Annotated in this window: 45 protein-coding genes and 4 pseudogenes; 27 read left to right on the forward strand and 22 right to left on the reverse strand. The window is 69.1% G+C overall.

What is annotated here, in order from left to right:
- Positions 1-72: 72 nt before the first annotated feature.
- Genes fahA through hppD form a run of 4 tightly spaced genes read right to left on the reverse strand, consistent with a single transcriptional unit; the run spans position 73 to position 4555 of the window.
- Positions 73-1314, reverse strand: coding sequence for a fumarylacetoacetase (gene fahA, locus KME79_RS38350; RefSeq protein ID WP_219550495.1), 1242 nt, complete (start codon positions 1312-1314; stop codon positions 73-75).
- Position 1315: 1 nt separating this feature from the next.
- Entirely contained in the window at positions 1316-2161 is an 846-nt protein-coding gene (locus KME79_RS38355; protein ID WP_308249203.1) for a hypothetical protein, read from the reverse strand.
- Positions 2128-3333: a homogentisate 1,2-dioxygenase gene (locus KME79_RS38360; RefSeq protein ID WP_219550497.1), complete on the reverse strand. Its 1206-nt coding sequence runs from the start codon at positions 3331-3333 to the stop codon at positions 2128-2130. The genes KME79_RS38355 and KME79_RS38360 overlap by 34 nt, the downstream gene beginning before the upstream one ends.
- A gap of 16 nt (positions 3334-3349) precedes the next feature.
- Positions 3350-4555 carry a 4-hydroxyphenylpyruvate dioxygenase gene (hppD, locus tag KME79_RS38365; protein WP_443684607.1) on the reverse strand — a complete coding sequence of 402 codons (1206 nt, stop codon included), beginning with the start codon at positions 4553-4555 and terminating at the stop codon, positions 3350-3352.
- 175 nt (positions 4556-4730) lie between these two features.
- On the opposite strand from hppD, the gene KME79_RS38370 reads away from it, so the two are divergent.
- The 4 genes and pseudogenes from KME79_RS38370 (at position 4731) to KME79_RS38385 (ending at position 9287) form a co-directional block, all read left to right on the forward strand.
- Positions 4731-5231, forward strand: coding sequence for an Lrp/AsnC family transcriptional regulator (locus KME79_RS38370; RefSeq protein WP_219550501.1), 501 nt, complete (start codon positions 4731-4733; stop codon positions 5229-5231).
- 352 nt (positions 5232-5583) lie between these two features.
- Entirely contained in the window at positions 5584-6525 is a 942-nt protein-coding gene (locus KME79_RS38375) for a tyrosine-type recombinase/integrase (RefSeq protein ID WP_219550502.1), read from the forward strand.
- A 647-nt stretch (positions 6526-7172) separates the two neighbouring features.
- Positions 7173-7772, forward strand: a complete 600-nt coding sequence (locus KME79_RS38380; protein WP_219550504.1) for a hypothetical protein — start codon at positions 7173-7175, stop codon at positions 7770-7772.
- Between the two features lie 70 nt (positions 7773-7842).
- Positions 7843-9287: pseudogene (locus KME79_RS38385) on the forward strand (ISKra4 family transposase).
- A 305-nt stretch (positions 9288-9592) separates the two neighbouring features.
- Here KME79_RS38385 and KME79_RS38390 read toward each other — a convergent pair.
- The 4 genes and pseudogenes from KME79_RS38390 to KME79_RS38400 all read right to left on the reverse strand — a co-directional run bounded on the left by KME79_RS38390 (position 9593) and on the right by KME79_RS38400 (position 11961).
- Entirely contained in the window at positions 9593-10477 is an 885-nt protein-coding gene (locus tag KME79_RS38390) for a hypothetical protein (protein WP_219550510.1), read from the reverse strand.
- Complete coding sequence (locus KME79_RS38395; RefSeq protein WP_219550516.1) at positions 10474-11052, reverse strand: RNA polymerase sigma factor; 579 nt, start codon at positions 11050-11052, stop codon at positions 10474-10476. Before KME79_RS38395 ends, KME79_RS38390 begins: the two co-directional genes overlap by 4 nt.
- A 266-nt stretch (positions 11053-11318) precedes the next feature.
- Positions 11319-11522: pseudogene (locus KME79_RS45805) on the reverse strand (hypothetical protein); the annotation flags it as partial.
- Positions 11523-11598: 76 nt separating this feature from the next.
- Positions 11599-11961 carry an ArsR/SmtB family transcription factor gene (locus KME79_RS38400; protein ID WP_246641140.1) on the reverse strand — a complete coding sequence of 121 codons (363 nt, stop codon included), beginning with the start codon at positions 11959-11961 and terminating at the stop codon, positions 11599-11601.
- Between the two features lie 44 nt (positions 11962-12005).
- Between KME79_RS38400 and KME79_RS38405 the strand changes: the two genes are divergently transcribed.
- The 5 genes and pseudogenes from KME79_RS38405 to KME79_RS47590 all read left to right on the forward strand — a co-directional run.
- A complete protein-coding gene (locus tag KME79_RS38405; RefSeq protein ID WP_219550526.1) occupies positions 12006-12770 on the forward strand; it encodes an SDR family NAD(P)-dependent oxidoreductase in 765 nt (254 codons plus the stop codon).
- 324 nt (positions 12771-13094) lie between these two features.
- A complete protein-coding gene (locus tag KME79_RS38410) occupies positions 13095-14000 on the forward strand; it encodes an NADP-dependent oxidoreductase (RefSeq protein WP_219550530.1) in 906 nt (301 codons plus the stop codon).
- 139 nt (positions 14001-14139) lie between these two features.
- A complete protein-coding gene (locus KME79_RS38415) occupies positions 14140-14280 on the forward strand; it encodes a hypothetical protein (protein WP_219550535.1) in 141 nt (46 codons plus the stop codon).
- A gap of 15 nt (positions 14281-14295) precedes the next feature.
- Positions 14296-14535, forward strand: a complete 240-nt coding sequence (locus KME79_RS38420; RefSeq protein ID WP_219550541.1) for a hypothetical protein — start codon at positions 14296-14298, stop codon at positions 14533-14535.
- A gap of 44 nt (positions 14536-14579) precedes the next feature.
- Positions 14580-14699: pseudogene (locus KME79_RS47590) on the forward strand (DUF6461 domain-containing protein); the annotation flags it as partial.
- 612 nt (positions 14700-15311) lie between these two features.
- Here KME79_RS47590 and KME79_RS38430 read toward each other — a convergent pair.
- Positions 15312-16154: a LysR family transcriptional regulator gene (locus KME79_RS38430; RefSeq protein ID WP_219550547.1), complete on the reverse strand. Its 843-nt coding sequence runs from the start codon at positions 16152-16154 to the stop codon at positions 15312-15314.
- Between the two features lie 69 nt (positions 16155-16223).
- Here KME79_RS38430 and KME79_RS38435 point away from each other — a divergent pair, with 69 nt between their 5' ends.
- Both KME79_RS38435 and KME79_RS38440 read left to right on the forward strand, forming a co-directional pair.
- Entirely contained in the window at positions 16224-16970 is a 747-nt protein-coding gene (locus KME79_RS38435) for an SDR family NAD(P)-dependent oxidoreductase (protein WP_219550552.1), read from the forward strand.
- 5 nt (positions 16971-16975) lie between these two features.
- Positions 16976-17371, forward strand: coding sequence for a nitroreductase/quinone reductase family protein (locus tag KME79_RS38440; protein WP_219550557.1), 396 nt, complete (start codon positions 16976-16978; stop codon positions 17369-17371).
- 199 nt (positions 17372-17570) lie between these two features.
- Here the strand turns inward: KME79_RS38440 and KME79_RS38445 are convergent.
- A pseudogene (locus tag KME79_RS38445) lies at positions 17571-17720 on the reverse strand (LuxR C-terminal-related transcriptional regulator); the annotation flags it as partial.
- 127 nt (positions 17721-17847) lie between these two features.
- Between KME79_RS38445 and KME79_RS38450 the strand changes: the two are divergent.
- From KME79_RS38450 to KME79_RS45810, 9 genes are all read left to right on the forward strand, one after another.
- Entirely contained in the window at positions 17848-18666 is an 819-nt protein-coding gene (locus tag KME79_RS38450; protein WP_219550564.1) for a hypothetical protein, read from the forward strand.
- A 229-nt stretch (positions 18667-18895) separates the two neighbouring features.
- On the forward strand, positions 18896-20059 hold the full coding sequence (locus tag KME79_RS38455; protein WP_219550568.1) for a hypothetical protein: 1164 nt from the start codon (positions 18896-18898) through the stop codon (positions 20057-20059).
- 204 nt (positions 20060-20263) lie between these two features.
- On the forward strand, positions 20264-20476 hold the full coding sequence (locus tag KME79_RS38460; RefSeq protein WP_219550574.1) for a hypothetical protein: 213 nt from the start codon (positions 20264-20266) through the stop codon (positions 20474-20476).
- 356 nt (positions 20477-20832) lie between these two features.
- A complete protein-coding gene (locus tag KME79_RS38465; RefSeq protein ID WP_219550580.1) occupies positions 20833-22368 on the forward strand; it encodes a TIGR02677 family protein in 1536 nt (511 codons plus the stop codon).
- Positions 22365-23516, forward strand: a complete 1152-nt coding sequence (locus tag KME79_RS38470) for a TIGR02678 family protein (protein WP_219550586.1) — start codon at positions 22365-22367, stop codon at positions 23514-23516. Before KME79_RS38465 ends, KME79_RS38470 begins: the two co-directional genes overlap by 4 nt.
- Positions 23516-27604 carry a TIGR02680 family protein gene (locus tag KME79_RS38475; RefSeq protein ID WP_219550592.1) on the forward strand — a complete coding sequence of 1363 codons (4089 nt, stop codon included), beginning with the start codon at positions 23516-23518 and terminating at the stop codon, positions 27602-27604. The genes KME79_RS38470 and KME79_RS38475 overlap by 1 nt, the downstream gene beginning before the upstream one ends.
- Positions 27601-28842: a TIGR02679 family protein gene (locus tag KME79_RS38480; RefSeq protein WP_219550597.1), complete on the forward strand. Its 1242-nt coding sequence runs from the start codon at positions 27601-27603 to the stop codon at positions 28840-28842. Before KME79_RS38475 ends, KME79_RS38480 begins: the two co-directional genes overlap by 4 nt.
- A gap of 136 nt (positions 28843-28978) precedes the next feature.
- Positions 28979-29230: a hypothetical protein gene (locus tag KME79_RS38485; RefSeq protein ID WP_219550601.1), complete on the forward strand. Its 252-nt coding sequence runs from the start codon at positions 28979-28981 to the stop codon at positions 29228-29230.
- Complete coding sequence (locus KME79_RS45810; protein ID WP_246641141.1) at positions 29227-29571, forward strand: type II toxin-antitoxin system VapC family toxin; 345 nt, start codon at positions 29227-29229, stop codon at positions 29569-29571. The genes KME79_RS38485 and KME79_RS45810 overlap by 4 nt, the downstream gene beginning before the upstream one ends.
- Before the next feature lie 691 nt (positions 29572-30262).
- Here the strand turns inward: KME79_RS45810 and KME79_RS38495 are convergent.
- A complete protein-coding gene (locus KME79_RS38495) occupies positions 30263-30688 on the reverse strand; it encodes a hypothetical protein (RefSeq protein WP_219550606.1) in 426 nt (141 codons plus the stop codon).
- A gap of 266 nt (positions 30689-30954) precedes the next feature.
- Here KME79_RS38495 and KME79_RS38500 point away from each other — a divergent pair, with 266 nt between their 5' ends.
- Entirely contained in the window at positions 30955-31686 is a 732-nt protein-coding gene (locus KME79_RS38500; RefSeq protein ID WP_219550612.1) for an alpha/beta fold hydrolase, read from the forward strand.
- Positions 31687-32374: 688 nt separating this feature from the next.
- Here the strand turns inward: KME79_RS38500 and KME79_RS38505 are convergent.
- Positions 32375-32806, reverse strand: coding sequence for a hypothetical protein (locus KME79_RS38505; RefSeq protein ID WP_219550617.1), 432 nt, complete (start codon positions 32804-32806; stop codon positions 32375-32377).
- 280 nt (positions 32807-33086) lie between these two features.
- Here KME79_RS38505 and KME79_RS38510 point away from each other — a divergent pair, with 280 nt between their 5' ends.
- The gene (locus tag KME79_RS38510) at positions 33087-33611 is read left to right on the forward strand and encodes an EF-hand domain-containing protein (RefSeq protein ID WP_219550623.1); all 525 of its coding nucleotides are present in this window, start codon (positions 33087-33089) and stop codon (positions 33609-33611) included.
- Positions 33612-33811: 200 nt separating this feature from the next.
- On the opposite strand, the gene KME79_RS45815 is transcribed toward KME79_RS38510, so the two are convergent.
- The 5 genes from KME79_RS45815 to KME79_RS47285 form a co-directional block, all read right to left on the reverse strand.
- Positions 33812-34123, reverse strand: coding sequence for a hypothetical protein (locus KME79_RS45815; protein WP_246641142.1), 312 nt, complete (start codon positions 34121-34123; stop codon positions 33812-33814).
- A complete protein-coding gene (locus tag KME79_RS45820; protein ID WP_246641143.1) occupies positions 34120-34425 on the reverse strand; it encodes a hypothetical protein in 306 nt (101 codons plus the stop codon). Before KME79_RS45820 ends, KME79_RS45815 begins: the two co-directional genes overlap by 4 nt.
- A gap of 2 nt (positions 34426-34427) precedes the next feature.
- A complete protein-coding gene (locus KME79_RS38520) occupies positions 34428-34751 on the reverse strand; it encodes a hypothetical protein (RefSeq protein ID WP_246641144.1) in 324 nt (107 codons plus the stop codon).
- A gap of 129 nt (positions 34752-34880) precedes the next feature.
- A complete protein-coding gene (locus KME79_RS38525; protein ID WP_219550629.1) occupies positions 34881-36377 on the reverse strand; it encodes an RICIN domain-containing protein in 1497 nt (498 codons plus the stop codon).
- 29 nt (positions 36378-36406) lie between these two features.
- Positions 36407-37714, reverse strand: a complete 1308-nt coding sequence (locus KME79_RS47285) for an RICIN domain-containing protein (protein WP_219550635.1) — start codon at positions 37712-37714, stop codon at positions 36407-36409.
- Between the two features lie 363 nt (positions 37715-38077).
- On the opposite strand from KME79_RS47285, the gene KME79_RS38535 reads away from it, so the two are divergent.
- Both KME79_RS38535 and KME79_RS38540 read left to right on the forward strand, forming a co-directional pair.
- Positions 38078-39523: an RICIN domain-containing protein gene (locus KME79_RS38535; protein ID WP_219550637.1), complete on the forward strand. Its 1446-nt coding sequence runs from the start codon at positions 38078-38080 to the stop codon at positions 39521-39523.
- Between the two features lie 32 nt (positions 39524-39555).
- Positions 39556-40914, forward strand: coding sequence for an AbfB domain-containing protein (locus tag KME79_RS38540; protein WP_219550639.1), 1359 nt, complete (start codon positions 39556-39558; stop codon positions 40912-40914).
- 72 nt (positions 40915-40986) lie between these two features.
- Here KME79_RS38540 and KME79_RS38545 read toward each other — a convergent pair whose 3' ends face one another.
- Positions 40987-41436, reverse strand: a complete 450-nt coding sequence (locus tag KME79_RS38545; protein ID WP_308249204.1) for a rhodanese-like domain-containing protein — start codon at positions 41434-41436, stop codon at positions 40987-40989.
- Between the two features lie 94 nt (positions 41437-41530).
- The gene (locus KME79_RS38550; RefSeq protein ID WP_219550641.1) at positions 41531-41965 is read right to left on the reverse strand and encodes a SpoIIE family protein phosphatase; all 435 of its coding nucleotides are present in this window, start codon (positions 41963-41965) and stop codon (positions 41531-41533) included.
- On the opposite strand from KME79_RS38550, the gene KME79_RS38555 reads away from it, so the two are divergent.
- Positions 41924-42379, forward strand: coding sequence for a hypothetical protein (locus tag KME79_RS38555; protein ID WP_219550643.1), 456 nt, complete (start codon positions 41924-41926; stop codon positions 42377-42379). The two genes, KME79_RS38550 and KME79_RS38555, sit on opposite strands and share 42 nt — an antisense overlap.
- Here KME79_RS38555 and KME79_RS38560 read toward each other — a convergent pair.
- A complete protein-coding gene (locus KME79_RS38560; protein WP_219550645.1) occupies positions 42376-43044 on the reverse strand; it encodes a hypothetical protein in 669 nt (222 codons plus the stop codon). The two genes, KME79_RS38555 and KME79_RS38560, sit on opposite strands and share 4 nt — an antisense overlap.
- 655 nt (positions 43045-43699) lie before the next feature.
- Here KME79_RS38560 and KME79_RS38565 point away from each other — a divergent pair.
- Together KME79_RS38565 and KME79_RS38570 are read left to right on the forward strand one after the other, a co-directional pair.
- The gene (locus tag KME79_RS38565) at positions 43700-45175 is read left to right on the forward strand and encodes an endo-1,4-beta-xylanase (RefSeq protein WP_219550647.1); all 1476 of its coding nucleotides are present in this window, start codon (positions 43700-43702) and stop codon (positions 45173-45175) included.
- 11 nt (positions 45176-45186) lie between these two features.
- Positions 45187-46509, forward strand: coding sequence for an extracellular catalytic domain type 1 short-chain-length polyhydroxyalkanoate depolymerase (locus KME79_RS38570; protein ID WP_219550649.1), 1323 nt, complete (start codon positions 45187-45189; stop codon positions 46507-46509).
- 51 nt (positions 46510-46560) lie between these two features.
- Here KME79_RS38570 and KME79_RS38575 read toward each other — a convergent pair whose 3' ends face one another.
- Positions 46561-48180 (reverse strand): glycoside hydrolase family 27 protein, encoded by a 1620-nt coding sequence (locus KME79_RS38575; protein ID WP_219550651.1) that lies wholly within the window; start codon positions 48178-48180, stop codon positions 46561-46563.
- 12 nt (positions 48181-48192) lie between these two features.
- Positions 48193-49581, reverse strand: a complete 1389-nt coding sequence (locus tag KME79_RS38580; RefSeq protein ID WP_246641145.1) for a glycoside hydrolase family 43 protein — start codon at positions 49579-49581, stop codon at positions 48193-48195.
- Between the last annotated feature and the right edge of the window lie 225 nt (positions 49582-49806).

The raw sequence follows: 49806 nt of genomic DNA on the forward strand, positions 1-49806 counted from the left end.
CTCCCCCCCCCCCCCGCTCTCTCCCTATCTGGTTTCCGGAGCCGCGCTTTTGGCGGCTGAGGGCACGGGCGGTCAGCGGACGGCGGCCTCGGCGGGGACCACTCGCCCGGTGACCTCGCCGAGGCCGACCGTGGTTGCGGCGGGGCCGGGAGCGGTCGCGGTGATGATCACCTCATCGCCGTCCTCCAGGAAGGTACGCTCCTCGCCGCCGGCGACCTGTAGCGGATGCGCGCCGTTCCAGGTCAGCTCGATGAGAGAGCCCCGGCTCCGGGGAGTGGGGCCGCTGATGGTGCCGGAGGCGAACAGGTCGCCCGTTCGCAGGCCTGCACCGTTGACGGTCATGTGGGCCAGTTGCTGGGCGGCCGTCCAGTACATGTCGGCGAAACATGGTTCGCTGATCTTGGTGCCGTTGAGGCGTACTTCCAGCCGGACGTCCAGCCCCCAGCGGGCCTGGTGCGCGTCGTTCAGGTAGGCGGGCGGCCGAGGGGTGCGCGGCGGCGGCGTGACCCTGGCGTGTTCGAGCGCGGCCAGGGGGACGATCCACGGTGAGATCGACGTCGCGAACGATTTGCCGAGGAACGGCCCCAGCGGGACGTACTCCCATGACTGGATGTCACGGGCGGACCAGTCGTTGACCAGGCACACGCCGAAGACGTGCTGGTCGAACCGGTCCAGCGGCACCGGGGCGCCCATGCCGCTGGGGACGCCCACCACGAATCCGAGCTCGGCCTCGATGTCGAGCCGCGTGCTCGGGCCGACCTGCACGGCGCCGTCGGCCGCACGCCGCTGGCCGGCGGGCCGGACGATCGGCGTGCCCGACACCACGATGGTGCCGGCCCGGCCGTGGTAGCCGATGGGCATGTGCTTCCAGTTGGGCGTCAGCGGCTCGGAACCGGGGCGGAACATGCTGCCCAGGTTGGCCGCGTGATGCTCCGAGGCGTAGAAGTCGACGTAGTCGGCGACCTCGAACGGCAGCAGCATGGTGTGGGCCGAGGCCGGCGACAGGTAGGCGGCGACGCGTTCGCGTTCGCCGGCCTCGCTCAGCCAGCGGGTCAGCAACTGCCTGGTCCGGGCCCAGCACGCCGGTCCGGCGGCCAGGAGGCGCTCCAGCCTGCCGGTGGCGAACAAGCCCTCGTCACAGCCGGCCAGCGCGGGCCAGGCCGCGGACACATCGAGGACCTGGTCGCCGATCGCGACGCCCACCCGGGGCCGTCCCCCCGGGCCGGCGAACGAGCCGAAAGGCAGGGTCTGCAGACCGAAGGGGTGATCCTCCGGCATGGGGACCCAGGAGCGCGCAACGCGGTGCGCCGTCATGTCAGGCTCCTCCCAACAGTCGCAACGCGGAAAGATCGGCCACAGGCTCACCGATGCTGCAGGTGCCGAAGGACGTGAAGCTGCGCCGGGCGGCGGAAACCTGCTCGGGGGTGCAGGCGGCGGCGACGGTCCGCGCGTCGCGGCAGGCCAGGACGGCGGCGACAGTGACCTCGGTCGCGCCCTGCCAGGCCGCCACGGTCGCGGCGAGCACGTTGAGGAACCCGTGATGCTCGAATCCGGTGACAGGGTCGGTGTGCCGGATCGCGCGGTGCAGGCCGGCGGTGAGCTTGAACGGGATGCCGCAGCGCACCGCGCGCACCACGGCCGCGGCGAGCGCGGCTTCGTCGGGGAAGTCCTCGGCTCGCAGGCCTCCGGTCCGCAACTTCAGGCGCAGACCGCTCCCCGCCAGTGCCGAGACCGCGTCCGGATCGACCGCCACCTCGGCGTACACGATCACGTCGCGCGGCACGGCCGCGGCGATGAGGCTCGACAGGTCGCCGGTGCTTGCGGCAACGGGCAGTTCCACGGCGCGCAGCCGCACCCGCGGATGCGCGGTGGCCTCGGCGACCGCGCCGGCGAGCGCCGCCGCGCCCTGCGGCACCGTCAAGGCGATGTCGAGCGCCGGGCCGTCCCCGCCGGGCAGGTGGTGCAACTCGCTCAGCCGGCCGTGCGGGCAGACGAACGGCCCCACCGAATCGCCGTACCAGGCGGCGCGATGCTCCTGGTGGCGGGGCACCGCCTCGGCCATCGGCGCATCCCCCGGAGGGAAGAGCGCGGCGTCGTCGAAAAACGCCGTGAAAGCGCCGGGCGCTCTCACGGCGAGTTCCTTCGCCCGGACCAGGTCCACACGTACTGCCCGTCATCCGTGGCTCGGCCACCCTCGCCGAGCTCCAGCGGGCGGAAGGTGTCCACCATCACCGCCAGTTCGTCGAAGAAGCGGACCCCGAGGCTGCGTTCGACCGCGCCCGGCTGCGGGCCGTGCGCGTGACCGGCCGGGTGCAGGGAGATCGAGCCCTGCCCGATGCCGGAGCCCCTGCGCGCCTCGTAGTCCCCGCCGCAGTAGAACATCACCTCGTCGGAGTCGACGTTGGAGTGGTAGTACGGGACCGGGACGGCCAGCGGATGGTAGTCCACCTGGCGCGGCACGAAGTTGCAGACGACGAAGTTGTGTCCCTCGAACACCTGATGAGCGGGCGGCGGCTGGTGGACCCGGCCGGTGAGGGGCTCGTAGTCGGCGATGTTGAACGCGTATGGGTACAGGCAGCCGTCCCAGCCCACCACGTCGAAGGGATGGCGCGCCATGACATGGACGGTGCCCGCGATCCCCCCGGGGCCCTGGCCCCGGTGCTTGATGTAGACCTCGACGTCCTGCCCGTCCAGGACACGAGGGGCGGAAGGCGCCCGTAGATCGCGTTCGCAGTAGGGCGCGTGCTCCAGGAACTGCCCGAAGCGTGACAGGAAGCGCTTGGGCGGGGTGATGTGGCTGTTGGCTTCGATCACGTACAGGCGCAGCGGCTCCTCGCCCTGCGGAACCCATCGATGGACGGTCGCCCGCGGCAGGATGACGTAGTCGCCCTGCCGCACCTGCAGGTCGCCGAAGACGGTCTCCACCGTGCCGGTGCCGGACTCGACGTACACGCACTCGTCGCCGACGGCGTTGCGGTAGAGCGGGGAGGGCTGCCCGGCCGCGACGTAACCGAGCCGCACGTCGGCGTTGCCGAGGATGAGCCGCCGGTTCCTCACCGCGTCGCTGGACGTCCACGCGTCCTGCGTGAAGAGGTCGTGCAGGCGCAAGTGCCGTGGAGCGAGTGGCTGGTTGGGGGCGGTGGACTGATCCGGAAGGTCCCAGTCGCGCACATCGGTCACTGCCGAAGGGATGCCGACGTGGTAGAGCAGGGAGGAGTCGGAGGAGAAGCCCTCCTCGCCGACCAGCTCCTCGTAGTACAGCTCCCCGGAGGGGGAGCGGTGCTGAGTGTGCCGCTTGGGCGGGACGAACCCGCTGCGCTGGTAGTAGGCCATGATTCGCCGCCCGTGCTCAGAGGTTGCCTCGCCGCTCCTGCTCCCGTTCCAGTGCTTCGAACAGGGCCTGGAAGTTGCCCTTGCCGAAGCCGAGCGAGCCGTGCCGCTCGATGAACTCGAAGAAGACCGTGGGCCGATCGCCGATCGGCTTGGTGAAGATCTGCAGGAGGTAGCCGTCCTCGTCGCGGTCCACCAGAATGCCACGCCTGTGCAACTCTTCGATGGGGACGCGGACCTCACCGATACGCGCCCGCAGCTGCGGGTCCTCGTAGTAGGAGTCGGGAGTGTCGAGAAACTCGACGCCCTCCTCGCGCAGGCAGTCCACCGTACGCAGGATGTCGTTGGTGGCCAGCGCGAGGTGCTGAGCGCCCGGCCCCTGGTAGAACTCCAGGTACTCGTCGATCTGGCTCTTCTTCTTGGCGATGGCCGGCTCGTTCAAGGGGAACTTCACCCGGTGGTTGCCGTTGGCCACGACCTTCGACATCAGGGCCGAGTATTCGGTCGCGATGTCGTCGCCGATGAACTCGGCCATGTTGGTGAAGCCCATCACCCGGCCGTAGAAGTCCACCCACTCGTCCATCCGGCCCAGCTCCACGTTGCCCACCACGTGGTCGAGGGCCTGGAACAGCCGCTTGGGCGCGCCGGGACGCTTGGTGTAGGTCGAGGTGCGCGCCACGTAGCCCGGCCGGTACGGCCCGGTGTAGCGGGACCGATCGACCAGGCTGTGACGGGTCTCGCCGTAGGTGGCGAGGGCCGCGACGCGGATCGTGCCGTGCTCGTCGGTGACGTCGTGCGGCTCCTCCACCACAGTGGCGCCCTGGCGGCGGGCGTGCTCGACGCAGCGGTCCACATCGGGCACCTCGAGCGCGATGTCGACGATCCCGTCGCCATGCCTGCGGTGGTGGTCATGCAACGGACTGTCCGGAGTCACACCGCCCTTGACGACGAAACGCACCGCGCCGCTGCGCAGCACGTAAGCGTGGTGGTCGCGGTTGCCGGTCTCCGGGCCGGAGTAGGCCACCAGTTCCATGCCGAAGGCGGACTGGAAGAAGTGCGCCGACTGCGTGGCGTTGCCCACCACCCACTCGACCGCGTCCCAGCCAGTCACCGGGAAAGGATCGGTGGAATCGTCGTAAGAGACCAGTCCAACGAGCTGCTTCAGCTCCTCGAAACGGAGGTCGGCCAGGCGCTCCTGATCGGTCAAGATCTGCTCGATGCTCACAGTGCTCCTCCAGAGAGGGACGAAAACCCGTGCTGTACGCATATGTCATCCCAATCGCGATAAGATGCACAAGCTGCCTAGAAACTGCTGGTATATATGTGTCACTAAGCTGGGGAAAACGAGTCTCTGCTAGGCAATCCGCCTAGCACGCCTGATGGGCTTCGGAGGTGAACCGGTGGACAGGTTGGACGTCGCGCTCCTCCAGGCACTGCGCGATCACCCCCGCGCCGGAGCGCTGGAACTGTCCCGATTGACCGGTGTGGCGCGGGCGACCGTCCAGTCCCGGATCGAGAAGTTGGAGGGCGCGGGCGTGCTCACGGGCTATGGCCCGGACATCGATCTGGATGCCGCGGGCTTCACCGTCCAGGCCTTCGTCACCCTGGAAATCACACAGGGCGCACTGGACGAAGTCCGCGACGAGCTCAAACGCCATCCGGCGATCGTGGAGGCGTACGCCACCACCGGAACCAGCGACGTGGTCTGCCGCATGGCCGCCCGCAGCAAAGGCGATCTCCAGGAAGCGCTCCTGGAAGTGAATCGATCCCCCCACGTCGCGCGCTCGACAAGCGTCGTGATCCTGTCCACGGTGGTGGCGCCGCGCGTGCTGCCCCTGCTGGGCGAGCATGCCCGTGCGGGCGGCCGGGCGCCGGCGTTCCGCGAGGCCAGACAGAGGTAGAGCGCCTCTCGGCGGGATCTTCACCTGGCCATCAGCCCTACGGGTTCAGGGGCTGACGTTGGGGCGATCGTGCCGGTCACGTGATGCTCGGCATCACCCGGTGCCCAGCAGGCCGAGGCACTGGTGTGGTCGCAGCCTGACCGCCCGACTCCTCAAGCCGCCCCATCGCACTGGCGTGGATACAGCCTGAGAAGTCGTTGATCGCGACAAGATCATGTACGGGATAATGACCTATTATCACGTACATGAGCGATCATGGCGGCGCGCCGACCAGGCGAACGTCTTGCCGGGGCGGTGCGCGACTCCGGCACGTTATCCGGTACATCGCCGAAGGCGTCGTCTGGCGGGCGGCATGAGCGCCGCGCCGAAGATCACAGCCCTTCGCGGCGGGCACGTCACGCTTGCGGCGGCCGCCGACGCCTTCCTCGCCACCCCGCGCACCGTCAACCCCAACACCCACCGCGCCTACGCCTCGGCCATCGACCGCACCATCGAGCGGCTCGGCCGCGACCGGCCCCTCGCCGACGTCACCGACACCGAGATCGGCGCCGCGCTCACCGAGGTGTGGGGCCGATGCGCGCCGGCGACCTGGAACCGCAACCGCGCCGCCGTCACCTCCTGGCTCGCCTGGTGCCAGACCAAGAAGCACTGGGCCGCCCCGTCGGTCCCGGCCGACGCCGAACGCCGCAAGGAAAGCGCCGACGAGACCCGCGCCGTGGCCAAGACCACCATCCACCGGCTGCTGTCGCGCCGCGACATCCCGCTGCGCGAGAAGACGCTGTGGCGGATGCTGTACGAGACGGCGGCCCGGGCCGCGGAGATCCTCGCGCTCAACGTCGAGGACCTTGACCTGGAGCACCGCCGTGCCCCCGTCCGCTCCAAGGGCGGCGCCACCGAGTGGGTGTACTGGGAGACGGGCACCGCCCACCTGCTGCCCCGCCTGCTCCGGCTGCCCGATGGCAGCACACGCACCCGCGGCCCGCTGTTCCTGTCCGAACGCCGCCCCGTCCCCGCCCGCCGACCGGCCGCCGCCGACATCTGCCCGCACACCGGCCGCGCCCGCCTCGGCTACGACCGCGCCCGCGTTCTGCTGGACAAGCACGCCGGACTCGACCTGCACCAGCTACGCCACTCCGCCGCCACCCACCTCGGCGACGCCGAGGTCCCGCTCCAGCTCATCATGGGCAAGACCCGCCACAAGAACCCCCGGACCGCCATGCGCTACGTCAAACCCGGAGCTGAGGCCATCGCCAAGGTCACCGAGGTCCTGGCACCGCCTCGCCGTACCCACTGACCAGGCTTAACACGCCCGCGTGTACTTGGTGACAGCTTCCTTAACGACAGGCCAAGTCATGGTCCCCGAGGCGCTCGTAGAGGTACTTGTGGCGACTGTCGGGCAACGGGCCCCCTTGGATCGTTGATGTCGAGATGATCTCGCCCCTGATCAGTATGGGGTGGAGGCGCTTCCTGATGGGGCGCGTTCTGCTTTGTACGCCCGAATATCCGAGGATGCCTCGGGGAAGGGGACGACTGCTCGTGGGCGAGGAGGGGAAGGCCGGCGACGACGGCCACGATCGCCGGCCAGGGGGTCTCGAACGGCACCCGTACCGGGTCCTCCCACGTGGTACGCACGTCAGGGGTCACAGCAGCAACATCCCGGCGGGAGATCCGGCGACCGTGCCAAGATGGGACGGCGGGCGTCAGAGCGTCCGCCGTCCTAATGACGCGTGCTACCCGCCAACCTGATAGCGCACCCGCCGTCCCACGTCCTCGTGCCTGTCTTCGTCGATCTGGTGCCCCTCGCGCGTCAGGCGGTCACGCTGGGGCGAGAAAAGAGTATGGGTGCAGCTCTCCTTCAGTGAGTGCCTGAGCTGGGCTTTTGCAGACGTAACTGTTTGATCCGGGAACCGCCTTCTACTGTGAGTGCAGAGGTGTGAGGCGGTGGTGACGGTGGGCTCGTTGCTCGAGGAACTGGCACGGCGTGAGGCTGTGGCCCGCCGGCGGATAGACGAGATCCGCGAAGAGATCGCCGTGCTGGCGTCACAGCTGGAGGACGAGCAGGACCGGTTGTCTCGGCTGACGATCACGCGGGAGACCGTCGAGGAGATCCTGGGCGAGGCGGCACGGCTGCTCGATGAGCCCGAAGGGGAGGCAGAGGTCGCCGATACGGCCGGCACCGTCAACGCGGCGCCGCCACGGCCGCCGGTGCTCGGTGTGGTGACGGTGCCGCCATGGCAGCCCGGCATGAACGCGGCGGTGCTGCCGCGCGCGTACCGGGACGCGGTGGAGATCATGGCCGATGCCGGCCGGGCGATACGGGCCGGGCAGATCGCGGTGGCGATGGGGCTGCCGGATGAGGCCGCCAAGCGGGAAGGGCTGCGCTCGAAGCCGAAGCGGCTGGTGGAACGCGGCTGGGCGCGGGAAGAGGGACCGGGGTTGTTCACGGTGACCGAGCCGGTGGCCCGCGAGGTGGCCCGGCAGGATGGCGCAGGGTCACGGGACGGCATCGCGCCGTCATCCGCGTCGTCACCGGGCGGGTGATTGTGGCGGGGCTCTCCCGCCGTCAGGTTCGAAGGTGCCACCCAACCGACCCCGACGAAGGAAGAGCCCTGTGCAGGCACCGTACGACACCGAGGTCACCGCTGACGTCTTTGCGGAGGCGAAGAACACCTTCAACTGTCTCATCGGACACCTCACCGATGCGGCGACCGGGACACTCACCCATGACCGGGTGGAGGAGACGATCGTCGAGCGGGGGCGTGAGCTGCAACGCCTGCTGCTGCAGGCGCACCTTGACCTGCGAGCGCTGCGCGAGCGGCAGCAGGTGCACCTCGCCCGCCAGGACGGGGCGGCCGCGGGGGTGATCGGGGCCGACGGGGTGCCGCGGCGGCGGCTGGAGATCGGGCATCTCCGTCTGCTGGCCACGGTCGTCGGGACGGTGACCGTTCGTTGCCGGCGGTGCGGCACTCGGCCGGGCTGGCGAAGCTGGCGGTCGTGGAGACGGTGCGCGGCTCGTTCGACGCCGCTCTGGCGGCGCTCACGGCGCGCTGCGGCCAGGTGGTCGGCAAGCGGCAGATCGAGCAGTTGGTGGCACGGGCCGCGGCCGATGTCGATGCGTTCTACGCCGCGCGGCTCCCGGTGCCGTGCACGGCGTCCACGGTGCTGGTGCTCAGCGTGGACGGCAAGGGGATCGCGATGCGTCCCGAGGGGCTGCGGCCGGCGACGGCGAACGCCGCCGCCCGCGCTCGGGCCACGTTCCGGACGCGGCTGGCGTCCGGGGAGAAACCGGCGCGCAAGCGGATGGCGACGTTGGGGGTGGTTTATGACGCTGAACCGGCGCCGCGGCGGCCGCATGATGTGATCGCCGTCCCGGGCGGTCGAGCCGGCCGGCGCAGGCCGCGAGCCCGGCCGCGCGCGTTGCGCAAGTGGTTGTGCGGCTCGGTCATCGTCGGCCCCGGCGATGTGATCGCCAAGGTCTTCGACCAGGCCGAGGCCCGCGACCCCGGACGTGTCCGTCCCTGGGTCGTGCTCGTCGACGGGGCCCGGCACCAACTCGATCTGATCAGGTCCGAAGCGGCTCGGCGCGGCATCCGCGTCCACATCGTCATAGATTTCGTGCACGTGCTGGAGAAGTTATGGGCTGCCGCGTGGAATCTGCATCCGCCTGCGGATCCGGCTGCGGAGGACTGGGTCGCCGGCCACGCCCTGGCTCTGCTGGCCGGGCACACCGGCCGGGTGATCGCTGCGTTGGCCGCGCGGGCCACCGCAGCGGGCGTCCAGCACCGTGACGGCATCGACGCGTGCATCCGCTACCTGTCCAACAACGCCGAGCATCTGTGTTATGACCAGGCGCTGGAGGCGGGATGGCCGATCGCGACCGGGGTGATCGAGGGCGCATGCCGTCATCTGATCGCCGACAGGTTCGATCTCGCTGGGGCGCGGTGGGGCCTGGCCGGAGCCGAAGCGGTGCTGAAGCTCCGCGCGCTGGTCGCCAACGGTCATCTGGAGGAGTACTGGACTTTCCATCTCGCCCGGCAACACGAGCGCGTCCATTAGGTCGGCTACCAGGACGGATATGCCCTCACGGCTTGATCTCCCCAGTCACTGAGAACGAGCCGCACCCAGGTGAGATAGCCGCTGGTCAGCGTTGCGCGAGGGCTGCGTAGGCGGCGGAGCGACCGATTTGAGGGTGCGGGCGGCCTCGCTGACCGAGACGCCGTCGTCGACCAGGCGACGCAGTGTGGCCAGTTCGGCGGGGCCTATGACGCGTGGCCGGCTGGTCTTCCCCTTGCCGGGCAGCACAGCGCCAGTGGCTTCGCGGCGCCGGACCGTGAGGCCCAGCGCCGCCGCGGGTGATCAGGTCAGTTGCGCGCGGAGCCGCCCGTGGCCGGTGTGTTCAGCTGCGTGCTCGTCAAGCCGGTGAGCTCCTCGAGGGAGACGCTGTGCCGCGACCCGTCCTGGAGGATCGCCGTGACGCTCTTGACGCCGCCACGAAGTGAGGCGTTCTCGCGTTCCTCTGTCGTCGGTGCGTCCGGCCACCAGGCCGCGAAGTAGCCGCCGGTGACGGTCGCGGTCACGTCGCCTTTCGCCTCCGTGGAGAGCTCCAGGCCCACCACGTCGGCACCGACTCTGCCGGTCACGGTACGCACGCTCTCCTCACTCGTGCTCAGGACCGAGCCGAGGATGGCCCGCGCCGACCCCGCAGGAACCGGTGGAAGCGGTTGTGCGCCGGGCCCCGGCGTGCTGCCATGCGCGCCGACGAGGTCGCCGTCGCGGAGCAGGCAGGTGATCTCGGCCAGGTGGCTGCTGCCGTCGTTGACGTAGACGAGCGTCCATGGCCCCCGGCCCTCGGTCACCACGGGCCGGAAGCCGAGGTCGCGCCCGGTTGTGCGCTTGGCGGTGTCCTGGGCATTGTCGAGGCACTTCTCCTGGGCGTCGATGGCCCGGTCACCGCTCACCGTGTGCGGCGTCGCGGTCCACGCTGCCATCGCTGAGCCGCCGCCGAACACGCCGGGCATCAGCAGCGCTGCCGCGATGCCGGCGGCCACCCCTCCGCTGGCAATGGTGAGACGCCTGGCGGTGAGTACGCGAGGGCTGCTGGTCGTCGGTGCGGGCGCCCTCATGGGGTTGGTGGCCATCACCCGGGCCAGCAGGGCCCGAGCCTTGGGGTCGATGCTGGTGTCCAGGTCAGCGGGGGTGACGGCCGGGTCGAGGCCGCGCAGGGCGTGGTCGAGGGTGTCGTTCATCGCATGCTCCGGGAGTCCACGGTGGCGGTCGCCACGGGCTGGGTCGTAGTGGCGGGGGCGGCGTCGGCGTGGTGGCGCAGGGCACGCCGGGCACGGGCGAGCCTGAGCCGGAACGCGACGGGGGAGATGCCGAGCACCCGCGCGGCCTGTGGGGCTGTGAGCCCATCCCACACGGCCAAGGCGAGCGTCTCCTGGTGGCGCGGGCTGAGCCGCCGCCACGCCTGGACGAGGTCGAGCCGGCGTGCCACCAGCTCGGGGTCCAGCCCGGCCGCCGCGGCACCGGTCAGCTGGCTGTCGGCGATGCGGACGGTGAGCGCCTGCCGCCGCTGGTCGGCCCGCAGCCCGTTGCGGAGAGTGCGGTGCGCCACGCCGAACAGCCAGGCGCGCGCCTCGTCCGCCGCACGCGGCACGTCGTCCAGGCGCCGCCAGGCGACGAGGAACACGTCGGCGACTACGTCCTCGGCGTGGGAGGGGTGGACGCGACGCTCGACGAACCGCAGCAACGCGGCATACGTCTGCTCGTAGAGGTGGGCGAAGCGCTGGCTGCGCGGCGGCCCGGTGTCGGTGACGTTCATACCTAGGTCATGTCCGGCCGGCCCGCAGGTGTGTCGCGAACCGGGGTCCTCGTAGTTTCAGCCATGAATCCAGCGAAGTGAGGCCTGACCTGCGCGTAACCGCCCGGGTGAGCCTCGGGTACACGTGTCCGGTCGATCGACGCCATCCAACCTCCAGGAACCATCGCTAAGCAGCCGGAACGCAAAGACCTTAACGATCAGCGATCAAGCCCGCGGCCCGTTTCCGCCGTATTCCGGTGGCACCCCCGGCTACGGCCGCTACCTCGTCACAGCCGACAGCATGGCGGCTCGTTCTCAGTGACTGGAGAGATCAAGCCGTGAGGGCATATCCGTCCTGGTACGTAGCCGGTCTGATGGACACGCTCGTGTTGCCGGGCGAGGTGGTAACGCCAGTACTGCTCGAGATGACCGTTGGCCACCAGCGCGCGGAGTTTCAACACCGCTTCGGCCCCGGCCAGGCCCCAGCGCGCCCGCACTCACTGAAGACGAGCCGCACCCGTATCGGATTCAGGTCTGCTGCAGGTCGGCGTCCCATGCTTGGCCGCGTCACGCATGGGGCGGGGCGTGGTCCACTCCGACGTGAGCGCCCACGTCGTCGCCGCAGGCCGCATCGAGCACCACGTCCAGCAGCCCGGGAAACCGGGCGTCCAGATCGTCGCGGCGCAGCTTGACGTAGCAGCGGGTGCCTTCCTGGCGGGTCCGGGTGATGCCCGCGTCGCGCAGCACGCGTAGATGGTGGCTGAGCGTCGACTTGGCCACGGGGACGCGAAGCTCGCCCCAGCCCCGCTCACGGCCGTCGGCCAGCACGCGCACCAGCCCGACGCGGATCGGGTCGCTGAAGGCGCCCATCACGGCGACGAGGGTCATCTCCTCGAGCTCGGGATGTTGTGCCTGCTTCACGAACACCATGCTACCTTGTTCGACATTTCACGAACAACGAACAAGGAGTGGTGATGAACGATCAGGCTCAGGGCGACTTCGCCGGCAAGGTGGTCATCGTGACCGGCGCCGGATCAGGCATCGGACGCGCTGTGGCCCGAGCCTTCGCCCGGGCCGGAGCGCGCGTGCTCGGCGTCGCCCGCCGCGTGCAGACGCTGGAGGAGACCGCCGCCGACCACGCGCGGATCGCCGTCCACGCCGCCGATCTGCGCGACCCGCACACACCCCAGCAGGTCATCGATACCGCCACCGGACTGTGGGGGCGTGTGGACGTACTGGTCAACAACGCCGGTGCCACGAAGGTGATGCCCCTGGGCGAGACCACCGCCGACGGCATCGCCGGCCTGTTCGCCCTCAACGTCACCGCGCCCAGCCTGCTCGCCGCTGCCGCCCTGCCCCATTTGCGCAGCACAGAAGGCTCCATCGTCAACGTCTCCAGCACTTACGGCCACCGGCCACTGCCCGGCGGCGCCCATTACGCCGCCTCCAAAGCCGCCCTCGAACAGCTCACCCGCAGCTGGGCCCTGGAACTGGCCGCCGACAGAGTCCGCGTCAACGCCCTGGCCCCCGGCCCCACCGAGAGCCAGGCCCTGGCCGCCGCCGGGCTGCCCGAGCAGGTGGTCGAGCAGATCAAACGCGACGAGGCCGCTCGCATCCCGCTCGGCCGCCGCGGCAACCCTGAAGAGGTCGCCACCTGGATCCTGCGCCTGGCCGACCCCGCCGCGACCTGGCTGACCGGCCAGATTCTCACGATTGACGGCGGCCTGGAACTCGCGTAGGCCGGGTATCCGGCTGATGTTCGGGGATGACATCCACCATCTCCGGTGGCTCCTTCGGTGACCTCTTCCCGGCCCGCGCCATCCCGGGAGATGTACGTGACAGCGGTCAATTCTCACGTACACGCGCGATCATGGCCGCGCGGCGACCAGGACAACCCTCCGCCGGGGCGATGCGCGACTCCGGCACCTTGTCCGGTACATCGCCGCCGCCGTCGAACGGCGGCGAACCCGGAGCCGTCACCACGCAGGGCGCCGGTCGGCCACCGGCACACAATGGGGCCACCGTTAATGTTGGACGTTCATCGGACAGTTCGGGAGCCAGGCATGCGTGCTCTTCAGATCGGCCACTTTGGAGATCTTGATGTGCTGGAGCTGGTCAACGTACCGGAACCGCAACCGGCCGATGGCGAGGTACTGGTGCGGGTCATCGCCTCGGCCATCAACCCGGTTGACGACAAGACGAGGGAAGGGGCCATCGGTGAGGGCACGCCACCGTTGCCGATGACGCTGGGCTGGGAACTGGCAGGGATCGTCGTCGACCCGGGCACGAGCGGGCTGTCCGTCGGCGAGCGGGTGTTCGGCATGTCGCATCAGCTGGCGACCGGGCGCGGGTCGTGGGCCGACCTCGTCGCCATCCCGGCTGCCTCCATCGCCCAGGCGCCCACGTCGGTCAGCCTGGTCGAGGCGGCGACCCTGCCCCTGCCGGGACTGACCGCGTTGCAGACCATGGACTGGCTGGGGGTCGGCCAGGGAGACAAGTTGCTGGTGGCAGGCGCGGCAGGAGCCGTCGGCGGACTGGCAGTGCAACTCGCGTGTGCTCGCGGAGCGCAGGTGGACGCGCTGGTGTCCAGACAAGTGCAAATTGAGGTGGTACGGGAGCTGGGAGCCGACCACATCACCACCGACCGGACCACCCTGCCGGTGGGCGGCTACGACGCCATCTTCGACACTTTCGGCGCCTTCGTCACCGACGCCGTGGCCGATGGCGGCAGGTACGCCTCGATCGCCACTCAAGCCGGGCCCGTACCCGACCTGTCGCATCGTCGGGTGCGCACCACGGTCAACCAGGTACGCGAAGATGGCCGCGGGCTCGCCGAACTTGCCGCAGCCGTGGACGGCGGGCGACTGAAGATCCGGGTCGACGCGCAATACGCCATGCAGAACGTGAAAGCCGCGCACGAGCATTTCCAGCGGGGGAGCCTGAACGGGAAGGTCGCGCTGATCTTCTGAACGGGTCGTCCCGGGAAACGATCAATCCCAAGGCGGGAAGCGATCTCCTCCACCTGCGTCACGTCGCAGCTAGAGACCATTCGTGAACACCCCCGCCTGCAGCGTGCATCCTCCCGTGGCACCGGCGGCCGAGGATTGGGTGGCCAGTCATGCTCTGGCCCTGCTAGCCAGGCACACCGTTCACTTCGTCACCGCGCTATCCTGCCAGGCCGCCACTACGGCCGTGCACCGCCGCGACGGCATCGACAGCGTCCGCTACCTCACCAACAGCCTTGAGTAACTGCGCTACGACCAGGTGCTGGAGGCGGGATGGGCGATCGCGACCGGCGTGATCGAAGGCGCCTGCCGCCATCTGATCACCGACAGATTGGACCTCGCCGGGGGACGCTGGGTCCTGGCCGGAGCAGAAGCGGTCCTGAAACTTCGCGCCCTGATCGCCAACGGTCATCTCGACGAATACTGGCGTTTCACCGCGCCCGGCAACGAACGTGTCCACCAGCACGACTACCGGGACGGATACTCCCTCACGGCTTGATCGCTCCGGTCACTGAGGAAGAGCTACACCCAAAGGAGACGGCTATGAACAGCGTGACGGCCAATGACTATCGCTGGTTGGAGGAGTTCGACTACCGCTTCGACTCCGGCCTCTGCTTCACCTTCGCCAAGGCGCTTGATCCACACGACGTGCTGCGCCGCCTGCGGGCCGTGGACGACCCCGGCTACATCGGCCCGGGCGGCATCGAGGTGGGCACTGCATCGGGGGGATCCATCATGATCGAATGGGGTGGCTACGCGGGCATCATGCGAGACGTCGTTCGCGATCTGTCGGCTGGTACGGTCATCGCCAGCGTCAAGCGCAACGTCAACTGGCATGCCACCTTATCGGCCGCCACCTCCAGGCCGCACTCGCCCTTGCCGAGCACCGTACCGGTGTCCGGCTGGAACCTCGGCACCTGCAGTCGATGCCCTCGTATGCGTCCATCGCGCACTACTATGCGCCTGAGCATGGTGGCGCGCCGGAACTTGCCTGACACCGACCCGCGTGGCATACCTCGTCCGGGCCATGCAGAGCTGCCTCGGCGGAGGCCTCTGCGGCGAGGGGTTCGTCCGAGAGTTTCGCTTCGTCCGACTGCCAGCGACGAGTGCGCCCTGAAGCCGCAGATTGGTGTCATTTCAGCAGGCCAGTGCGGGAGGCTGCCTGTCCCGGACCTCATAAAGGTGCGCGACGGAGGCTGCATAGGGCAACGGGCCGCGTGCCTGCTCAGGTGTCAGCCGGATGCCAGTACAGCGTTCGGCCTGCCAGTCGTCGGCTCAGGTCCGGCCGGCTGTCTCGGTGGCCGTGCGGACGAAGGCGGCCAGGGCCGGGGAACGGCTCCACTCCGGCCAGGCGACCATCATCGTGGTCGGCGGCACGTCGAGCACGGGGACGGCGACCACGTCGCCGCCCAGGTAAGCACGGGCGGACTCCGGCAGGACGGCGACGGCGTGCCCCAGGGCGATCAGCTGCAGCAGCTGTCCGGCATCCCGCACCTCCGGGCCATCGCCGCGGTCGCCGGGCAGGCCCGCCCAGCGCGGCATGACCTCGTCCTTCAGGTCCGCCAGGGTGACCGCAGCCCGTCCGGCCAGCCGGTGCCCCAGCCGCAGCACCACGATCTGCTCTTCGACCAAGAGCTCCTCGTGGTCGAGCCCGGTCAGGTCCGGCCGGCCGTGCAGCAGCCCGACGTCGGCGAAACCGCCGCGCAGCAGGGCCGCGTGCTCGCCGAAGCCGCAGAACAGCACCTCCACCGGCACCGCGTCCGGTTCCTTCTCGTACGCGGCCAGGATGTCCGGCAGCATGCCGCCGTCGCCGACGGCCTTCATCACCAGGGTGAGCCGGGGTTCCTGACGCCCCGCGCGCCGGGTGCGGCGGACAGCCGCTGACAGCCCTTCCAGCGCCCTTCTGCCCTCGTCGAGCAGCACCTGTCCCGCCGGGGTGAGCGCGACCCTCCTGCTGCTCCGCTCCAGCAGCGTGACCCCGAGGCGGCGTTCGAGCTGCTTGACGGCTCGAGACAGGGGCGGTTGGGCGATGCAGAGGCGTTCGGCCGCCCGGGTGAAGTTCAGCTCCTCGGCAACGGCCACGAAATAGGCCAGTTCGCGGGCTTCTATCCCGTCCATACCGCCAGGGTATCGCTCGCGACCGAGACGATCGTGGTTCTATGCGGCCGCCCGTGGTGAGCTTTGGCCATGACAGACACACCCCTGAAGATCAGTTTGGTCACCGGTGCAAACAAAGGCATCGGGTACGAGATCGCCGCGCGACTCGCCGGGCTGGGCATGACGGTCCTGCTCGCGGCCCGGGATCCGGATCGAGGCCGGGAGGCGGCCGCGACGCTGCGGGCCGCCGTCGGCGACGTTCGCCCGATCACGCTTGACGTCACCCTCCCGGCCGCCGCCGCGGCCGCCGCCACCGAGATCGAGCGGCGGTTCGGCCGGCTCGACATCCTGATCAACAATGCCGGGATCTCCGGGAGTCTCACCGGGCAGTCTCCCGGCGCCGTCGACCTGGACACGGTGCGGGCCGTGTTCGACACCAATGTCTTCGGCGTGATCACGGTGATCGACGCCCTGCTGCCCCTGCTCGTACGGTCCTCCGCGCCGCGGATCGTCAACCTGTCCAGCACGGTCGGCTCGCTGGCCGCCCACGCCCCCGGCGGGCCGATGGCCCGGCTCCCCGTGGCGACCGCGTACGCACTCTCCAAGACCGCGCTCAACGCCCTGACCGTGCAGTACGCCAAGGCCCTACGCAAGGACGGCATCCTGGTCAACGCCGCCGACCCCGGCGGCTGCGACACTGACCTCACCAGGCCGACCGGCCTCCCCGTCCACCGCACCGCCACCCAGGGCGCGGCCATCGCCGTGAAACTGGCGACCCTCGGACCCGACGGTCCCACCGGCGGCCTTTTCAACGACGCCGGTCCGGTGTCGTGGTGAGCCCGATGACGGGAAAGTACCGGCGTCCGGGGCGCTTCACCGTACACGTGCTCAATCCCCTGCTCAGCCGGCTGGGCGCGGCCGCCACGCTGGAGGTCGTACGGCGCAAGACCGGCACCCTTCAGCGGGTGCCGGTCAACGTGCTCGACCTCGCGGGCCACCGCTATCTGGTCTCCATGCGCGGCCAGGCCCACTGGGTGCGCAACCTCCGCGCCGCTGGGCGCTGCGTCCTCCGGGAACGGGGGCGACGGCGCACGTACGCAGCGGTGGAACTCTCCGGGGACGAGCGGGCATCCGTCATCACCGCCTACCTGGATCGCTGGCGGGTCCAGAGCTTCTTCACCGATCTGCCCGACCCGGCCGACCACCCGGTCTTCTGCCTCGACCCGGCCGAAACGTAGCGGTCTGCGACGCCAACCTCGGCCACCACGCCGCCTCGGGTCTGCCGGGGACTCGACCTCGGTGGTTCTCCTCTACCTCGTGAAGCGGTTGACCCTGCCCGACATCTTCACCGAGAAGGCCCGCTTCCAGGGGGCCACGGTCTCGCTCACCTCGTTTGATTCGCCCGCCTGTGACGCCGTTCCCCGCCTGCGAGCCGGGTCAGTCGCTCTCCACGGTGAGCAGGCCGCGCCGGAAGGCCACGGCGACGGCCGCTGCTCGGTCGTTCACGCCGAGTTTCGCGTAGATGTGCAGCACGTGGCTCTTGACCGTGGCCTCGCTGATGAACAGGATGCGGGCGGCAGCACAGCGCTGTGGCGGCGAGGGCGGCCCGTCCTGGGCGCCACATCCTGCACCCAACAACACCTCGCGTGACTGGTACGGCCCCAAAACGCACGCGACCACAGAGTCCTATCTACATGCTCAGCAGCGTCCGGCATTGCCAGAAGGGGCTGCGGGCGCGCTTGCCGCGGTCCGCGATTACAAGAGCAAGGCATATGACGCCCCTCCAGGCCCACGATGGTCGAGGGAAGCCCTGGCCAATGCGGTCGGCTGGCGGCTCCTGGAGGCCCTTGATACTCAGGGTGCAGAAGCAGCGACCCGGCTCCTGCACAGGATCGCCGACGAGATAGACGCCTTCCACCAGCTTGAGCTACTCGCTGACCTCGCTGCCGGGCTCCACCTCCGCCAGGACATCGCCCCTGATCTTCTCGGTCCGCTCGCCGCCACCGCGAGTACGCTCGCCTACGCCAAGGCACGGGGCAGCGGCGGATGGCGCTCCTTCGCAGGCAAAGACGGACTAGATCTGTGGCAGCAGGCGAACTCCGCGGACCCCGCCACTGCGGCCCACAACCTGGCAGAACAGGTGGCCTTTGCCGTCACCGAGGCGTCCTACAACAGCACCATCGGTGTCAGCCAAGCCCTAGTATCGGCATTCTCCGTTCGTCCCCCGCATGCGTCACCGTCGACTGTCAGCGCCTTCTCCTGCTGGGACGCAGCGTGCGATGTCATCACCCACCGCCTGCCGGGCCGTGCCCACCTCGGCTACGGTGCCTATCACCCGGCGCCCGAGCCAGCGACCCAGCACGACATCGACACTGCTCTGTGCAAGCTGGCGTTGGCCACGATTGCCCTGCCTGAACGCGGCGACAAGCGCCGTGCCCTGCTCGCGGCAACGGTTCTACTTGCGGGCCGTCCCAGCCAGGCACAGGCAGCTCTGGCGCATGTCCTCTCCTTCAACCTCGGCTCCGGCCCCTGACCTGGCTCTTGACCGTCCTCCATAACCACTTGCCCGACGGTCCCTTGGATGCCGCTCTCCTCGAACAACTAGGAGCACTGTGCGGCAGTGACATGCTGTCCGTCCGTGCCGAAGCGTCCGCCATCCTGGCCGCCGCTGGGCATCAACCGCCCTCCCCTGTGGCAACGCCAGCGCATCCGACACTCACACGCGCCATCGCCACCGCTGTCTTCCAGGCCGAGGACAGCGCATGAACGACGCTCGCGAGTTCGCAACCCACCTCGTCGACCACTACCTGGGCCCTCGCCTCGACGCCGCAGGCAGCCCGGCCGGGCTCCGCGAGGCCGCCATCGACCTCGTGATCGACGCTCTTCCCGACGTCGAGACGCTGATGGGCGCGCAGTTGGACCTGCTGACCAATGGACGCCGCTCCCAGTTTCCCGACGCCTACCTCGCCCACCAGGCCGCCGTCGAAGACTCGCTGCAGCGCGCGGCCGCAGGCCTGCGTGCTGCGTTCGCCCAAGCGGGACACCTCGGCAATCCACACAACTTCGAACGTGGTGCGGCCGTGCGGCTGCGCGACGACCCCCGGGCGGCCCTGCGTGCCGAACTCGCCCGCATTCCCCGCCCTCTGACTCGTCCCGACATGCTGCAGTGGTCACTCGATCCAGCCCCGTGGTTGAGCGAAAGCCATCAAGCGGACAAGCCTTGGCCGCCTTCGGGCTTCGCTACGGTCGCGGGCCTGCGGTCCCTACCGGACGGCGCCATGGCGTTTGCCCGTGTGAGCAATGGCCCTCATGCTGGCTGGGTGCAGATCGGCTTGTTCGAACGGCAGCGCACTCCTGCACGCCGATACCCGGATCAGCCCACTCGACAACTGCTGCTCGTCGTCGGGCTGGAGGCCCTCGACGGGGATCCGCCGCAGGGCACGCTGCCTGTTTCCCAGGCCCCCTGGCAGCTGTGGACCAGCCCGTGGCAACGCCTAGCACTCGGCCTTACAACCGAGTCAGCGGCCGAGCACCTCAGAACCACAGACCACGTCCTGATAGCTCTCACTGACGCTGGCGCCACTCGCCTAACCCTGAGCGGTCTCGGCCTGCCCCCCTACGTACTCGCGCCCGCCCTCACCATCGTGGCAGCCCTCGGTCTCGAACCCACTCAGGGCATCTGCGGTTTCAGCCTCAGCGACGCCTCAGGCGAAGCACTCGTCTGCCGCCAGTGGCACGGCCACCTCGTCCACGACGGTAACTACGAACCGCTTCTGCCTGCAGTCGAAGGAGCGGATCTACTTATCCGCCCCGACCTGTTCACCCGTCTGCACAACATGATCGACGATGCCCGCTGTCGAGCCGGCGTCAACGTCCACCACATGTCAGCAGACGAAGACGACGACACCTTCGATGACGAGCCCTGAATTGGAGACATTAGGGTGGAAATACGATTTGACCGTCCAACTCGGCGATGCCCTCGGCGCGGTCACCGACTGGACCGCTGACTCAACCACCCGGCAGCTTCTCCGTCGTATGTCCTGACATTCCAGAGCAGCGCTGCGCCTCAGCGGCGCGTGGGCGACGACCGCCAGCGGGCGGGGGCTCATCTTCTGCTCTAGCGAGCGCGCGTGAGCGCCACGGCCGGTCGCGCCGTCCCTGACATCGAGGGCGGCGTTCCGTCGCGCGACCGGCACGGGCGCAGCCGGGTGAACGGGCTCTTGGCGCTGACCATCGTCGCCGGGTTCGCCTCCTCGATCTTCCTTTCGCTCAGCGTCCTGCTCGACCGCTACAGCTGGCGCACCGCGCTGGTGATCCTCGCCCTGATCTGCGGGGGGCGGTGATCCTCCCTGCATGTGTTGGTCGTGCGCCGCCGCGCGGTGTCCAGCTAGGCAGTGGATCCGCCACCTGTCGGCGATGCCCGCGCATGGCGGCTCCGCTGTCGAAGCTGACGGCCGCCGGATTGCGACTTGGCCGCTAATCACGTCTTGCCATTCCAGCGAATGGCAAGACGTATCCGAATGGCTACAGAAGTTACACTGACCGAATGAACTAATTTCGTCCTTCGTTGATCGTGCCGCTGCCGGGCATCTGAGACATGTACCTGTACGTCACTGCACGGAGACATTCTGTTGCACGTCATGGGTCCTTACGAGGGAGTTGGACGCAGCACCCCTGACGAACATGGAGACTTGTCGATATGACGTTCCCGTCTCAGGAGCACCAGCCGTTCGCGCACCTGAGCGCTCCCAACGCGGCCCTGTACCGGGAGGTCCTGCGCGCTTTCGCGCGCGCGAAGGAACGTTTCATCGTGCACCTGCGGCCCGAGGACGTGGCCGCCGAGTTGCGGAGGGACAACGACGACGCACTCTCGCAGGCGCTGGACAAGCTGCGGGAGTGGGGAAACCTGCGGGCTGACGCCGACACCGGCAGGGTCACGTCCGTGGAGGACTTCCACCGCAAGCGGTTCCTGTTCCAGCTCACCCCGGCGGGGCAGGCGGCCGAGCAGGCGATCGCGTTCTACGAGGAGGCGATCGGGCAGCGCGGAGCGCTGCAGTCGGTGGCACTGGGCGACATCGCCGAGCATCTGCAGTCGCTGACGGTCCTGGCGCGGGATGCGGATCCCGACCCGGCCAGGGTCCACCTGCTGCTGCTCTCGCTGACCGAGCGGTTCTCATCGCTGGCCGACAACGCCCAGGCGTTCATGGCCTCGCTGCGTCGCGCGATCGACTTCTCCGACGGCGACGTGGAGGGGTTCGTCGCTTACAAGGAGCGGTTGATCGAGTACATCAACCGCTTCATCGCCGACCTGGCCAACTCCGGGGCGCGGATCGCCAGGCTGCTGTCGGAGCTGGAGCGGTGCGGACATGAGGGTCTGCTGCGGCTGGCCGCGCGCCGGGAGGCGGCTGACGCGGTGCCCGACGGGGAGGACGCGGCGGAGGCGTACGGGAGGGCTGAGAGGCACGCGTTCGAGTCGTGGCTGAACCGCTGGCGCGGCCTGCAGGACTGGTTCATCTCCGCCGGAGTGGAGCGGCCGTCGCAGGCGCGGCTGCTGCGCCAGGCGGCGATCACGGCGATCAAGCAGCTCATCGACGCGGTCGGGCTGCTCAACGAGCGGCGGTCCGGACGGTCGGATCGGTCGGCCGACTTCCGGGCCCTGGCCCGCTGGTTCGCCGAGGCTCCCGACGAGGAGGCGACGCACCGGCTGTGGCGGGCGGCGTTCGGGCTGGCCTCCGCGCGGCACCTGACGGTCACGGCGGCGACCTTGGAGGAGTGGCGGGAGGTGACGGCGGGGACCTCGTGGCAGGCGGCGCCGCCGATCAGAATCTCGCCGCAGCTCCGGCGTACCGGATCCTATGAGCGGCGCGGCAAGCCCAACCGAGTGGCCGACCGCAGCCAGGCCCGGAGGCTGCTGCTGGAGCAGGCCGAGCGGGAGGCGGCCGAGACGGCCGCGGCCCGTGCGGCGCTGCGCACCGACGGCCCGATGCTGCTCTCGGAGCTGGACGTGCTCGATCCGCGGGCGTTCCGGCTGTTCCTAGGACTGCTGGGGGACGCGCTGGCGGCCCGGCGCCCCGGGGAGACGGAGGTGAAGACAGTGACCGCTGACGGCTCTATGGAAGTCCGGCTGGCTCTCGTCCCCGACGGGGGCGAGGTGGAGATCCGCACCGAGGACGGTGTGCTCACCGGGCCGGAGCACGTGGTGGAGATCGTCGATCTGATGGCGGTGGCGCCGTGACCCCGGAGGAGGAGCGGGCTCAGCGGCGGGCGGCGCTGCGCGCGCTGCTGGCCAGGCCCCTGCTGACGGCCGAGCGCGACGCCGAGGCGCTGGTGCTGGTCCGCCGCCATCTGACCGAGTTGCGTAGCTGGCTGACGCGCGAGACCGGCTGGCGGCTGCTGGTGGACGCGGGGGCGGCCCGGCTGTTCAAGACCGCCTCCGACCCTCGGGACGGGACGCACCCGGCGCGGGGCAAGGCGGGAGAACCGTACGGCCGACGCCGCTACGTACTGCTCTGCCTGGCACTGGCCATGCTGGAGCGGGCCGACGCGCAGACCACGCTGGGCCGGCTGGCCGAGGAGGTGCTGGCTGCCGCGGCCGAGCCGGAGCTGGACTTCGTCTTCACCCTGGACAGCCGGGCCGAGCGGGCCGACCTGGTGGCGGTGGTGCGCATGCTGCTCGACTGGGGCGTGCTGCGCAGGGTCGCGGGCGACGAGGAAGCGTACCTGAGCGCCACCGGCGACGTGCTGTACGACGTGCGCAGGCCGGTGCTGGCCGCGCTGCTCACCGGCACGCGGGGGCCCTCCACGATCACCGCGGACTCGTTCGAGGAACGGCTGGCCGAGCTGATCGCGGAGCCGGTCGCCGACACCGACGACCTGCGTAACCAGGCGCTGCGGCGCGGGCTGACCCGCAAGCTGCTGGAGGATCCGGTGATCTACTACGCCGACCTGGACGAGGCCGAGCGCGCCTACCTGGCCTCGCAGCGGCACGCCGTCGTCCGGCGGATCGAGGAGGCGACCGGGCTGGTGGCCGAAGTACGCGCGGAGGGCATCGCGATGGTGGACCCCGACGACGAGCTGACCGACGTTCGCATGCCCGAGCAGCGTACCGACGGGCATGTGACGCTGCTGGTCGCCGAGCACCTGGCCACCCGCGGGGAGGTGCCGCTGGAGGAGCTGAGGGCGTTCGTCCAGGAGACCGCCCGCGCGCACGCCTCCTTCTGGCGCAGGGGCGTGACCGAGCCGGGCGCCGAGGACGGGCTGCTGTCGACGGCGCTGGCCAAGCTCACCGCGCTGCGGCTGGTCCGCCTGGAGGAGGGGTCGGCCGTGGGACTTCCCGCCATCGCCCGTTACGCACTGGACGAACCCGTCATCAAAGGACAGTGATGCTGCCTTCCCCGACCTCCGAGCGCTGGAAGCCGCTGCGTGCCGGACTCGTGGACCTCTTCTACTACGACGTGGAGGAGTTCCACTTCCACGACGGCCGGCTCCTGCTGCGCGGCAACAACGGCACCGGCAAGTCCAAGGTGCTGGCCCTGACGCTGCCGTTCCTGCTCGACGGCGAGCTCGCTCCGCACCGGGTCGAGCCCGACGGCGACCGGCAGAAGCGGATGGAGTGGAACCTGCTGCTGGGCGGAAGGCACCCGCATCCCGAGCGGCTGGGCTACGCGTGGATGGAGTTCGGCCGCCGGGGTGCCGACGGCACCGAGGAGTTCCGGACGATCGGCTGCGGGTTGAAGGCGGTCAAGGACCGCGGCATCGTCCGGCACTGGTTCTTCCTCACCCCGCGGCGCGTCGGCGCGGAGCTCCACCTGCTCTCTCCCACCGGAGTGGTGTTCACCAGGGAGAAGCTGCGCGAAGCCGTCGAGGGCCACGGCATGGTCTACGACCGGGCCTCCGACTATCGCAGGGCCGTGGACGAGGCGCTGTTCGGGCTCGGCGAGCACCGGTACGAGGCGCTGGTGAACCTCCTCATCCAGTTGCGCCAGCCGCAGTTGTCGAAGAAACCGGACGAGAAGCTGCTTTCGCGCGCCCTCACCGAGGCGCTGCCGCCGCTCAGCCCCGCGCTGATCGCCACGGTCGCCGACGCGTTCCGCGGCCTGGACGAGGAGCGCGACGCGCTGCGCGGGCTGCAGGAGGCGCACCGGGCCGCGGGCGACTTCCTCGTCCATTACCGCAGGTACGCGGCGATCGCGGCCAAGCGCAAGGCCGCCGTCCTGCGTGTGGCGCACAGCCGCTACGAGCACCTGGGGCGTAACCTGAGCGAGGCCGAGGGCCGCCACGCGGCGGCCGAGGCGGAGCTGGCCGCCGCCCAAGACCTGCTGGAGGAGCTGGAGAAGCGGCGCAACCTGCTGGAAGCCCGCAGGGAGGCGCTGCGGCAGAGCCCCGAGATGCGTGACGCCGAACGGCTCAAGCAGACCGGCGAGGAGGCCCGGCGGCGGGCCGATGACGCGCAGCGCTACGAGCGGGAACGCGAGCGCCTGGCCGGGGAGACCCGGCGCCGCGGGCAACGGGCCGAGGCCGCCCGTGGCAAGGCCGGCGCGGCGGGCCGCGACCTCGACGAGACCAGGCAGGCGGCCGTCAAGGCCGCCCGCGCGGCACGGTGCGAGCGCGATCATCTCGCCGTCGCGAACTGGCAGGACCTCCCGGAGCGGCCCGAGCAGCCGCGGCGCGCGGCCGAGGCCCTCGCCGAACGCCAGGAGCGGGCGATCGGCGAGCTGGAACGGCTGATCGGCGCCGTGGAGGCGACCCGAACCCGGCTGACGGCGGCACGCTCCGAGGTGGACCGGCTGACCGGGGAGCAGCAGGCCGCCGCCCAGCGGATCGGCGACGCGGAGCGGGCGGCGGGCACGGCGGGCGCCGCGCTGATCCAGGACTACACCCTCTACCTGGCCGAGCTGAGCGAGTTGCGGCTGGACGACCCCGACGACGTGCTCGCCGCGCTGGAGACCTGGGCGGTCTCGGCCGAGGGCCCCAACCCGGCCGCGGCCGCCGTGAACGAGGCGGGCAGGGCGGCCACCGACGCCCTGGGCCGGTTGGGAGCCGAGCTGGACGCCGAACTGCGCGCGGCCGGGCAGACCGCTACGAGCCTGGCGGAGGAGATCGCGCGGCTGGAGGCCGGCGAGCACGACGCGCCCCCAGCCCCGCACACCCGCGACCTCGCCGCCCGCCTCGGCCGTCCCGGCGCCCCGCTGTGGAAGGTGGTCGACTTCGCCGACGAGGTGCCCGCCGATCATCGGGCCGGGCTGGAGGCCGCGCTGGAGGCCGCGGGCATCCTGGACTCCTGGGTACGGCCGGACGGGTCGCTGCTCGCCGCGGACGACAGCGTCATCGTGGCCGCCCCGCCCTCGGCCGGACCGTCCTGCTCGGCCGTGCTGCGTCCGGCCGTGGACCGCGCCGATCCCCAGGCCGCGGCGCTGTCCGACGCCGCCGTCCAGACCGTCCTCGAAGGCATCGGGCTCGGAGCCGGCGACGGGGCATGGGTGGCCGTGGACGGCCGGTGGGCCAATGGCGTGCTGGCCGGATCTTGGCGCAAGGACGAGGCCCATCACATCGGCGAGGGCGCCAGAGAGGCTGCCCGGCGTGCCCGGCTGGCGGCCCTGCGCGCCGAGCTGGACCAGGTCAAGCGGCGGATCGACGGCCTGCGCGCCGATCTCGCCGCGCTCGGCGCGCGGCGGGACAGGCTCGCCGCCGAACATCGGGCGCTGCCGCCGGATCTGCCGCTGCGCGAGGCGTACGTCAAGCTCGCCGCCGAACACGAACGGCGCCGCCACCTGGACTCCGACCACGCCGCCGCGGCCCAGGTGCTGCGGGAGCGGCAGGACGAAGTGCGGGCCGCGGCCGATCGGGCCGGGGAGTTCGCCGCCGACGTCGGCCTGCCCGCCGAGCCTGCCGCGCTCGGCGAGGTCAAGGCCGCGATCGCCGACTACCGGCTGGCGCTGGCCCGGTTGTGGCCCGCGGCGCAGGCGTTCCGGAACGCGCAGGAGGCGGTCGCGGAGGCCGAGGAGGATCTCGGCCGTACCCTGCAGCAGCTTGAGGCCGCCGCCGAGCTGGCGGCGACGGCGCGGGCCGAGGCCGACGCCGCCGCCGAGACGTACCGGGCGCTGGCCGAGACCGCCGGTGCCGCCGTCGACGAGCTGTTCCGGCGGCTCAACCAGGTGGAGCAGGAACTGCGCGAGCGCGAGAGCACCGAGCGGGCCGTCCGCCGCCGCGAGCAGGGCGCCCTGCAGGAACGCGGCAAGGCCCAGGGCGAGCTCGGCAACCTGCGCGAGCAGATCCAGGAGGCGTCCGGGACGCGCGAGGCCGCCGTGGGCGAGTTCCGGGCGTTCGCCGCCACGGGCCTGTTGAACGTCGCGCTCGCCGACCTGGAGGTACCCGACGCCGAGGGCGAGTGGGCCGCCACGCCCGCCGTGCTCCTGGCCCGCACGGTCAATGCCGAACTCGACGCCGTCGACGACGGCGACGGCCCTTGGGACCGGGTCCAGAAAAAGGTGGCCGAGGAGCACAAACTCCTGTCCGACGCCATGGCCAGGCACGGACACTCCGTCGGGCTGACCCTGCACGACGGAGTGATGATCGTGGACGTGGTCTTCCAGGGACGCAGCAGGGACGTTCCCGGGTTGGCCGCAGCGCTGGCGGAGGAGACCGGGCACCGGGCCAGGCTGTTGTCGGCCAAGGAACGCGAGATCCTGGAGAACCACCTGCTCAACGAGGTCGCCGGAACGCTGCACGAGCTGATCGCCGCAGCCGAGTCCGAGGTTCGGGAGATGAACTCCGAGCTGGAGTCCCGCCCCACGTCCACCGGCATGCGCCTGCGCCTGCTCTGGAAGACGGGCAGGAACGCCCCGGAAGGGCTGGACCGGGTCAGGGACAAACTCCGGCAGACCGTGGACGCCTGGTCCGTCGCCGACCGGTCCACGGTGGGCGCGTTCCTGCAGGAGCGGATCGCCCGCGAGCACGCCGACAACCCGGCCGCGGGCTGGACCGAGGCGCTGACCAAGGCTCTGGACTACCGGGCCTGGCACGAGTTCGCGATCCAGCGGCAGCAGGACGGGCAGTGGCGGGCCGCGACCGGTCCCGCCTCGGGCGGCGAGCGGGTGCTGGCCGCTTCGGTGCCGCTGTTCGCCGCGGCCTCGGCCCACTACAAGTCGGCGGGCAACCCGTACGCGCCCCGGCTGGTCGCCCTGGACGAGGCGTTCGCCGGGGTGGACGACGACTCCCGGGCCAAGTGCCTGGGCCTGCTGGCCACCTTCGACATGGACGTGGTGATGACCAGCGAGCGCGAGTGGGGTTGTTACCCGCAGGTGCCCGGGCTGGCGATCTGCCAGCTCTCGCGGCGCGACGGCATCGACGCGGTGCTGGTCACGCCCTGGCGGTGGGACGGGCGCGAGCGGCGGCGGGCCGAGCGCCCGGCCGTCGCGGTGCCCGTGCCTGGCGCCCCGGCCGCCACCCGGCAGGACGGCCTGTTCGAATGAGCGGGGCAGAGGAACGGCTGCGGCGGCTGCTGGGCGGCGAGGAGACCGCCTGGCTGGTCGACCGGGTACACCGTCGCCTGGAACAGGGCCGGCCGCCCACCGGCACGGTGACGCTCGCCACCGCGACCCCCGGTCAGCGCCGCGCGATCGAGGTGCTGCTCGGCCGCCGGGCGGGAGCGGGCGCGTCCCTGTCGGTGTCCCTGGACGACGTGGACCGGATGCTGCGCGACAGCGGCGTGACCGACGGCGGGCTGCGCGAGGCCGTCGTACGACTGCGCGGCCCGATCCGCGACCTGGCCGGTGAGAACGCGGCGCAGACGGCGGCCTGGAAGCGTGCCTTCGCGCGGCTCGACGCCCTCGTCGCCGACCGTTCCGAGCTGGCCGGATGGCGCTCCTGGCTGGAGAGCACCGGGGTGGTGCGAAGGCTCACTGCCACGGCCGACGAGGCGCGAACGTCGCTCGACCGGCTGGCCGCCGTTCTGGCCCGGCTACCCTCGCCAGGCCTGCCCCTGGGTCGGCTCGCAGCCGAAACCTGCGGCGACGCGCATGCCCTGGACGAGGGACGGCCGCTGGCGACCCTGGCCCTGTCTGCCGCCCGCGCGCTGGCCGGGCTGCCGTACGCGGGCGAGGGCGGCGCGGACGCCCGCCGGGCGGTGTGGGCCGCGGTCGGCGTCCACCTCGACGACCTGTCCTCCCTCGTGCTCTGCCTGGGCCTGTCAGGCGACGGCCGCACCCCCACCGGGCGCCTGCTCAGCGCCGCCAAGGCGGCCGGCGAACCGTGCGTGCTGACCCTGCGCCAGCTCCGCCGCCACGAGCGGCCGATCCCAGCCGGCCTGGTCAGGATCTGTGAGAACCCCGTGGTGGTCGCCGCGGCCGCCGACGAGCTCGGGCCCGCCTGCCCACCCCTGGTCTGCGGCGGCGGCAGGCCCTCGGCCGCGGTGTGGCGGCTCCTGGAGCTCCTGGCCCGTGGCGGCGCGGAGTTCGCCTACCACGGGGACTTCGACTGGGGCGGGCTCGCCATCGCCGCCGCCGTTCACGAGCGTGTGGGCTTCGCGCCGTGGCGCTTCGATGCCGCCTCCTACGCGGCGGTGCCTTCGGCTGCGCCGCTCACCGGCCGCCCGTGCCCGTCACCGTGGGATCCGGAACTGGCCTCGGCGATGGCACGACGCGGCGTACGGGTGGAGGAGGAACTCGTCCTCCCCAAGCTGATCGCCGACCTGGGCTCCGCGCCGCCATAGGGCCCGTCGATCAATAAATCGTCGGTTTCGGCGACGTATCTCCAGGTCATACGGTTGCGAACCAGCAAGTTATTCTTCGGGGGCCCTTAGCGGTCACCGCCCGATTCTCGGAGGGAGCATCGTATGCTGCGGTGGAGTGCCGCACCTCCGACGACCGGGCTCGACCCGTCGCTGCGACGCAGCCCGCCGGGTCATCCGGCTGGCCGAGGAACGCCAGCATGCCGCTCAAGTGCTCGAACGCCGCCTGGATGCGCTGGAACACCGCTCCGAAGCCGCCGGCAGGGCCGAACGCATTTTGAGCGTTGCCGCCGGCATGCGGACCCACCTCGGTCGGGACCGACTGTCCGTTGAAGATCTGTACGACCCGGACACCGGTCTTCCCGCGTGATCATCGACTCCAGCGCCATCATTGCCGTCATCAACGGTGAGCCAGAGGCCATCCCATTCGCTCACACCATCGCCGCAAACGTGTGTCGCATCTCGGCCGTCAACTACGTCGAAGCGGCCATCGTGGCGGACAACCGCGGTGAGGCCATGCGCAACGCCTTCGACACGCTCGTTGATGAAATGGGCCTCATCAGCTTGATGGCACCGGCATTGTTGATGCTGCTGATCTCTTGCCGGACCGCTGGGAGTCCCCCACGCACCGCTCACCCATCGTTACAGCGACATGCTGCCCAAGATCATCGGAGTGCTGTTTTTGTGACCATTCCAGGAGCCAGGCCATGAGCCACCCTTCCACACCCGCCATCACCGGGGAAGCAGAGTCCCGCCCCGAAGCCGGCACCCGACACTTTGATCAACTCGACCCCAAGAGGGCTCGGTCGCGATCGTGAGAGATCAGGGCCGAAACGCCCGTTGCGCCTGCTGGGATTACCTCAATAAATGGCAGCTCAGAACACGAAACCGTTCACCGAATCGAACGTCCTTCAGGACCGGTCTCCCTCTTGCACCCTGATGAAGATGCGAGCTTCTCCACGCTCCGTTTTCGCCACCACACGCCAGCAACCTGGTGAAGGGAACTGCAACGACGCCGGTATGGGGCCCGGCAAGCCGTCCGCCGTAGGCATCAGGTGAGCCGAGCCCACGTTGTCACCCGCCACTTCTTCAACGGTAACCGTGGGAAGCCTCGTGCCGGTCGTCCATAGTGGACGCTTGATCTGATAGCCCTCCGGGACCCGCACGACCGAGGAACTCCAACCTCCTGACACAGGAGCGACGAACCAGATGTCGGTTGCGCCTACCCCTGACTGGCCATCGCTCCCGGGAATGTCCACGCGATCGCGCACCGTGTCATCACATGGTGCCGTGGCGGCATCCGTGGCCTCCGTGCGCGCCCCTCCTTGCGAACAGGCCGTCAGGCTCAACGCAGCAATGATTCCGCATGACATGAGCGTTATGGCGGTAGCGGTTCGGTAGTTCACAGCAGCCATGCGGAAGCCATCCATCCCGATATTGCGACCATGACGAGCACGCCGAGCGCCTGTGCGTAACGAACGCAGTGCCACCAGCGGTCCATCGCTCTCTTGCCGAGAGCTGAAACATCACCGGCGGTAACCGAAATGATAAGCGGAACGGCGAAGAACAGGCCGTAGACCGCGCCTGACCGCGACGGCGCTATCCCCAAGACGGCCGAAAGCAGGACCAGCCAGGAAGTGAACGACACTCGATAAAGAGCAAGGCTCTTCGCGGTTTGCCGACGCCATCCTATGGACATCGAGCCACGAAGAATCGCCCGGGTGTCGACGATGACTCCCTTGGCAGCGACAAGGGCGAACACTTTGAGCGCGTTTTCCACAGGGAGGACAAGCGCTACCGCCTGACCGATCTGCGACAGGAAGAACACCGGGCACGCCCTGGCACTGCCGGCCCGGGCATACCGGCCAGGTCATCACCACGCTGCGCAGGCCGCCACAGCCGTCGCGCCTGAAGCCCCGCGCTCTGATCGCCCATGGTGATCTCGACGGATACTGGCGTTTTCACCTCGCCCGGCAACACGAACGGGTCCACCGGAGCTGCTACCAGGACGGATACTCCCTCACGGCTTGATCGATCAGTCACTGCGGAAGAGCTACACCCGTCCGGTTTGGTCGGCAGTGGGAGGATGGGGGCATGTATGTCCGTGAGGCCGGTGACGCACACGCTCCTCCTATCCTGTTACTGCACGGTGGCGGCGTCGCGGGATGGATGTGGCGACCGACGCTGGAGGGGCTCGGAGCGAAAGCCCGAGTGATCCTTCCCGATCTGCCCGGTCACGGACGCAGTTCTGAGGAAGCGTATCGGTCACATGAGATGACCGCCCAGGCCGTGGCCAGGGTCCTGGAGGAACGCGCACCGGACGGCGCGATGGTCGCGGGGTTCTCGTTGGGTGCGCAGCTCACGATCCTCCTCGCCGCGACCCGGCCCGATCTCGTCATGAGTGCCGTCGTCGTGAGCGCGCAGGCGGAGCCTCTTCCGTTCCCGCAGGCGACCCTGGGGCTCCTCGGCGCGACCGCACCGCTCGCGCGGCAACGGTGGTTCGCGAAGCTCCAGGCGAAGCAACTGTTCATCCCGGACGAACTCCTGACGGACTACCTTCGCGACAGCGCTCGCATAAGCCGTGAGACTCTTCTCGCCAGCGTCGGCGAGAACATCCGCTTCACCCTCCCTGCCGGCTGGGCCGACTTCAAGAACCCGGCATTGGTGATGGTGGGCGAGCACGAGCGGAAGCTCATGCACGACTCCGCACGGAACATCCACGACGCCCTTCCGGGCAGCCAGATGACCTCCGTGCCGGAATGCGGCCATGGCATACCCCTGCAGCGACCGGACCTGTTCGCCCAGATCCTGGCCGACAGAATGTGAACGTCCGGTTCTGCATGCACCTCGGATGGCAGAAGGGTCTCGGCCATCCAAGATGACTCGGCCGGCGCCGCATGCCCGTCCCGGCGTACTAGCCGAAAGGCGGTCGGCGACGTCGTTGCCACCATGCCCAATCCGAGTCGGGGGACGTAGGCGGTCCTGGTGAGGTTCGACGGAGGTAATAGACGTCGATGGGCAGGACCAGGGCATACAGATGCGGTCCGGCCCACGAAGGTAAGGCGATGAGAGCCTGTTGAAGTCGCCGGCGAGGCGCGTCTCCAGTGCACTCATCGCACTCGCATCTGCGGAAGAGGTAATCAGCGGTCCCGACCATGGCCGCCTGCTGCCAAGCCGTCAGGGCAGCCGCCACCGCACCTGGCCACATCCGGGTGTGTTCAAGGGCGATCATCGCGGCCATGGGACCACGGCCGAGGCCGGGAACATGATGGATCACAGCTCTGTGGGTCCCACACGCCGTTCCTCGCGTACGGACCTGGGAAGGGCGCCTACGCGGCATGGCCCTTTCTGATCGATGGCATGGCCAGGATGATCGCACGCGACGAGCGTGGCGTCCAAGCCCTCAGTAGCCCAAGGCAAAGCATGCCTCCGGCGGGGGGCACAATGAAAGGGCTGTCACGTCATAACGCGTCTGCTATGCCTGGGGCCAGGGGTCGCCCGAAAGAACGGCGCCCTACCTCGACTCGAAATTGAGTTGATCGACAATATCGAGGTCTCCCTCTGTGGTGATCACCGCAAGCCATGATCGGTCTTCGGCGACGAAATAGTGGTGTTCCGGTATCTCGAGCAGCGCGGCCACGATCGAAGGGGCATTGGTGTCGGTGAAACACACCGCGTAAGGCGAGAGTCCGTCTCCGACGTGTTCGACCACGGAACCAGGGGCAATGCGTCGGCACACCTCTTTGGATGCCAACGCCGCCAGCTGATTGTCGTCCGTGATGTTCCAGTGCAGATGCCTGTCCTGCACACGGTCCCAGGCAATCTTGCTTCCACAGGTCGGGAAGCGCAGGCTGAGCCAGTCGAAGATAGCTGACGAATCGCGCCGCTCCAGTCCCCGAAGCGGCGACACGGTATAAACCGTCTGCTCCCAGTAATTGTTATTCATTATTAGTGCACCGACAAATGTCGACGGGTCCTCTTTTCGTTTCGGATATTATTATGTCGCAGGTAGTGGGTGTGCGGGCCCGGGAACTCGGCGCCGGCCGTGCGGTGCCGGAGGTCGTGCGGGCGGATCCGCGGAAGGCTCGTCTGATGGGCAAGCTGCGAGAACAGGTCGCCGACCCGTGCGACAGTTACTTATAGTGATGATTCCGTCACCGCGTGGAGAAGGGGAGGGAACCGTTGCGACAGGAGTTGCCCGGCGTGAGGCCGGGGACGATCGGGGCATGGCGAGCACATTTCAGCGGGGCAAGGTGCAACTCGTTTTCGGTGCGATGGACGTCGACGGTGACGGCGTGCTGCGCGAGAGCGATTTCGATGCCCTAGCGGGGCGCTGGGCGTCCATCCGCGCGGCCGGTGATGAGGAGCACCTCATGGCGATCATGCATGGCTGGTGGGGAACGCTCGCCGAGCGCTCCCGCGACCCCGAGTCGGTCACGCTCGACGACGTCCTCACCGTCGTGGATCTGCTCGGCCGGACGCCGGACGCCGTGGACGCCACCGCCGAGGCCATGTTCGAGGCCATCGACGAGGACGGCGACGGCCGGATCTCGCCGGCCGAGTACCAACGCATGATCGAGGCGTGGAACGGCAGCCCCACCGACACCACCGCCGTGTTCGTCCGACTCGACGCCGATGGTGACGGCACCGTCTCCCGTACGGAGTTCGTCCGCCACTGGAGAGAGTTCTGGGTGGGCGACGACCCTGCGGCGCCCGGAAGCCACGTCTTCGGGATACCCCCCGCCGCCTGATCGACCCCCGGCTTTCAGCGGCAGCGCGGGTGCAGGGACGCTGTCGAGCAGCGTGATCGTGACCGTCTCGGTTCCAAGCTCCGCCGTCGAGAGCCGCTCCGCTCCGTCAGGTCACTACGACCCATGCGCCGATCACGACGGTCCGGCCACGGCTGGTCAGTGGATCCGAGAAACAGCTCTCAGCGGTTGACGACAAAACCTCAGCCGGTGCGGGGGACGGGGTTGCACGGCTTCACCGGTGAGCCCGCCTTGGCCAGCCAGGAGCCCATTCGCCAGCGCGCCTGTGCGCTCCGCTCGTCGCTGAACTCCAGCACGAGCGTCTCGCTCGGCCTGATGTACTCAGGGAAAATGTGGAATGTACCCGAGCTTGCCTGGATGGCCTTGTACGAACGCGCCTTGCTCACGAGCTCACGCAACTCCTCCGGGTTGCCGGCAGGCGGCCCGCCGTAGGAGTCGTCCGCGCCGACGAATCTGGGGACCTCGCATCGTGTAGCCGGGGCCAGGAACGTCACGTCGGCCTTGACACCGGCGGCGGCCAGGTCGGACTCCAGCCCTTGAGGTCGCGCAGTTCCTTGAGCGTCACCGTGAGCGTGCCGTCCTGGTTTTCGGCCACCGCGTACGCTGCGGTCCCCGTGCCGATCACCTGCGGTGCGAGAGCGACCGCCGCTGTGGCGGCGACCGCGACCAGCACCCGGGGCACGGTGACGATGCGCCGCCGGGTGTGCATCCCGTCCAGCACCCGTCGTCGTGCTCCGGCGAGATCATCTGGGGTGGCCGGCGGGACGGTCGCCCACATGGCCTTGAGTGCGTCCAATGTCATTCTCCTTGTTCTTGGTCGAGGGCTCGACGGATCTGGAAGCGGGCTCGATTGAGGGGCGACGCGACGGTGCCAGCGGGATGGCGAGCGCGTCGGCGACCTCCTGGTAGCAGTTCGGCCCAGGCGACGAGCAGCAGCACGTCGCGGTCGGACCGGCTGAGCTTCATCAACGCCTGGGCCAGCGGCCGGTTGACGGCCAGGGTGTTGATCCCGTCCTCGACCTGGCGGCCGGGGATCTCGGCCGGGTGCACACCGCTGCGGATGTAGGCGCGGTAGAGGTTCGTCTCGGTGCGTCGCCGCCTGCCGATGAGCCGTCCGCGCATCTCACGGCCGCCGTCAACGATTCGGGCGAGAGACTAGAGGGCCGGAGCCCGTTGGAGGACTCCGGCCCTCGGCCGTGCCGTAGGTCGTTCGAGAGCTGCACGTGCCGGTTCGTCCGCGCTTGCCGTGCGTCAGACGGTGGTGCGTGACCACTGCTGGTTGGTGCCGGTGTTGCAGGGATACTGCTTGAGGATCACGCCGTCCGCGGTCGACGCGGCCGGTACGTCCACGCATTTGCCGCTGTGTCGTGCCCGGAGCTGGAAGTAGCTGCCGTTGGCGACCATCTGGAACTGCTGGTTGGTGCCGGTGCCACAGGTGTACTGGATGAGTTCGGCGCCGTCGGCGGTCGACGCGCTCACCACGTCGAGGCATTTTCCGCTGTGGCGGCTGATGACGCGCCAGTAGCCGCTGCCGGCGTCCTGGAACTGCCACTGCTGCCAGGCGTTGCCGCCGTACGTGTACTGGCCGACGCGCGCGCCGTTGTCGGTGTTCGGCTGCTGGACGTCCATGGCCTTGCCGCTGTGACGCACGTCGATCCGGTAGTACGTCGGCGGGGGAGTGGGGCCGACGGCGTCGCCCCAGGCGTACCGGATCCGGTCGGCGCCGGAGGGGTTGCGGACGGTCAGGCCGAGATCGGTGCCGCTGCCGGTCAGGCCGTACATCGAGTAGTGGTCGTAGCCGCTGGTTCCGGTCGGTTTGCCGCCGAGGGCGGGCCAGTAGGTGCCGCCCATCTGGTTGTCCCGCATGACCTGGGCCATGGCGCGGATGTGGCGCACGAAGTTGTCGGTGCTGTTCGCGTCGCCGTAGTCGAGGCCGGTGGCCATCGGCGCGCCGAACTCGGTCGCGACAGCGCGGGAGGCGCAGTTGCCCAGACGCGTCTGGATGTGGCCGCGGAAGGCGTCGTAGGTCATCGCGCTGTAGAAGAAGGCGTAGTGGTGGAAGGACAGCAGCGTCGCGTTGAAGCGGCTGTCGTTGCAGACGTCCCGCAGGTCCTGGCTGTAGCCGGTGCCGCCGATGAGCACCCGGCCGGGCACCGCCGAGGTGTGGTAGCCGAGCCAGTTCGCCGCGACGTCGCGCCACTCCGCCGAGGTGTAGCCGTGCGGCTCGTTCATCGGCTCGAAGTAGACGTTGCCGTTCGAGCCGTACGTGTTGGTCACGCTGGACCACATCGTGTTCCACGCGGCCATGTCGGTGATTCTGCCGCCGGAGGCGGCGCCGTCCTCCCAGTACGCGAGGATGACCTTGAATCCGCGGGCGGTGGCGGCGTCGATGGCGCCGCGGTAGGCGTTCCACCAGGTCGTGTTGGCCACGGTGTGGGTGTTGATGGGCAGCCGGACCGTGTTGACGCCCATGGTGGAGGCCATGTCGTCGTAGAGGGCGTTGGCTTTCGCCCGTACTGTCGCGTTGCTGTCGGACTGGCTCAGGCCGTGCAGGACGAGCGTGCCGGTGCTGAAGTTGTCACCCAGCACGGCCCAGTTCATGCCCCTGAACTGGCTGGTGGCGGCAGCGGCCGGCGACGCGGGGATGACGAGGCTCGCCGCCGCGGTGAGCGCCGTCACCACGAGGGCGATCAGCGACCGGCGTGACGACCGGGTGTTTCCCGAGGATAAGCAGCTGATCAGTCTCATGGCATGCCCAATCACTAGACCTGAAGTTTTCAGACCTGGGTGCGGCTCCACTGCTGGTTGGTGCCGCTGCCGCAGGCGTACTGCTGGATGTCGGCGCCGTCGCCGGTGCCGGAGCCGACGACGTCGAGGCACTTGCCGCTGTGCCGTGCGACGATCCGGAAGTAGCTCCCGGTGGCCTGCCACTGCCATTGCTGGTTGGTGCCGCCGCCGCAGGTGTACTGGATGACGTTCGCCCCGTCGGCGGTCGACGCACTGGCCACGTCCAGGCACTTGCCGCTGTTCTGGTTGACGACGCGGAAGTAGCCGCCGCCGGCGTCCTGGAACTCCCACTTCTGGTTGCCGCCGCCGTTCCAGGTCCACTGTTTGATCTCGGCGTTGTTCGCGGTGGAGGCCGACACGACGTCCATCACCTTGCCGCTGTTGCGGTTGGTCACGCGGTAGGCCGGCGCGGGGGCGGGCACGTCGGCCACCGGCAGGATCGTGCCGTGGCGGCAACCGGGGCAGGTGATCTGGCTCAGGCCCGACCAGGAGTTCAGGTTCGAGCTGGTGGCCGTCCAGATGCCGCCGTTGGTGTACTTGTCGATCCAGATGCGCCAGGAGCCGTCGCTCATCCGCAACACGGCCGGTCCCTCGTAGCCCGAGCTCCACAGCTGGCCCTGGTTGCTCCACCCGCTGGTGAGGCTCGTGCTGGTCCAGTGCTCGATGTACTTGGAGGTCTCGTTCTTGGTGAAGGCGTGGTAGGTGCTACCCGACTTCACCACGTACGTGTCGATGTAGTTGTAGCCGAGCCCGCCCATCTGCGCCGGTCCGCTCCAGGAGGTGAGCGACGCGTTCTGGGCGGTGAATATGTACGGACGGAAGCAGTTGGAGCACGTCGTCTGGGCGATGCTCACGATGATCCGGACGGTGCCGCCCTCGACGTAGAACTCGGGCGCCCAGGTGAAGCGCGTGTTGGCGACGCCGGAGTTGACGCTGGTCACGTGGGTCCAGTTGATCAGGTCGGGGCTGGAGGCGATGTTGAAGTGGGTGGAGTTCGTGGTCCATGACTCGACGGTGTGGGCGATGTAGTAGAGCCCGTTGTGCTGGATGATGCTGGGGTCGCGCAGCACGCCGGACGGGCCGCGGTAGTTCGTGTCGGCCAGCACGCCGAAGTTCGTGCCGTTGGCCGACGAGTAGACCCAGAGCTCCTGGTCGGCGGCGGCGTCTCCCTTGAACGTGGTGTAGACGTAGCCGGGCGCGGCCTGTGCGGGTGAGGCGACCGACGCCCCGGCGGCGGCGGTGAGCGCCACGAGGCAGAGCCGGGCCAACCAGCGTCTGACCTTCAATCGTCTGTTCACGGGTGAATTTTCTCGCCATAAATTGTTAGCGCTAACATCATGCTGATCCATTCACGAAGGCAGTCGAATGGTGGTCGGTGCGCCAAGCGTGCGCGGGGGTGCGGTCGTTACGTCGGCGTTACATCAGTGTGTTCGCTCATGTCGAGCCGGTCAATACCCCGTTCACTCGCGGGCGGTTGACCGCAGGCGGAATCGTCTCGTGGCGAGGTATTGACAACTTGGCTGTCAGCCTTTTCCATGTGGGAAACACACCGTAAACATGCATGTGACCCTCGGGCCGGTGGTGATGTTAACGCAAACATCGTGCCCCCGTGGAACACCCGGTCGCCACGCCAACCGCCGGAACAGAGGGAAGTGATCAGCATGAACCGACTCGTGAGCTTACGCCGCTCGCTCGCGGCCATCCTCCTGCTCGCCGGTGCCGTCGTCGGCCATGCCGCGACCGCGGCCCCGGCCGGCGCGGCTCCGGTGACCATCACCAACGGCACCCAGTTCCTGGACACCAGCGGCAACGCGCTGCACGCCCATGGCGGCGGCGTACTGCGGGAAGGCGGCTATTACTACTGGTTCGGGGAGAACCGCAATCCTGACAACACCTTCCGGGCGGTCTCGGTCTACAGGTCCACGGACCTGCGGAACTGGGAGTTCCGCAACGACGTCCTCACCCGGTCGTCACACCCCGAGCTCAACGTCGCGAACATCGAGCGACCGAAGGTCATCTACAACAGCTCCACCGGCAGATTCGTCATGTGGATGCACAAGGAGAACGGCTCCGACTACAGCGAGGCCCGCGCCGCCGTCGCCTCCTCCGCCACCGTGGACGGCGCGTACACCTACCACGGCAGCTTCCGTCCGCTCGGGCACATGTCGAGGGACATCACGCTCTTCAACGACAACGGCACCGCCTACATGATCTCGGCCGCGGACGAGAACTACGACCTGCACATCTACCGGCTCACGACGGACTATCTGAACGTCAGCACGCTGGTGGGCAATTTCTGGAACGACGCCCACCGGGAAGCCCCGGCCATGTTCAAACGAGGAAGCGTCTATTTCCTGCTGACCTCAGGGGCGACCGGGTGGAGTCCGAACCAGGCGCGATACGCGACCGCGTCGAGCATCTCCGGTCCATGGACCGGGTGGACCAACGTCGGCGACGGCACGACGTTCAGCTCCCAGCCGACGTACGTGCTGCCGATCCAGGGCTCGTCGACCACCAGCTACCTGTACATGGGGGATCGCTGGGCCGGGGCCTGGGGCGGGCCGGTGAACGATTCCCAGTACGTCTGGCTGCCGATCACGTTCCCGTCCGCCACCAGCATGAGCCTGACCTGGTATCCCCAGATCACCATCGACGCCGCCACCGGCGTCGTCTCCGGCGGCGGCACCTCCCCGTACTACCGGATCACCGGGCGCGCCAGCGGAAAGGTGATGGACGTCGTCAGCTCGTCGACGGCGAACAACGCCGAGGTGAAGCAGTATCCGTGGAACGGCGGCGGGAACCAGAAATGGCAGTTCCAGGACATCGGCGGCGGCTACCACCGGCTGGTCAACCAGAACAGCGGCAAGTGCCTGGACGTGGCCGGCGCTTCGACCGCCGACGGGGCGAACATCATCCAGTACACCTGTGGCGGCGGCTCCAACCAGCAGTGGCAGTGGGTGGCCACCGGCGGCTACTTCCAGCTCAGGGCCCGTCACAGCGGCAAGTGCCTGGACGTCGTCAACGCGTCCACGGCTGACGGCGCGGACATCCAGCAGTATGCGTGCGGCAGCGGCACCAACCAGCAGTGGTCCCGTACCCAATCCTGATCACCCCGCCAGCTCCACGAGGAAGCCATGCCATGAGAAGACTCGCGCACCTGCTCGCGGTGTGTTCACTGGTGGCGGCCACGTTGGTCGCCGGACCCGCCGCGCCTGCCCAGGCGTCGAACCCGATCGTGAACCGGTTCGCCGCCGATGCGTCGATGCACGTCTACAACAACCGCGTGTACGTCTACACCACGGACGACGAGAGCAACAGCGGCACGTACTGGGACTCGAACGCCTGGCGGGTGTACTCGTCGGCCGACCTGGTGAACTGGACCGACCACGGCGCGCCGTTCTCGGTCGGCGGGTTCGGGTGGGCGACGCGGTACGCGTGGGCGCCCTCGGCGACCCAGCGCAACGGGTACTACTACCTGTACCTGCCGACCGACCGGACCAGGATCGGCGTGGCCAGGAGCACGTCGCCCACCGGCGGGTTCAGCGACCCCCGCGGCACCCCGCTGATCGAGAAGGGGCGGGACGCCAACACCGGTGAGGAGCCCATCGACCCGGCGGTGTTCGTGGACGACAACGGGCAGGCGTACCTGTACTTCGGCGGCGCCCGCGCGCCGAAGGTGGTCCGCCTGAACCCGGACATGATCTCCACCACGGGCGCCATCCAGAACGTGACGATCAGCGGCGGCAGCGGCTTCGCCGAGGCCGGCTTCATGCACAAGAGGAACGGCGTCTACTACTACTCGTACTCCACGGGCTGGCCGGGTCAGATCGCCTACGCCACGGCGAGCAGCCCGCTGGGCCCGTTCACCTACCGGGGCGTCATCCTCGAAGGCGTCAACGTCAACACCAACCACCATTCGATGGCCGAGTACAACGGCCAGTGGTACATCGCCTACCACCGCAACGCCCGCGCCGGCGGTGGCAACTACAAGCGGTCGATCGCGCTCGAGTACCTGTCCTACAACGCCGACGGCACGATCCGCCGGGTGACGCAGACGAGCGCCGGGGTCGGCACCCCGACCATCGCCGCGAATCGGCTGCAGTCGTACAACTTCCCGGACCGGTACGTACGGCATGCCGACTACGACGTACGGATCGACCCGAACGTGAGCCCGGCGGCGGACGCGCAGTGGCGGATGGTGCCGGGGCTGGCCGACACGGGTGGCGCGTACGTGTCGTTCGAGGCGGCGAACCTGCCCGGCTACTACCTGCGGCACTACAACTACGACCTCGTGCTGGCGCGGAACGACGGCAGCGCGACGTTCCGGGCCGACGCGACGTTCCGGCGGGTGAGCGGGCTGGCCGACTCGTCGGCGGCGTCGTTCCAGTCGTACAACTTCCCGGACCGCTACCTGCGGCACGCCGACTACCTGCTCCGGATCGACCCGGTCAGCACCACGACCGCCAGGGCCGACGCCACCTTCCGCGTCACCGGCTGAGACCAGAGGGCCGGAGTCCCGCCGGGGAGTCCGGCCCTCGGTCAGCGCCGGTGGGGATCCGTTGAGGATCTGTCAGGCGCCTTGTGGCAGGGCCTTCTCGGCGGCGGCCGTCTCCATGGCCGACGGGCCTTCGCCCGGGCGCCGGGGAGGCGTCGGCGGCTCGCGGAGGACGATCGGCATCCCCGCGGCGTGCCATGCCTGGAAGCCGCCGATCACGTCGGTGCTGCGGTGGAGGCCGAGGTCCTGGAGCGAACGGGCGGCGAGGCTGGAGGAGTATCCCTCGTCGCACAGGATGATCCACTGGATGCGGGCGTGTTCGGCCTCGGGAATGCGGGCCTCGCACCGGGGGTCCAGCCGCCACTCCAGCTGGTTGCGCTCGATGACGATGGCGCCCGGGACCTCTCCCGCGCAGCGCTGGAAAGCGGGCCGGGTGTCGACGATGAAGCTGTCGGTCCGGCCCGCCGCCGACCATGCCTGGGGTGGGCTCAGGCGGCGCAGCCCCGTGCGGGCCTGAGCCAGCACCTCGTCGATGTCTATCGAAGCTCCCTGGTCGGCGCGGGCGGACGGGAGTCGGACCCGCCACCTTGACGATCAACAAGGTTACCCGCGCGGGGCCTCAGAACGCGCGCGCGCCGCTCGTGGCGGCCGGTCCGTACGCGCCGCCGCTGTCCGCGACCGGCATGCGGCGTATCGCGATCATGGCGGCGTCGTCGCCCAGACGTCCGCCGGTATAGCTGAGGAGGTCGTCGCACACCCGTTTCAACGGCCCTTCCGGGGCTTCCTGCGTCCAGGCGCCGATCCGGTCGGCCAGCGGGTAGAAGACGCCGGCGGCGTCGCGCGCCTCGGTGACGCCGTCGGTGTAGAGCAGCAGGAGATCGCCCTCGTCGAACCGGAACGAGCAGACGGCGTGCTCGCCACCGAACTCGCCGTCACCGACCCGATCGAGGAGTCCGTCGCCCCCGCGCGGGTCTTCACCATGGTCGTGGTTCCCCGGATGGACGCGGCGACCATGCGCGCCCTGGGCTACGCCCGTGCGCTCCGGGCCGACCACGTGGAGGCGGTCACGGTGGCCATCGACCGCGAGGACGCCCAGGACCTGCTGAGGCGGTGGGACACCTCGGGCATCAACGTCCCGCTGAAGGTCCTGGACTCGCCGTACCGCGAGCTCACCCGCCCGATCACGGCCTACGTCCGCTCCCTCGTACGGAAGAGCCCGCGTGACGTGATCTACGTCGTCATCCCCGAGTACAGCGTCGGACGATGGTGGGAGAGCCTGCTGCACAACCGGACCACGCTGTGGCTCAGGAGCCGGCTCATGCTCATCCCGGGGGTCGTGATCATCAGCGTCCTCTGGCAGCTGCCGTCCTCCCGCCGTCTCACCCGCCGCCTGACCCGCCGGCCCCTCCGCCGGGCCCCGGGAGCCGTACGACGAGGCGAACCCGACCCCCGAGCGGACCGTGGCTAGAGCGAGTCGGCCGGGTCCCAGACCTTCACGGTCGCCCGCATGTTGTGGTACGAGTCGTCCTTCATCTTCATCGCCGCGATGCGCCCTTCGGAGGTCCGCAGGCAGAAGATCGCTCCGGTCTCCACCTCTTCCTTGCCTGATTCGCCCCATTCCGTCGTGCCCTGGGTCGAGAGCGCCTCGACGCACTGCTGCCGGGTGGGTGCGGTGGAGTCGCTCCACGGGGCGAGGGACTGTTCGTGCGCTTTGATCGAACTTACGAAAAAGGACGAGGATTCAGTGATGTCCGCGTTCTCGTCGGATGTGCGAATGGTCGGCGGGAGCTGGTCGAGGTCGACACCGGCGCCCAGGCGCACGACTCCGGTCCACCGGACGGAAGGCGCTGCCGACGGTTCTGGTGACGGGGTCTGGCTCGGCGTCGGAGCCGAGCTGCTCGGGGCCGTGCTGGAGGGGTGAGCCGAGGGGCTGGTGGTCGCGGCCGCCGGCGGTGGGTCGTCCTCGCCGCGGAACCATCCGTCACCGAAGAACAGGACGGTCACCGCGAGGGCTAACGACAGGACCGCGAGGACTGTCTCCTTGGTCCATTTTCTCGATGGCTGCTGACTGGGATCGCCGTAGTAGTGGCCTGAAGGGTCTGCCTGGTCGCCATCTTGTCGAGTCTGGCTCATCCGAGCATTCCCATCGCCGTCAGATGTTCCTTCGAAGTCAGGTGGACCCCAGAGTGCCACATCTGAGCTGTCGGCTTCGGGTCAGGCCGCGAATTCGCCCGGCCGGTCTGCCTTCCATGAGTAAGGCGGACCGGCGGGCGCCGAATGGTCTGGGCGTGTGGTGCCGCCCAGTGTTGTTAGCGCTCACATTCCGCGCTGCGGTCCTCCTTCGCACTCCGGCGTCTTCCGGTGGTGATGGCGGCGAGTAAATACAACGCGCCGGGTGTCGTCAAGGGGTGGTGGTCTGGTGCGCGACGTGTCAGGTGGGTGTCGGGGCAGGTCTGCGGGTCCGTAAGTTGCGGGGATGGGTGAAAGTTTCATCTCCGCCGTCGCGGGGTGCTCGTACGATATCGCTCCTGGTGTCCGTGGCTCCGTGGCATCCGCGGTCAGGCAGCGACCCCGCGTCGGGCGTTCCGAAATTTTCGTGAAAACGTTGACATGTTTCGGTTACGTTCCCACACTGATCTCCGAGGCGGTCGGTCCTGCCTGATGTGGTGATCGGCCAGGGCCGCCGGTCATGACGCCATCGTGGTGTGCGCCTCCGGCCTGGGGTGCGGCGTCGTCCGCCGGGGTTCCCGCACATCCCTCGTTCCGTAACTTCAGTATGGAGTCAGGCATGGGCTTGAAGGCTTTACCTTCGTCCGCGTACGAACGTTTCGGTGTCCTCCGCGGCATCGTGGGCGCCGTCGGCGCCCTGGGGATCGTAGGCGCGGCGCTGATGGTGTCCGTTCCCGCGGACGCGGCGGAGAGCACGCTCGCCGCCGCCGCCCAGCAGAGCGGCCGGTACTTCGGCACGGCCATCGCCGCGGGCAAGCTGGGCGACCAGGCGTACACGACGATCGCGAACCGCGAGTTCGACATGATCACCGCCGAGAACGAGATGAAGATCGACGCCACCGAACCCAACCGGGGGCAGTTCAACTTCAGCGCCGGCGACCGGATCTACAACTGGGCGGTCCAGAACGGCAAGCGGGTACGCGGCCACACCCTCGCCTGGCACAACCAGCAGCCGGGCTGGATGCAGTCGCTCTCCGGCGGCAACCTCCGCCAGGCGATGATCGACCACATCAACGGCGTGATGGGGCACTACCGAGGCAAGATCTACGCCTGGGACGTCGTCAACGAGGCCTACGCCGACGGCAACTCCGGTGGCCGGCGCGACTCCAACCTCCAGCGGACCGGCAACGACTGGATCGAGGTGGCCTTCCGCACCGCGCGGGCCGCCGACCCGTCCGCCAAGCTCTGCTACAACGACTACAACATCGACAACTGGAGCTGGGCCAAGACGCAGGGCGTCTACAACATGGTCCGCGACTTCAAGCAGCGCGGCGTACCGATCGACTGCGTCGGCCTGCAGTCGCACTTCAACAGCAACAGCCCCTACAACAGCAACTACCGCACGACCATCCAGAGCTTCGCCGCCCTGGGCGTCGACGTGCAGATCACCGAGCTGGACATCCAGGGCGGCTCGGCCACCACGTACGCCAACGTCGTCAACGACTGCCTGGCGGTGCCGCGCTGCACCGGCGTCACGGTCTGGGGGGTCCGCGACACCGACTCCTGGCTCGGCTCCGGCGCCAGCGCGCTGCTCTTCGACGGCAACGGCAACAAGAAGGCCGCGTACAACTCCGTCCTGAACGCGCTCAACAACGCGGACCCGGACCCCGACCCGGACCCGACCACGACGCCCACGCAGACCCCCGGCACCGTGGGACAGATCCGGGGTGTGGCGTCCGGGCGGTGTGTGGACGTGCCGAACGCCTCGACGGCCGACGGCACGCAGCTCCAGCTGTGGGACTGCCACTCCAACTCCAACCAGCAGTGGTCCTACACCTCCGCGCAGGAGATCCGCGTCTACGGCAACAAGTGCCTGGACGCCGCCGGCAGCGGCAACGGCGCCAGGGTGCAGATCTACTCCTGCTGGGGCGGCAACAACCAGAAGTGGCGCGTCAACTCGGACGGCTCCATCGTCGGAGTCCAGTCGAATCTGTGCCTCGACGCCGTGAACAACGGCACCGGTAACGGGACCCAGCTCCAGATCTACTCCTGCTGGGGCGGCGACAACCAGAAGTGGTCCTGGAACCGGGGCTAGGAGGTCAGATCATGAGACGGCACCAGCAGGTGCCGATCGGGTCAGGGACGGTGATCGCCGCCGTGGTCACCGCGGTGATCACCGTCCTGGCCGGTTGCGTCGCCATGGCGCCCCAGGCGAGTGCGGCGACGCTGACCAGGATCGGCGACTTCGGGGCGAACCCCGGCAACATCCAGATGCACCTCTACGTCCCTGACAACGTGGCCGCGCGTCCCGGCATCCTGGTGGCGATGCACGGCTGCAACGGCCGGGCGACCGACTTCCACCAGCAGACGGAGTTCGCGTCCCTGGCCGACCGCCACGGCTTCGTCGTCATCTACCCGCAGGCCAACAAGAGCGCCAACGGCCTGTCGAACTGCTTCGACGTGTGGTCGGACGAAGCACTCCGGCACGGCGGCGGCAGCGACCCCGTGTCGATCGTGTCGATGGTGAACTACGTCGTGCAGCGCCACAACGGTGACCCCGAGAAGGTGTTCGCCACCGGCTTCTCCTCCGGGGCGATGGAGACCGTCAACCTGCTCGCCACCTATCCCGATGTGTTCAAGGCCGGCGCTCCCTTCGCCGGTGTGCCCTTCGGCTGTCTCGGCCCGCCCGGTTGCGGCGACCGGACTCCGCAGCAGTGGGGCGACCTGGTCCGCGGCGCCTACCCCGGTTACACCGGTCCCCGGCCCCGGCTGATGGCCTGGCACGGCACCGCGGACGACGTGCTGAACTTCAGCATGTTGCAGAAGGAGGTCGACCAGTGGACCGACGTGCACGGGGTGAGCCGGACGCCCACCTCGACCACGAACCCGCAATCGGGGTGGACGCGCAGAGTCTTCGGGACCGGCCAGGTCGAGGCTTACACCATCAGCGGAGCGGGGCACAATCTGCCGCATCCCGGGATGGCCGTGCACGCGATCCGGTTCTTCGGCCTCGACGGCGCCGGCCCCACGCCGACGCCGACCCCTGGCGGCGACGGCCAGATCAGGGGCGTCGCCTCCGGGCGCTGCGTGGACGTGCCGAACTCGAGCACCGCCGACGGCACGCGGCTCCAGCTCTGGGACTGCCACGGCGGCGCCAACCAGCGGTGGGCCCTCACCTCGTCCCAGGAGCTGCGGGGTCTCGGCGGCAAATGCCTCGACGCCGCCGGGACGGGCAACGGAGCGGGCGTCCAGCTCTACTCCTGCTGGGGCGGCGCCAACCAGAAGTGGCGCGTCAACGCTGACGGGACGATCGTCGGCGTGCAGTCGGGGCTGTGCCTGGACGCCGCCGGGACGGCCAACGGCGCCCGCCTCCAGCTCTACTCGTGCTGGGGCGGCGCCAACCAGCGGTGGGACCTGGGCGCCGCGTGACGCACCCGGTCTGGGCGGTCCCTTGAGGACCGCCCAGACCCGGGTCATGGCTCAGAGGCGGGTCCACCGTTGGTTGGCGGCGCCGTTGCACGTCCAGATCTGCAGGTAGACGCCGTTGGCGGTGGCGTTGCCCGGCACGTCCAGGCACTTGTTCGCACCGAGCGCGGTGATGCTTCCGTCGGTGTTGAAGCGCCACTTCTGGTTGTTCTGGCCGTTGCAGTCCCAGATGATCACGCTGGTGCCGTCGGCGGTGCCGTTGTTGTTCACGTCGAGGCACTTGTTCCCGTAGACCCGCAGTTCGCCGGCTGCCGTGGAGGTCCACTGCTGGTTGACCTGACCATGGCAGTCCCAGATCGCCACCCGGGTCCCGTTGGCCTGGGAAGCTCCGGTGACGTCGAGGCATCTGCCCGACCCCACGCCCTGGATCCGGGACACCGGGTTGGGCGTCCCGCCGCTGACCCGGAACACGACGGTGCCGTGGGACGGCACGCTCGCCGAGATGGCCCCGGTCGTCGAGGTGACGGCGTTCGTCCAGGCCTCACGCATGCTGAAGGAGCTGCCGGACAGGCCGATCGCCGAGGTGGTGGTGCTGATCGTCGTCGTGCCGCCGCCCTGGTTGAACAGCGCGACCGCGACGTCGCCGTTGCTCAGCCGTTTGGCCAGGACACGGCGGGTGCCGTCGTTGCTGATCTGGGTGGCCTGGAGGCCGAGCGGGTCCTGGTTGATGGCGATCAGGTTCTGGTTCTTCATGATCGTGGCGGTCGCGGAGTCCATGTTCCGCATGTCGTTGCCCGCGATCAGCGGTGCGGCCATGATCGCCCAGAGGGCGAAGTGGCTGCGCATCTCGGTGTCCGTCATGCCGCCCCGGCCGACCACCATCATGTCGGGGTCGTTGAACTGTCCCGGCCTGGCGTAGCCCGACAGGGGCGCGTTGACGTTGACGATGTTCTGGATGCCCATCGGGTAGCCGTTGGTCTGACCGGAGTTCCACACGTTGGTGATGTCCTCGGTCGTACGCCAGATGTTGGCGACGTCACCCCAGTTCCGCTGCGGGCCGGTCTTCTCGTGGATGCTGTTGGGGTTGATGCTGTAGAGGATCGGCCGGCCGGTGGCCGCCAGGGCGTCGCGCATCTTCGCGAAGGTGCGGACCTGGTCGTCGATGGTGCCGGTGGGGGAGCACCAGTCGTACTTGAGATAGTCGACGCCCCAGGCGGCGAACTGCTGGGCGTCCTGGACCTCGTGGTTCAGGCTGCCGGTGGCGCCCGGGTAGGCGCCGAAGTACTGGGCGCAGGTGCGGTCCAGGGGTACCTGGTAGAGGCCGAACTTCAGGCCCCGGGCGTGCAGGTAGTCGCCGAGCGCCTTCATGCCGCTCGGGAATCTCGACGGGTTGGCCCGCAGGTTTCCGGCGGAGTCGCGGGCCGGGTCGAACCAGCAGTCGTCGACGACGACGTACTGATATCCGAGGTCGCGCATGCCGGAGGAGACCATCGCGTCGGCGGTCTGGCGGATCAGCGTCTCGTTGATGTTGCAGCCGAAGGTGTTCCAGGTGTTCCACCCCATCGGCGGGGTGCGGCCCACGCCGTTCTCCAGCGCCTGCGCCTGGGTGGCGGGGGTGAGCGCCACGACCAGGGCCACTGCGGTCAGCAGCGCGCGGGTTCGTTTCCCGTTCATGGAGATCGCTCCTCAGGGGGTCGAAGGGAGGGCACTGCCGGTGAACTGCCACCAGTTGACGTTGAACAGGTAGCCGCCGCCGCCCGCGAAACGCAGGTAGAGGTCACGGGTGCCGGTCGCGCCGGACACCGGGCACGTGACCGTGGTCCAGTTCTGCCAGCCGCCGGTGCCGTTGACGGCGCAGGTGCCCACGAGGGTGCCGGTGGCGCTGCCGAGCCGCAGCTCGATCCGGCCGCCGCTGGTGGCCGAGGCGACGCGGGCGGTGAAAGCGGCGGCGCCGTTGCCGAAGGCGACGCCCTTGACCTTCAGGTAGTCGCCGTTCTCGATGTAGCCGACGTTCATGCCGCCCTCGCTGGAGGGTTCGGTCTCCACCCCGGACGCCCAGGCGACGGTCTCGGCCTCCTGCCGGACGAACGGGTTGAGGGTGCCGACCTGAGGCGGACCGGCGGTGGTCATGTTGATCGTCGGGATGCTGCCGTCGGCGTTGTAGGTGAACTTTTCCACGGCCACTGACCTGGTGAAACCGCCGCCGCCCGGCAGGGCGCCGTTGTGGTAGAAGAAGTACGATCCTCCGGCGTAGTCGATGATCCCGGCGTGGTTGGTGAAGCTGCTGCCCTGCCGGGGCATGATCGTCCCCCGGTACGTCCACGGCCCGGTGGCGCTGGGGGCCGTCGAGTAGGCGATGAACTCCGAGCAGCATTCCGCGGCGAACACGTTGTAGTAGAGGCCGTTGCGCTTGTAGACCCAGGGCCCTTCTTCGTAGAGCGTGGGGCGGCTGGGGTTGCCGTTGCGCGTGCCGAATCCCGCGCCGGTCAGCTGGATGTAGGTGATGCCGCCGGAGTAGGAGATCATGTCGTTGTTCAGGCGTACGTACGCGAGCCGGGGGTTGCCCCAGTACAGGTAGGCCTGGCCGTCGTCGTCGATGAGGACGTTGGGGTCGATCTCGTTGTTCTCGACCAGCGGGCGGCCCAGCGCGTCACGGAACGGCCCGGTCGGGCTGTCGCCGACCGCGACGCCGATGGCCATGCCGCCGGTCCTCCGGTTCCGTACGGGGACGTACCAGTAGAACCTGCCGTTGCGGTAGGCGACGTGGCCGGCCCAGGCGTTGGCGTCGGCCCAGGCGAAGGTGGCCAGGCTCATGGGAGAGCCGTGGTCGGTCCAGTTGGCCATGTCGGTCGAGGAGTAGACGCGCCAGTCGCGCATCGTGAAGTACGTGGAGCCGTCCTCGTCGTGGCCGGTGTAGAGGTAGACGCGGCCGTTGTGGACGAGCGGCGCGGGGTCGGCGGTGTAGATCGTCTGGACGATGGGGTTGTCGGCCATGGCCGGTGTCGCGGGCAGCAGGGACATGATGCAGAGCACGCTCATGATCCAGGCCAGGCGGCGTGATCGCGCGGGTCTCATGGGGTCCTTTCGGGGCGGCTTCGTGGAGTGTTAGCGCTAACATCAAATCGTGGGCTGCGTCGTCGCGGAGTACATCCGATGGCCCGGCGGGCGTCAACGGAGGCGATCCCCGCCGCGTGGGCGTCGTCGCCTGGACGCTTCCCGGCCTGCGGTTCCGTCCAGGAAGAGATCACGGCGCCGCACCGTCACGTGAAAATTTCACGTGACGGTCGGAAGAGCGTCGTG

Origin of the sequence: Nonomuraea harbinensis (assembly GCF_019396385.1) — a bacterium.
In the GTDB taxonomy this organism is placed as follows: Bacteria; Actinomycetota; Actinomycetes; order Streptosporangiales; family Streptosporangiaceae; genus Nonomuraea; species Nonomuraea ferruginea.

Excerpts from the sequence above, each read along its gene's own strand:
- KME79_RS38375 (WP_219550502.1), top strand. The coding sequence starts at position 5,584 with ATGAGCGCCGCGCCGAAGATCACAGCCCTTCGCGGCGGGCACGTCACG.
- KME79_RS38475 (WP_219550592.1), top strand. The coding sequence starts at position 23,516 with ATGCTGCCTTCCCCGACCTCCGAGCGCTGGAAGCCGCTGCGTGCCGGA.
- KME79_RS38410 (WP_219550530.1), top strand. The coding sequence starts at position 13,095 with ATGCGTGCTCTTCAGATCGGCCACTTTGGAGATCTTGATGTGCTGGAG.
- KME79_RS38580 (WP_246641145.1), bottom strand. The coding sequence starts at position 49,581 with ATGAGACCCGCGCGATCACGCCGCCTGGCCTGGATCATGAGCGTGCTC.
- KME79_RS38560 (WP_219550645.1), bottom strand. The coding sequence starts at position 43,044 with ATGAGCCAGACTCGACAAGATGGCGACCAGGCAGACCCTTCAGGCCAC.
- KME79_RS38435 (WP_219550552.1), top strand. The coding sequence starts at position 16,224 with ATGACAGACACACCCCTGAAGATCAGTTTGGTCACCGGTGCAAACAAA.
- KME79_RS38555 (WP_219550643.1), top strand. The coding sequence starts at position 41,924 with ATGCGCGCCCTGGGCTACGCCCGTGCGCTCCGGGCCGACCACGTGGAG.
- KME79_RS38565 (WP_219550647.1), top strand. The coding sequence starts at position 43,700 with ATGGGCTTGAAGGCTTTACCTTCGTCCGCGTACGAACGTTTCGGTGTC.
- KME79_RS38525 (WP_219550629.1), bottom strand. The coding sequence starts at position 36,377 with ATGAGACTGATCAGCTGCTTATCCTCGGGAAACACCCGGTCGTCACGC.
- fahA (WP_219550495.1), bottom strand. The coding sequence starts at position 1,314 with ATGACGGCGCACCGCGTTGCGCGCTCCTGGGTCCCCATGCCGGAGGAT.
- KME79_RS38505 (WP_219550617.1), bottom strand. The coding sequence starts at position 32,806 with ATGAATAACAATTACTGGGAGCAGACGGTTTATACCGTGTCGCCGCTT.
- KME79_RS38465 (WP_219550580.1), top strand. The coding sequence starts at position 20,833 with ATGACGTTCCCGTCTCAGGAGCACCAGCCGTTCGCGCACCTGAGCGCT.
- KME79_RS38500 (WP_219550612.1), top strand. The coding sequence starts at position 30,955 with ATGTATGTCCGTGAGGCCGGTGACGCACACGCTCCTCCTATCCTGTTA.
- KME79_RS38405 (WP_219550526.1), top strand. The coding sequence starts at position 12,006 with ATGAACGATCAGGCTCAGGGCGACTTCGCCGGCAAGGTGGTCATCGTG.
- KME79_RS38395 (WP_219550516.1), bottom strand. The coding sequence starts at position 11,052 with ATGAACGTCACCGACACCGGGCCGCCGCGCAGCCAGCGCTTCGCCCAC.
- KME79_RS38540 (WP_219550639.1), top strand. The coding sequence starts at position 39,556 with ATGAGAAGACTCGCGCACCTGCTCGCGGTGTGTTCACTGGTGGCGGCC.
- KME79_RS38535 (WP_219550637.1), top strand. The coding sequence starts at position 38,078 with ATGAACCGACTCGTGAGCTTACGCCGCTCGCTCGCGGCCATCCTCCTG.
- KME79_RS38440 (WP_219550557.1), top strand. The coding sequence starts at position 16,976 with ATGACGGGAAAGTACCGGCGTCCGGGGCGCTTCACCGTACACGTGCTC.
- KME79_RS38575 (WP_219550651.1), bottom strand. The coding sequence starts at position 48,180 with ATGAACGGGAAACGAACCCGCGCGCTGCTGACCGCAGTGGCCCTGGTC.
- KME79_RS38400 (WP_246641140.1), bottom strand. The coding sequence starts at position 11,961 with ATGGTGTTCGTGAAGCAGGCACAACATCCCGAGCTCGAGGAGATGACC.
- KME79_RS38570 (WP_219550649.1), top strand. The coding sequence starts at position 45,187 with ATGAGACGGCACCAGCAGGTGCCGATCGGGTCAGGGACGGTGATCGCC.
- KME79_RS38510 (WP_219550623.1), top strand. The coding sequence starts at position 33,087 with ATGGCGAGCACATTTCAGCGGGGCAAGGTGCAACTCGTTTTCGGTGCG.
- KME79_RS38390 (WP_219550510.1), bottom strand. The coding sequence starts at position 10,477 with ATGAACGACACCCTCGACCACGCCCTGCGCGGCCTCGACCCGGCCGTC.
- KME79_RS38430 (WP_219550547.1), bottom strand. The coding sequence starts at position 16,154 with ATGGACGGGATAGAAGCCCGCGAACTGGCCTATTTCGTGGCCGTTGCC.
- KME79_RS38480 (WP_219550597.1), top strand. The coding sequence starts at position 27,601 with ATGAGCGGGGCAGAGGAACGGCTGCGGCGGCTGCTGGGCGGCGAGGAG.
- KME79_RS38360 (WP_219550497.1), bottom strand. The coding sequence starts at position 3,333 with ATGGCCTACTACCAGCGCAGCGGGTTCGTCCCGCCCAAGCGGCACACT.
- KME79_RS38520 (WP_246641144.1), bottom strand. The coding sequence starts at position 34,751 with ATGCGCGGACGGCTCATCGGCAGGCGGCGACGCACCGAGACGAACCTC.
- KME79_RS38455 (WP_219550568.1), top strand. The coding sequence starts at position 18,896 with ATGAACGACGCTCGCGAGTTCGCAACCCACCTCGTCGACCACTACCTG.